53 protein-coding genes and 4 pseudogenes (1 of these 57 running past the window's edge) are annotated in these 57,671 nt (G+C 43.8%); 29 read left to right on the top strand and 28 right to left on the bottom strand.

Going from position 1 to position 57,671, the window contains the following annotated elements; all coding sequences use genetic code 11:
• The first annotated feature begins 120 nt into the window (after positions 1 to 120).
• From pgcA to yhdA, 4 genes are all read left to right on the top strand, one after another.
• Complete coding sequence (gene pgcA / locus NSQ09_RS10900) at positions 121 to 1,866, top strand: phosphoglucomutase (RefSeq protein WP_017695406.1); 1,746 nt, start codon at positions 121 to 123, stop codon at positions 1,864 to 1,866.
• A 147-nt stretch (positions 1,867 to 2,013) separates the two neighbouring features.
• A complete protein-coding gene (gene yhcY, locus NSQ09_RS10905; RefSeq protein WP_021479676.1) occupies positions 2,014 to 3,153 on the top strand; it encodes a two-component system sensor histidine kinase YhcY in 1,140 nt (379 codons plus the stop codon).
• Positions 3,150 to 3,797 (top strand): two-component system response regulator YhcZ, encoded by a 648-nt coding sequence (yhcZ, locus tag NSQ09_RS10910; protein WP_046160374.1) that lies wholly within the window; start codon positions 3,150 to 3,152, stop codon positions 3,795 to 3,797. The genes yhcY and yhcZ overlap by 4 nt, the downstream gene beginning before the upstream one ends.
• Positions 3,794 to 4,318 (top strand): FMN-dependent NADPH-azoreductase, encoded by a 525-nt coding sequence (yhdA, locus tag NSQ09_RS10915; RefSeq protein WP_032677419.1) that lies wholly within the window; start codon positions 3,794 to 3,796, stop codon positions 4,316 to 4,318. Before yhcZ ends, yhdA begins: the two co-directional genes overlap by 4 nt.
• Positions 4,319 to 4,332: 14 nt before the next feature.
• Here the strand turns inward: yhdA and NSQ09_RS10920 are convergent, their stop codons facing one another.
• Positions 4,333 to 4,575 (bottom strand): YhdB family protein, encoded by a 243-nt coding sequence (locus NSQ09_RS10920; RefSeq protein ID WP_003233373.1) that lies wholly within the window; start codon positions 4,573 to 4,575, stop codon positions 4,333 to 4,335.
• Positions 4,576 to 4,775: 200 nt separating this feature from the next.
• Between NSQ09_RS10920 and NSQ09_RS10925 the strand changes: the two genes are divergently transcribed.
• The gene (locus NSQ09_RS10925; protein ID WP_003233371.1) at positions 4,776 to 5,099 is read left to right on the top strand and encodes a YqzG/YhdC family protein; all 324 of its coding nucleotides are present in this window, start codon (positions 4,776 to 4,778) and stop codon (positions 5,097 to 5,099) included.
• A 41-nt stretch (positions 5,100 to 5,140) separates the two neighbouring features.
• Here NSQ09_RS10925 and lytF read toward each other — a convergent pair whose 3' ends face one another.
• The 3 genes from lytF to NSQ09_RS10940 all read right to left on the bottom strand — a co-directional run bounded on the left by lytF (position 5,141) and on the right by NSQ09_RS10940 (position 8,827).
• Positions 5,141 to 6,601: a peptidoglycan endopeptidase LytF gene (lytF, locus tag NSQ09_RS10930; protein ID WP_014479292.1), complete on the bottom strand. Its 1,461-nt coding sequence runs from the start codon at positions 6,599 to 6,601 to the stop codon at positions 5,141 to 5,143.
• Positions 6,602 to 6,752: 151 nt separating this feature from the next.
• On the bottom strand, positions 6,753 to 7,193 hold the full coding sequence (nsrR, locus tag NSQ09_RS10935) for a nitric oxide-sensing transcriptional repressor NsrR (RefSeq protein WP_014479293.1): 441 nt from the start codon (positions 7,191 to 7,193) through the stop codon (positions 6,753 to 6,755).
• A gap of 107 nt (positions 7,194 to 7,300) precedes the next feature.
• Positions 7,301 to 8,827 (bottom strand): mechanosensitive ion channel, encoded by a 1,527-nt coding sequence (locus NSQ09_RS10940; protein ID WP_017695403.1) that lies wholly within the window; start codon positions 8,825 to 8,827, stop codon positions 7,301 to 7,303.
• 163 nt (positions 8,828 to 8,990) lie between these two features.
• Between NSQ09_RS10940 and spoVR the strand changes: the two genes are divergently transcribed.
• Entirely contained in the window at positions 8,991 to 10,406 is a 1,416-nt protein-coding gene (gene spoVR, locus NSQ09_RS10945; RefSeq protein WP_017695402.1) for a stage V sporulation protein SpoVR, read from the top strand.
• 29 nt (positions 10,407 to 10,435) lie between these two features.
• On the opposite strand, the gene phoA is transcribed toward spoVR, so the two are convergent.
• Positions 10,436 to 11,821: an alkaline phosphatase PhoA gene (phoA, locus tag NSQ09_RS10950; protein WP_080031053.1), complete on the bottom strand. Its 1,386-nt coding sequence runs from the start codon at positions 11,819 to 11,821 to the stop codon at positions 10,436 to 10,438.
• 528 nt (positions 11,822 to 12,349) lie between these two features.
• Here phoA and lytE point away from each other — a divergent pair.
• Complete coding sequence (gene lytE / locus NSQ09_RS10955) at positions 12,350 to 13,354, top strand: peptidoglycan endopeptidase LytE (RefSeq protein ID WP_003244816.1); 1,005 nt, start codon at positions 12,350 to 12,352, stop codon at positions 13,352 to 13,354.
• 70 nt (positions 13,355 to 13,424) lie between these two features.
• Here lytE and citR read toward each other — a convergent pair whose 3' ends face one another.
• Positions 13,425 to 14,300, bottom strand: coding sequence for a transcriptional regulator CitR (gene citR / locus NSQ09_RS10960; protein ID WP_341031356.1), 876 nt, complete (start codon positions 14,298 to 14,300; stop codon positions 13,425 to 13,427).
• 108 nt (positions 14,301 to 14,408) lie between these two features.
• Here citR and citA point away from each other — a divergent pair, with 108 nt between their 5' ends.
• The 4 genes from citA (at position 14,409) to NSQ09_RS10980 (ending at position 19,572) form a co-directional block, all read left to right on the top strand.
• Positions 14,409 to 15,509, top strand: a complete 1,101-nt coding sequence (citA, locus tag NSQ09_RS10965; RefSeq protein WP_024573277.1) for a citrate synthase CitA — start codon at positions 14,409 to 14,411, stop codon at positions 15,507 to 15,509.
• A gap of 73 nt (positions 15,510 to 15,582) precedes the next feature.
• The gene (locus tag NSQ09_RS10970) at positions 15,583 to 16,452 is read left to right on the top strand and encodes an SDR family oxidoreductase (protein WP_095843604.1); all 870 of its coding nucleotides are present in this window, start codon (positions 15,583 to 15,585) and stop codon (positions 16,450 to 16,452) included.
• 248 nt (positions 16,453 to 16,700) lie between these two features.
• Positions 16,701 to 18,098, top strand: coding sequence for a branched-chain amino acid transporter BcaP (gene bcaP / locus NSQ09_RS10975; RefSeq protein ID WP_341031359.1), 1,398 nt, complete (start codon positions 16,701 to 16,703; stop codon positions 18,096 to 18,098).
• A 118-nt stretch (positions 18,099 to 18,216) separates the two neighbouring features.
• Positions 18,217 to 19,572, top strand: a complete 1,356-nt coding sequence (locus NSQ09_RS10980; RefSeq protein WP_095843605.1) for a sodium-dependent transporter — start codon at positions 18,217 to 18,219, stop codon at positions 19,570 to 19,572.
• Positions 19,573 to 19,606: 34 nt separating this feature from the next.
• On the opposite strand, the gene pdxR is transcribed toward NSQ09_RS10980, so the two are convergent.
• A complete protein-coding gene (pdxR, locus tag NSQ09_RS10985) occupies positions 19,607 to 21,016 on the bottom strand; it encodes a MocR-like pyridoxine biosynthesis transcription factor PdxR (RefSeq protein ID WP_041338115.1) in 1,410 nt (469 codons plus the stop codon).
• Between the two features lie 109 nt (positions 21,017 to 21,125).
• On the opposite strand from pdxR, the gene NSQ09_RS10990 reads away from it, so the two are divergent.
• The gene (locus NSQ09_RS10990) at positions 21,126 to 21,554 is read left to right on the top strand and encodes a GNAT family N-acetyltransferase (protein ID WP_015252470.1); all 429 of its coding nucleotides are present in this window, start codon (positions 21,126 to 21,128) and stop codon (positions 21,552 to 21,554) included.
• Positions 21,555 to 21,585: 31 nt separating this feature from the next.
• Here the strand turns inward: NSQ09_RS10990 and NSQ09_RS10995 are convergent, their stop codons facing one another.
• From NSQ09_RS10995 to sigM, 3 genes are read right to left on the bottom strand one after another with little or no spacing between them, the layout of a single operon-like run.
• A complete protein-coding gene (locus NSQ09_RS10995; RefSeq protein WP_003233341.1) occupies positions 21,586 to 21,876 on the bottom strand; it encodes an anti-sigma-M factor in 291 nt (96 codons plus the stop codon).
• Positions 21,864 to 22,940, bottom strand: coding sequence for an anti-sigma factor (locus tag NSQ09_RS11000; protein WP_010886459.1), 1,077 nt, complete (start codon positions 22,938 to 22,940; stop codon positions 21,864 to 21,866). The genes NSQ09_RS10995 and NSQ09_RS11000 overlap by 13 nt, the downstream gene beginning before the upstream one ends.
• The gene (gene sigM, locus NSQ09_RS11005; protein ID WP_003224177.1) at positions 22,930 to 23,421 is read right to left on the bottom strand and encodes an RNA polymerase sigma factor SigM; all 492 of its coding nucleotides are present in this window, start codon (positions 23,419 to 23,421) and stop codon (positions 22,930 to 22,932) included. Before sigM ends, NSQ09_RS11000 begins: the two co-directional genes overlap by 11 nt.
• 196 nt (positions 23,422 to 23,617) lie before the next feature.
• Between sigM and akrN the strand changes: the two genes are divergently transcribed.
• Together akrN and NSQ09_RS11015 are read left to right on the top strand one after the other, a co-directional pair.
• The gene (gene akrN, locus NSQ09_RS11010) at positions 23,618 to 24,613 is read left to right on the top strand and encodes an aldo/keto reductase AkrN (RefSeq protein ID WP_003233337.1); all 996 of its coding nucleotides are present in this window, start codon (positions 23,618 to 23,620) and stop codon (positions 24,611 to 24,613) included.
• A gap of 134 nt (positions 24,614 to 24,747) precedes the next feature.
• A complete protein-coding gene (locus NSQ09_RS11015; protein WP_003233335.1) occupies positions 24,748 to 25,347 on the top strand; it encodes a 1-acylglycerol-3-phosphate O-acyltransferase in 600 nt (199 codons plus the stop codon).
• Between the two features lie 165 nt (positions 25,348 to 25,512).
• Here NSQ09_RS11015 and NSQ09_RS11020 read toward each other — a convergent pair whose 3' ends face one another.
• From NSQ09_RS11020 to cueR, 3 genes are all read right to left on the bottom strand, one after another.
• Positions 25,513 to 26,865: an IS1182 family transposase gene (locus tag NSQ09_RS11020; RefSeq protein ID WP_014478984.1), complete on the bottom strand. Its 1,353-nt coding sequence runs from the start codon at positions 26,863 to 26,865 to the stop codon at positions 25,513 to 25,515.
• Between the two features lie 127 nt (positions 26,866 to 26,992).
• Positions 26,993 to 28,327, bottom strand: coding sequence for a hemolysin family protein (locus NSQ09_RS11025; RefSeq protein WP_009966903.1), 1,335 nt, complete (start codon positions 28,325 to 28,327; stop codon positions 26,993 to 26,995).
• Between the two features lie 60 nt (positions 28,328 to 28,387).
• Positions 28,388 to 28,819 (bottom strand): Cu(I)-responsive transcriptional regulator, encoded by a 432-nt coding sequence (gene cueR, locus NSQ09_RS11030; RefSeq protein ID WP_026113637.1) that lies wholly within the window; start codon positions 28,817 to 28,819, stop codon positions 28,388 to 28,390.
• 156 nt (positions 28,820 to 28,975) lie between these two features.
• Here cueR and NSQ09_RS11035 point away from each other — a divergent pair.
• The 4 genes and pseudogenes from NSQ09_RS11035 to NSQ09_RS11050 form a co-directional block, all read left to right on the top strand.
• Positions 28,976 to 29,989: pseudogene (locus NSQ09_RS11035) on the top strand (pyridoxal phosphate-dependent aminotransferase); the annotation flags it as partial.
• 547 nt (positions 29,990 to 30,536) lie between these two features.
• Positions 30,537 to 32,240, top strand: a complete 1,704-nt coding sequence (gene ltrA / locus NSQ09_RS11040; protein ID WP_065118570.1) for a group II intron reverse transcriptase/maturase — start codon at positions 30,537 to 30,539, stop codon at positions 32,238 to 32,240.
• An 85-nt stretch (positions 32,241 to 32,325) separates the two neighbouring features.
• Positions 32,326 to 32,514, top strand: a pseudogene (locus tag NSQ09_RS11045) (pyridoxal phosphate-dependent aminotransferase); the annotation flags it as partial.
• A 326-nt stretch (positions 32,515 to 32,840) separates the two neighbouring features.
• Positions 32,841 to 34,226, top strand: coding sequence for a hemolysin family protein (locus NSQ09_RS11050; RefSeq protein ID WP_144452928.1), 1,386 nt, complete (start codon positions 32,841 to 32,843; stop codon positions 34,224 to 34,226).
• A gap of 13 nt (positions 34,227 to 34,239) precedes the next feature.
• Here the strand turns inward: NSQ09_RS11050 and crcB are convergent, their stop codons facing one another.
• From crcB to NSQ09_RS11065, 3 genes are read right to left on the bottom strand one after another with little or no spacing between them, the layout of a single operon-like run.
• Complete coding sequence (crcB, locus tag NSQ09_RS11055; RefSeq protein ID WP_017695391.1) at positions 34,240 to 34,596, bottom strand: fluoride efflux transporter CrcB; 357 nt, start codon at positions 34,594 to 34,596, stop codon at positions 34,240 to 34,242.
• The gene (locus NSQ09_RS11060; protein ID WP_181216928.1) at positions 34,593 to 34,988 is read right to left on the bottom strand and encodes a fluoride efflux transporter FluC; all 396 of its coding nucleotides are present in this window, start codon (positions 34,986 to 34,988) and stop codon (positions 34,593 to 34,595) included. The genes crcB and NSQ09_RS11060 overlap by 4 nt, the downstream gene beginning before the upstream one ends.
• The gene (locus NSQ09_RS11065; RefSeq protein WP_003233314.1) at positions 34,975 to 35,706 is read right to left on the bottom strand and encodes a glycerophosphodiester phosphodiesterase; all 732 of its coding nucleotides are present in this window, start codon (positions 35,704 to 35,706) and stop codon (positions 34,975 to 34,977) included. Before NSQ09_RS11065 ends, NSQ09_RS11060 begins: the two co-directional genes overlap by 14 nt.
• Before the next feature lie 232 nt (positions 35,707 to 35,938).
• On the opposite strand from NSQ09_RS11065, the gene NSQ09_RS11070 reads away from it, so the two are divergent.
• The 3 genes and pseudogenes from NSQ09_RS11070 (at position 35,939) to NSQ09_RS11080 (ending at position 38,070) form a co-directional block, all read left to right on the top strand.
• Positions 35,939 to 36,046, top strand: coding sequence for a YhdX family protein (locus tag NSQ09_RS11070; RefSeq protein ID WP_009966908.1), 108 nt, complete (start codon positions 35,939 to 35,941; stop codon positions 36,044 to 36,046).
• 148 nt (positions 36,047 to 36,194) lie between these two features.
• Complete coding sequence (gene mscY / locus NSQ09_RS11075) at positions 36,195 to 37,310, top strand: small-conductance mechanosensitive channel protein MscY (RefSeq protein ID WP_341031368.1); 1,116 nt, start codon at positions 36,195 to 36,197, stop codon at positions 37,308 to 37,310.
• A 69-nt stretch (positions 37,311 to 37,379) separates the two neighbouring features.
• Positions 37,380 to 38,070, top strand: a pseudogene (locus NSQ09_RS11080) (NAD-dependent protein deacylase).
• 23 nt (positions 38,071 to 38,093) lie between these two features.
• On the opposite strand, the gene NSQ09_RS11085 reads toward NSQ09_RS11080, so the two are convergent.
• A complete protein-coding gene (locus NSQ09_RS11085) occupies positions 38,094 to 38,942 on the bottom strand; it encodes a polysaccharide deacetylase family protein (RefSeq protein ID WP_032725295.1) in 849 nt (282 codons plus the stop codon).
• Between the two features lie 284 nt (positions 38,943 to 39,226).
• Between NSQ09_RS11085 and dat the strand changes: the two genes are divergently transcribed.
• A complete protein-coding gene (gene dat, locus NSQ09_RS11090) occupies positions 39,227 to 40,075 on the top strand; it encodes a D-amino-acid transaminase (RefSeq protein ID WP_017695386.1) in 849 nt (282 codons plus the stop codon).
• 42 nt (positions 40,076 to 40,117) lie between these two features.
• Here the strand turns inward: dat and nhaC are convergent, their stop codons facing one another.
• Together nhaC and NSQ09_RS11100 are read right to left on the bottom strand one after the other, a co-directional pair.
• Positions 40,118 to 41,479, bottom strand: coding sequence for a Na+/H+ antiporter NhaC (gene nhaC, locus NSQ09_RS11095; protein ID WP_144452930.1), 1,362 nt, complete (start codon positions 41,477 to 41,479; stop codon positions 40,118 to 40,120).
• Between the two features lie 126 nt (positions 41,480 to 41,605).
• Positions 41,606 to 42,106, bottom strand: a complete 501-nt coding sequence (locus NSQ09_RS11100; RefSeq protein WP_015252456.1) for a universal stress protein — start codon at positions 42,104 to 42,106, stop codon at positions 41,606 to 41,608.
• A 163-nt stretch (positions 42,107 to 42,269) separates the two neighbouring features.
• On the opposite strand from NSQ09_RS11100, the gene NSQ09_RS11105 reads away from it, so the two are divergent.
• From NSQ09_RS11105 to bmrD, 3 genes are all read left to right on the top strand, one after another.
• The gene (locus NSQ09_RS11105) at positions 42,270 to 42,431 is read left to right on the top strand and encodes a hypothetical protein (RefSeq protein ID WP_128474256.1); all 162 of its coding nucleotides are present in this window, start codon (positions 42,270 to 42,272) and stop codon (positions 42,429 to 42,431) included.
• 119 nt (positions 42,432 to 42,550) lie between these two features.
• Positions 42,551 to 44,308, top strand: coding sequence for a multidrug ABC transporter ATP-binding protein BmrC (gene bmrC, locus NSQ09_RS11110; RefSeq protein WP_129137550.1), 1,758 nt, complete (start codon positions 42,551 to 42,553; stop codon positions 44,306 to 44,308).
• Positions 44,305 to 46,326: a multidrug resistance ABC transporter ATP-binding protein/permease BmrD gene (gene bmrD / locus NSQ09_RS11115; protein WP_272515635.1), complete on the top strand. Its 2,022-nt coding sequence runs from the start codon at positions 44,305 to 44,307 to the stop codon at positions 46,324 to 46,326. The genes bmrC and bmrD overlap by 4 nt, the downstream gene beginning before the upstream one ends.
• A gap of 49 nt (positions 46,327 to 46,375) precedes the next feature.
• On the opposite strand, the gene NSQ09_RS11120 is transcribed toward bmrD, so the two are convergent.
• The 6 genes from NSQ09_RS11120 to spaC form a co-directional block, all read right to left on the bottom strand.
• A complete protein-coding gene (locus NSQ09_RS11120; protein ID WP_341031375.1) occupies positions 46,376 to 46,996 on the bottom strand; it encodes an SDR family oxidoreductase in 621 nt (206 codons plus the stop codon).
• On the bottom strand, positions 46,996 to 47,160 hold the full coding sequence (locus NSQ09_RS11125; RefSeq protein WP_445291715.1) for a hypothetical protein: 165 nt from the start codon (positions 47,158 to 47,160) through the stop codon (positions 46,996 to 46,998). Before NSQ09_RS11125 ends, NSQ09_RS11120 begins: the two co-directional genes overlap by 1 nt.
• 104 nt (positions 47,161 to 47,264) lie before the next feature.
• A complete protein-coding gene (gene sspB / locus NSQ09_RS11130) occupies positions 47,265 to 47,468 on the bottom strand; it encodes a beta type acid-soluble spore protein SspB (RefSeq protein WP_003233287.1) in 204 nt (67 codons plus the stop codon).
• A 208-nt stretch (positions 47,469 to 47,676) separates the two neighbouring features.
• Positions 47,677 to 47,895 (bottom strand): YheE family protein, encoded by a 219-nt coding sequence (locus NSQ09_RS11135; protein ID WP_010886462.1) that lies wholly within the window; start codon positions 47,893 to 47,895, stop codon positions 47,677 to 47,679.
• A gap of 149 nt (positions 47,896 to 48,044) precedes the next feature.
• Positions 48,045 to 49,406, bottom strand: coding sequence for a spore coat associated protein YheD (gene yheD / locus NSQ09_RS11140; protein ID WP_003245015.1), 1,362 nt, complete (start codon positions 49,404 to 49,406; stop codon positions 48,045 to 48,047).
• On the bottom strand, positions 49,396 to 50,487 hold the full coding sequence (gene spaC / locus NSQ09_RS11145) for a spore coat associated protein SpaC (RefSeq protein WP_003245845.1): 1,092 nt from the start codon (positions 50,485 to 50,487) through the stop codon (positions 49,396 to 49,398). The genes yheD and spaC overlap by 11 nt, the downstream gene beginning before the upstream one ends.
• A gap of 266 nt (positions 50,488 to 50,753) precedes the next feature.
• On the opposite strand from spaC, the gene NSQ09_RS11150 reads away from it, so the two are divergent.
• Positions 50,754 to 51,887 carry a DUF445 domain-containing protein gene (locus NSQ09_RS11150; protein WP_024571677.1) on the top strand — a complete coding sequence of 378 codons (1,134 nt, stop codon included), beginning with the start codon at positions 50,754 to 50,756 and terminating at the stop codon, positions 51,885 to 51,887.
• 92 nt (positions 51,888 to 51,979) lie between these two features.
• Positions 51,980 to 52,333, top strand: coding sequence for a YlbF family regulator (locus NSQ09_RS11155; protein ID WP_003224239.1), 354 nt, complete (start codon positions 51,980 to 51,982; stop codon positions 52,331 to 52,333).
• A gap of 43 nt (positions 52,334 to 52,376) precedes the next feature.
• On the opposite strand, the pseudogene NSQ09_RS11160 reads toward NSQ09_RS11155, so the two are convergent.
• A pseudogene (locus tag NSQ09_RS11160) lies at positions 52,377 to 53,431 on the bottom strand (DNA alkylation repair protein).
• Between the two features lie 502 nt (positions 53,432 to 53,933).
• Between NSQ09_RS11160 and NSQ09_RS11165 the strand changes: the two are divergent.
• Positions 53,934 to 54,800, top strand: coding sequence for a Cof-type HAD-IIB family hydrolase (locus NSQ09_RS11165; RefSeq protein WP_003233277.1), 867 nt, complete (start codon positions 53,934 to 53,936; stop codon positions 54,798 to 54,800).
• Positions 54,801 to 54,911: 111 nt separating this feature from the next.
• Positions 54,912 to 56,417, top strand: coding sequence for a coproporphyrinogen III oxidase (locus NSQ09_RS11170; RefSeq protein ID WP_014479327.1), 1,506 nt, complete (start codon positions 54,912 to 54,914; stop codon positions 56,415 to 56,417).
• A gap of 17 nt (positions 56,418 to 56,434) precedes the next feature.
• Here the strand turns inward: NSQ09_RS11170 and khtU are convergent, their stop codons facing one another.
• Complete coding sequence (gene khtU, locus NSQ09_RS11175; protein WP_014479328.1) at positions 56,435 to 57,652, bottom strand: K(+)/H(+) antiporter subunit KhtU; 1,218 nt, start codon at positions 57,650 to 57,652, stop codon at positions 56,435 to 56,437.
• A gap of 6 nt (positions 57,653 to 57,658) precedes the next feature.
• On the bottom strand, positions 57,659 to 57,671 hold the end of the coding sequence (gene khtT / locus NSQ09_RS11180; RefSeq protein WP_003233269.1) for a K(+)/H(+) antiporter subunit KhtT. 485 nt of this gene lie beyond the right edge of the window; the window shows 13 of its 498 coding nt (coding positions 486-498); the start codon falls outside the window, past its right edge — the gene reads right to left on this strand; it ends in the stop codon at positions 57,659 to 57,661.

The raw sequence follows: 57,671 nt of genomic DNA on the forward strand, positions 1-57,671 counted from the left end.
GGCTGTCTGCAGCCCGTTATTTCTTTTTACGTGGAAAGGGCCAGATCTCAGGTTATCAAGTGACAGAGGCACCCGCTTCATATAAAATAATGGCATAAGCTGATACATAGGAGGACGAATATGACTTGGAGAAAGAGCTATGAACGCTGGAAACAGACAGAACATTTAGATCCGGAATTAAAAGAGCGCCTTATTGAATTAGAGGGAGATGAACAGGCCCTTGAGGACTGTTTCTATAAAGACCTTGAATTCGGTACCGGCGGAATGCGCGGAGAAATCGGCGCCGGGACAAATCGGATGAATATTTACACTGTGCGCAAAGCATCGGCCGGGTTTGCGGCATACATCTCGAAGCAAGGTGAGGAAGCGAAAAAACGGGGCGTTGTCATTGCTTATGATTCCCGCCATAAATCTCCGGAGTTCGCGATGGAAGCGGCAAAAACACTTGCGACACAAGGCATCCAAACATACGTGTTTGATGAGCTTCGCCCGACGCCAGAGCTGTCATTCGCTGTCAGACAGCTGAACGCTTATGGTGGAATTGTGGTAACGGCAAGCCATAACCCGCCTGAATATAACGGCTACAAAGTATACGGGGATGATGGCGGCCAGCTGCCTCCAAAGGAAGCGGACATCGTCATTGAGCAGGTAAACGCGATTGAAAATGAGCTGACGATCACAGTGGACGAAGAAAATAAGTTAAAAGAAAAAGGCTTAATCAAAATCATCGGTGAAGATATTGATAAAGTTTATACAGAAAAACTGACGTCCATTTCTGTACATCCTGAATTATCGGAAGAAGTAGATGTAAAGGTTGTTTTCACACCGCTGCATGGAACTGCAAATAAACCGGTCAGACGCGGTCTTGAAGCACTCGGCTACAAAAATGTAACGGTTGTCAAAGAACAGGAACTGCCGGATTCAAACTTCTCCACTGTTATATCGCCGAACCCGGAAGAGCATGCGGCATTCGAATATGCCATTAAGCTTGGGGAGGAGCAGAATGCAGATATTCTCATCGCGACAGATCCTGATGCTGACCGCCTCGGCATCGCGGTGAAAAACGATCAAGGCAAATATACAGTGCTGACAGGAAACCAAACCGGAGCGCTGCTGCTTCATTACCTGCTTTCTGAAAAGAAAAAACAAGGCATCCTGCCTGATAACGGTGTTGTTCTCAAAACGATCGTCACAAGCGAAATCGGCCGTGCTGTAGCTTCTTCATTCGGCCTTGATACGATTGATACGCTGACAGGCTTTAAGTTTATCGGTGAAAAGATTAAGGAATACGAAGCATCAGGCCAGTATACCTTCCAATTTGGTTATGAAGAGAGCTACGGTTATTTAATCGGGGATTTTGCCCGCGATAAGGACGCCATTCAGGCTGCGCTTTTGGCAGTTGAAGTTTGCGCGTTCTATAAAAAACAGGGAATGTCATTGTATGAGGCGCTCATCAATCTCTTTAACGAGTATGGTTTTTATCGTGAAGGGCTGAAATCCCTGACGCTGAAAGGCAAACAAGGAGCAGAGCAAATTGAAGCGATTCTTGCTTCCTTCAGACAAAATCCGCCGCAGAAAATGGCGGGCAAACAGGTTGTCACAGCAGAAGATTACGCTGTAAGCAAACGGACGCTTCTGACTGAAAATAAAGAAGAAGCCATCGACTTGCCAAAATCAAATGTATTGAAATACTTCCTGGAAGACGGGTCTTGGTTCTGTCTTCGTCCTTCAGGAACTGAGCCGAAGGTGAAATTTTATTTCGCCGTAAAAGGGTCATCTTTGGAAGACAGTGAACAGCGTCTTGCCGCCCTTTCTGAAGATGTAATGAAGACGGTGGATGAAATTGTTGAGTCGACAGCAAAATAATTCAAGTATGAGCTGGGTCATTGTAAATGATCCGGCTTTTTCTTTTCTCATCCAAAAGTCTGAAAGAAAATCATCCTACAAGTGAAGTAATGAAATACAAAAAACTGGTATAATCTTAAATACAAGATCAATGCCGGAGTGAGAAACGTGAGCAAAACGAGGATGGAAAAATTAAAAACGCTGAAAACGATTGCGGAAACCTTAAATCAAGGGCACGATATCAAAGCAACACTGGATGAGGTTTTAAAAGAGTTGCTGAGTCTGACAAACCTTCAATCCGGATGGATTTTTCTGATCGAAGAAGATGGGTCTTATACGTTAGCGGCCGACGCTTATCTGCCCCCGGCTTTAAGCCGCAAGGAAAAAGTGCTGATGTGCGAAGGGGAGTGTTACTGCCTGACGAAATTCAATAACGGAGGGCTTAGAAAGGCTGCAAATATCATGAACTGCAAACGCATCGAATCAGCAGAAAACCTGCATTGTTTTGACACAGAAGGGATTACGCATCATGCAACTGTGCCTTTAGAAGACGGGGACAGAAGATTCGGATTGTTAAATGTAGCGGCGGCCGGAAAAACCATGTTTGATGAGGAAGAGCTGCATTTACTCGAATCTGTCGCCTTTCAGATCGGAACGGCAATCCAGCGTATGAGGCTTTCTGAATATCAACAAAAAAATGCTCTTTTAATGGAGCGTAACCGCCTCGCTCAGGAGCTTCACGATTCAGTCAATCAAATGCTGTTTTCCGTCAGTTTAACTGCCAAAGCTGCGAAGACACTAACAAAAGATGAGAATTTACAGCAGATGATTGATTTCATCCAAAACCTATCACAGGACGCGCTCGCAGAAATGAAAGCGTTAATTTGGCAGCTTCGCCCCGGAGGATTGGAAAAAGGGCTGGCTGAAGCCATTAAAAGCTATGGTGCGCTCATTGGATTGAAGATCATTTTTACACAAAAAGGCTGTCCTGTTCTGACTGATGAGCAGGAGCATATGCTATGGCGTGTCGTCCAGGAAGCTTTAAATAACTGCAAAAAGCATGCCGGAACGGATACGGCGTATGTTAGTCTGACTGCTTCTTTGTGCCATGCGGAGCTGGATATCATCGATCATGGGGCAGGATTTCGCTATGAAGCGCATGCCGGTCTGCCTTCACTTGGCATCAAGGGTATGAAAGAACGAGCGGAAAAAGCCGGAGCTAAGTTTTGGATTGAGTCAGCGCTTGGAACTGGAACAAAGCTGTCCATCAGGCTTCCGCTAACAAGCCGAAAAGGAGGGGCGGTATGAAAATTGTCATTGCTGATGATCATCATGTTGTCAGAAAGGGTCTGCGTTTTTTCTTTGCCACCCAGGATGATATTGAAGTTGTCGGAGAAGCTGCAACGGGAATAGAAGCTCTCCGTGTCATCGAAGAGACAAAGCCGGATCTTGTGCTAATGGATCTGTCTATGCCCGAGATGGACGGCATTCAAGCCATTAAAAAAGCAATACAGCAATTTCCGGAGACGAATATCATTGTGCTGACGAGCTACTCTGACCAGGAGTACGTCATCCCCGCGCTTCAGGCAGGCGCGAAGGCGTATCAATTAAAGGATACGGAGCCCGAGGAATTGGTGAAAACACTAAGACAAGTGCATGGTGGCGAATACAAGCTTTCTACAGCTATTATGCCCCATGTGCTGACACATATGAAAAATCAGCACGACCCGGAAAAAGAAAAATACTATCAATTAACTAGAAGGGAAAAAGACGTTCTGACTGAAATAGCGAACGGGAAAAGCAATAAAGAAATCGCAGCAGCCTTGTTTATTTCAGAAAAAACAGTAAAAACCCATGTATCGAATCTTTTAGCAAAACTTGAAGTGGCCGACCGCACGCAAGCAGCGCTTTTCGCAGTGAAATATAACCTGAATGGAGAGATCTCAAAATGAACATGTTAGTCATAAATGGCACGCCAAGAAAACATGGCAGAACAAGAATTGCAGCATCCTATATTGCAGCTCTGTATCACACGGATTTGATTGATCTAAGCGAGTTTGTATTGCCGGTTTTTAACGGTGAAGCGGATCAATCTGAACTGTTGAAGGTACAGGAGCTTAAGCAACGCGTTACGAAAGCGGATGCGATTGTATTATTATCGCCTGAATATCACAGCGGCATGAGCGGCGCTTTAAAAAATGCCTTGGATTTTCTAAGCAGCGAACAATTCAAATATAAGCCCGTTGCATTATTGGCAGTAGCGGGAGGCGGAAAAGGCGGCATCAATGCGCTGAACAATATGAGAACTGTGATGCGGGGTGTCTACGCCAATGTCATCCCAAAGCAGCTGGTGCTTGATCCGGTGCATATTGATGTTGAAAATGCTACAGTGGCTGAAAACATTAAGGAAAGCATAAAAGAGCTTGTCGAAGAACTCAGCATGTTCGCAAAAGCAGGAAATCCCGGCGTTTAAACGCCGGGATTTGTTTATGTGAGAAGGGCTATTTGATCTTCATAAGTCAGCTCTGTGGCATGATCAATATATCGGAGAAGGGAATACAGCATCTTTTCTAAAACGGCGTAATCCTGTTCAAAATGATACGCATGCAGAAAATGCTCAATTCGTTTTGATAACAAATCGTCCTCTGTACGCACCATTAAAATTAATAAATTATCCCATTGAGAACGATGGGTGTAATAAAGCGCTTTATCGTAATCGGCATAATCCATGAATCGCTTCTCCTTTCTTGGGTGAGAAGTTCATGTTTAGTTTATGCCGCATCCTCTGTTATTGACGGGGCAAAACTTGCCGTCTGCGTCAGTAAAGGGGTAGCAATATGAGGGAGACATAAAATCAAAATGCCTGAATGAAGATATCGCTTTTGGTAAACCTATGAGGGAATATATTCTGGGTACAGGAGACTGAAAAAATGAAATCCCTGCCGTATACCATCGCGCTTCTTTTTTGCGGATTGATTATCGTGTCAATGGCTGCAAAAGGTCATTCAACGGACACAGACGAGTCCGTTCAAAAGTGGGAACAGCTTGCCTGGAGCAAAATTCAGGATGAATATAAGGGCGCTTCATTTTCTGATTATGCTTATATGGGGCGTACAGAGGTGAATGATCAGCAGACGAAAGATGTCTTTCGGGTGACAGTCAGACAGAAAGATGACACTTTTTCTGTTCGGGCCGAAGTCTATTTTCATCCGGTGACAAATCATATGATCAGCATCAACGTCTTTAGGCTCTAATAAAAAACTGTACAGCCGTTAAGGCCGCACAGTTTCTGTTTTTAGAAATATCGTTTTGCACCGAGATAGCGCTGTTTCCAGTAAGAGTTGTTCATATTGGAAATGACAACTCCGGAATCGTTGGCATTTATGAATTCCCCGTTGCCTAGGTAAATTCCGACGTGGGAAGGGCCGGCTTTATATGTTGTAAAGAAAACGAAATCTCCGACAGCAGGCTGGCTAACTGATTTCATTGTGTTCCAATATCCCGCTGCCGTTAATCTAGATACGGATGTGACTTTGTTCAGTACATAGTAAATGAATCCGCTGCAGTCAAACCCGGACGGTGTCGTGCCTCCCCAGCGATACGGAACCCCAAGCTGCGCTTTAGCGGCCGAAATCATTGTGTTAATCTTCGCACTCGTTGAGCTGGTGGTGTTTGAAGAACCGGATGAAGACGATGATGAAGCTTTTCCGGAAATGACCAGCTTTTGGCCAACCTGCAAGACATCCGTTTTTAAATTGTTTTTCTCACGAATCTGCTGAGCTGTTACATTAAATTTTTGAGCAATCACCCATAAGGAATCACCGCTTTTCACTGTGTATGTAGTCGTCGTGCCTGAGCTTGCATTTGACGAAGAAGACGACGATGATGAAGAGCCTGAAGATGCTTTACCTGTCAGCTTCAATACTTGTCCAACGTACAGCACATCTGATTTCAGATTGTTGATATTTCGGATTTGCTGTACAGACAGGTTATAGTTGTTTGCGATTTTCCAAAGTGAATCACCGCTTTTAACGGTATATTTAGTTGTTGCTGAAGTTTGGTTCGATTTGGATGAAGTGTCTTTAGAAGACGTATCAGAGCCGCTTGATTTTGTTTTCAACACCTGATTCACGTAAATGGTGTCTGATTTTAAGTTGTTCAAGACCTTCAATTCAGCGATGGACATATTGACTTTGTTTGCAATTTTCCAGAGTGAATCTCCAAGCTGCACCTTATATGTTCCCGTAGAAGATGAGGAACTTGAACTCTTATTAGAACTGCTTTTTGAACTGGAGCTTGAACTCTTATTGGAACTGCTTTTTGTACTGGAACTTGAAGAAACAGTACCGGACACCTTTAATTTCTGCCCAGCACGAATTAAATCGCTGCTTAGTCCGTTTAATTTTTTCAGTTCCTGCACCGTCATTTTAAACTCATTTGCGATCAGCCAAAGTGAATCTCCGCTTTTCACTGTGTAAACAGAACTTCCGCTCTTCTTGGTTGTTGAGCTTGAAGTAGATGAAGAAGTGCTGGATTTGCTGCCTGGAATAGTAAGCGTCTGGCCGATCGACAGAACAGTAGTCGAAAGATGATTGGCGGATGTGAGGGCCGCCACACTTGTGTTATAGGTTTGGGCCAGTTTCCATAAAGAATCTCCGCTTTTGACCTTAATCGTTGCTGCTTCAGCTGGTGTCACTGCTAAAGTTGTGCCGACAATCGCAGATGCTGTCAGCCCTGCTGCTAATTTCTTTTTCATCTTAGCTCTCCTTTTTCCCCCAATGATTTTGCATTTGCTGTTTCTTTTTTATATCGGCACATTTGTCTCATCGTTTTGCCTTTTTATAAAAATAGCCAAATTATCTTAACAATAAGGGGGAAAAAGGGCATAAAAAAGAAGGAATCTTGATCTATTCCTTCATTTTTAAAAGCTTCATGATATCTTCTTTGTTTTTGACGAGGTCGCGCAGTGTGTATTTGTCTAAAACTGCGAGGTAGGCCAAAAGCGCTTCATTCAGCACATGTTTTAAGCCGCAAACCGGGGAAATAACACAGAGATTCTTATTCGCATCAAAACATTCAACAATATTAAAATCGTCCTCCGTTTTTCTGACAACCTCACCGATGTTGATGTCTTCAGGTTCCATGCCTAATCGTATGCCGCCGCCCCGTCCGCGTATCGTTTCTACGTAGCCGAGCTGGCCGAGCCTGTATATGACTTTCATGAGATGATTTTTTGAAATAGAATACGTTTCGGCAATCTGTTTTATATTTGAAAGTTCTCCGGGACGCTCTGCAGCCAGAAAAATCAACACTCTTAATGAATAATCTGTATAATTGGTTAACTTCATAATAAGACCTCAGAATAAGACATTTTCTATATCTTATCATAATCGATTGAAAAATGAAAAAAAAGGAATTAAAAAAACATGCACCCAGCTGGGTGCATGTTTTTTGCTTACATGTCATTCGGCGGATTTTGGTTTTTTCGGTTTTTTTCGATTTCTGTGTTTTGCATTTTGCGTTCAAATGTAGACAGATAACGTGATGCAAAATCCTTACCGCCAAGGCCGAAGGATAAACCGAAAGCGAGTGCGAAGCCGCTAAGAACGATGATGAACGCGGAATTGACGATTGTCGCAGCGACACCAAGCTGATCCAGGGCCATAAAGAAAGCAAGTGCGATAATCGTATATTTAGCAATAGGCGCTAAAGACTTGAATTCCTGGCCTTTTATCATGCTTGCGAGCACTTTTCTCACCAATTCTCCTGCGTAAAGGCCGAGTCCGAGAATGAATACTGCGACAAGGACATTCGGCAGATACGCGATGATGCCAGTGGCAATTTCTACGAGGAAGTGCAGCCGAACAATTTGAAGAGCCTCAGCTGTAAAGAGCAGAATGACAATGATTTGCGCAATCATACCGACAACTTGAGACAAGGACAGCTTTGCAGGCGTTCCGGCTTCCATGCCCATTTTCCCTAAGACAGAATCAAAGCCTGCGCGATGGAGCAGTCCGGACACCATGGATTTCACCCATTTTCCTGCCCAGATACCTGCTAAAACAAGCACGATGGCAATCATGATGTTCGGAAGTATGTTTAAAATCGTATTCAGCATAGAGACAGCCGGTTTTGAAATGCCGGAGACATCCAGCTGATCAAGCGCTGAAATGACCACCGGAATCATAATCAGCACATAAGCGATTGTTCCGATGACTGCTGAAAGGCTTGTATCTTTTAAGTAAATTGATAAACCCATACGTGCCGCGAATCTTTCCGTGCCGATGCTTGCAAGGAAATTCGTAATGATATCACGAACAAGGCGGGCAACAAGCCAGCCGATTAATACGATAAGCGCCGCTGCAAATAATTTCGGCAGAAAAGCGAGCACGCTTTCCATCATATTTGTAAAAGGACCTGAAATGCCGCTGATTTTCAAAGAAGATAAGATCCCTGGCAGAAAAACAAGCAGCACGAGATAAAAGACAATTTGTGAAGCGGTATTGACAGCCTGGTGAATATCTTTTCCTTCAGACACCAAATTCCACTTGCGCAGTTTGTCACTCGTGTTCAGCTTCATCCCGATTTTTTTGACAAGGAAGCTCAAAACAGAGGCTGCAGCCCATCCTAACAGCAGAATGAGTCCGGCTTTCAGCACGCTTGGGATCGCGGCTGCAATCGCCGAAAGCATACTGACAAACGGCGATGCCACTGTTGTCAGGTGCAAAATGTTAAAGAATAAAATAAAGACGATGATCAGTGCGATAAAATAAACGACCTTGCTTATGACTTTTTCCGAGGAATAGCGTGAAGGCTTTTTCCCAGCAAAGAGCTTGTCGTCGATTTTTGTTTTGCTGAGTCCTTTGTATACCGCTTTTTCAATGATTTTAGCAATAGCCCAGCCGATTAATAAGACGAGTAAAGCAATGATTACGTTTGGCAGCTTACTGAGATAAGAAGAAAACACGTCTGCTACATTCAATTGGTATCGCTCCTTTTTCGTAGTATGGTGTGTGTTTACCCACTTATCCAATAAGCAAACAGATGAATGTGCCGGGGGGAATTTTTTCTTGCCCGAGTGAGACTATCATCTTTTGTCTGGCGGGCTCATACATTATAGATAAGTCCAAGTAGGGGGGATTCGGTTGAACGCGGAGGAGAAGAAGGGATTACAGCGGGCAATTGAGGAAATTACCGAAATTGCAAAAGGATTCGGCCTTGATTTCTACCCGATGAGATATGAAATCTGCCCGGCTGAAATTATTTATACATTTGGCGCGTACGGGATGCCGACAAGATTCAGCCACTGGAGCTTCGGCAAGCAGTTTCACAAGATGAAGCTGCACTATGATCTAGGGTTAAGTAAGATCTATGAGCTGGTCATTAACTCAGATCCATGCTACGCTTTTTTGCTGGACAGCAACTCACTGATCCAAAATAAATTGATTGTCGCACACGTTCTTGCTCATTGCGATTTCTTCAAAAACAACTGCCGTTTCCAAAACACGAAGCGCGATATGGTGGAAAGCATGGCGGCAACAGCTGAACGGATAAAACACTATGAACAGGTTCACGGGATAAAAGAAGTCGAATCTTTTTTAGATGCAATCCTTTCGATTCAGGAGCATATCGATCCGTCGTTGGTCCGACCAAAGCTCCAATGGAGTGTGGATGATGAGGAAGAGGAGATTGAAGAGGCAGCCACGCCTTACGATGATCTATGGTCATTGGATGAAAAGAAACCGAAAAAACAAGTGAAAAAATCGAAAAAACCGAAAAAACCGTTCCCGCCGCGGCCTGAAAAAGATATCCTGCTTTTTATCGAGGAGCATTCCCGGGAGCTGGAGCCATGGCAGCGTGATATATTAACGATGATGAGAGAGGAAATGCTTTATTTCTGGCCTCAGCTGGAAACCAAGATTATGAATGAGGGCTGGGCTTCCTATTGGCACCAGCGAATTATACGTGAGCTTGATTTAACCTCTGATGAAGCGATCGAGTTCGCCAAGCTGAATGCAGGTGTCGTTCAGCCGTCCAAAACAGGCATTAATCCTTATTATTTAGGGCTAAAAATATTTGAAGACATTGAAAAGAGGTACAACAACCCGACGGAGGAAATGAAGAAAATGGGCGTGCAGCCTGACTCCGGCCGGGAGAAAATGTTTGAGGTCAGGGAGATTGAATCCGATATCTCTTTCATCCGCAATTATTTAACCAAAGAATTAGTCATGCGCGAGGATCTTTATTTGTTTCAAAAACAGGGCCGAGATTATAAAATCATCGATAAACAGTGGAAGTCGGTGCGCGACCAGCTCGTAAGCATGCGGGTAAATGGCGGTTTTCCATATTTGACAGTAAACGACGGCGATTATATGAAAAATAACGAGCTCTATATTAAGCATTGGTATGAAGGAATAGAGTTAGATTTGAAATATTTGGAGAAGGTGCTTCCTTATTTATTCCAGCTTTGGGGAAGAAGCGTGCACATTGAGTCTGTGCTTGAGGATAAGGAAGTCATGTTTTCCTACGACGGAAAAGGTGTTCACCGCAGATATTTATAAAAAAGAGGATGCAGCGTTCTGCATCCTTTTTATTTTCCAGTTTTTAAAATCTTAAATATGATGTTTGCCTGGTCCGTATTGTTAATCAATCCGCGGAATTTTTCTTTTCCGGGGCCGTACGCGTATACCGGTACTTCTTCGCCGGTATGATCGGTACTCGTCCATCCGCTGTTGGAGCGGGTATTAAAAATCTTGATGATGGCTTTGTAGGCCCCTTTGCTTTTGTCAGCCTGTGCAGCTGCTTCAACGCTTTTGATTTCTTCAGATGTGACTTTCAGATTGCCATAGCGGGCGAGCACATCTTTTGCCGGTTTGCCCTCATTGATTTTCTTTGCCATAAATTCAGGGGTTTTTTTGGCGGCGAGAATCGGTTCTGCGTGCCAATTCTTTTCCCCGTTTGCGCCAATGGTAAAGCCGCCGGTTGTATGGTCAGCAGTTGCAATCACAAGTGTATGTTTGTCTTTTTTCGCAAATTCAATCGCGGCTTTATAGGCCTGTTCAAAATCTTTAACCTCGCTCATGGCTCCTACTGTATCATTGTCATGGGCCGCCCAGTCAATCTGGCTCCCTTCGACCATCAAGAAAAATCCTTTTTTATTTTGGTTCAGGCGATCAATTGCTGAAACCGTCATGTCTTTGAGAGACGGTGTTTTGCTGTCACGGTCGAGCGCCTTAGCAAGCCCTCCCTCTGCGAAAAGCCCGAGCACCTGCTGATCTTTATTTTTCTTCAATGCTTGTTTCGTTGTCACATAGCTGTAGCCGGCTTGTTTGAATTCCTTTGTCAAGTTTCTGTCCTTGCGGTTAAAATACGATTTTCCGCCGCCGAGCAGCACGTCTATTTTATGTTTGCCTTTTATTTTGTCATCCATATAGCTGTTGGCGATTTGGTCCATGTTTTTCCGTGATTCATTGTGGGCGCCATATGCGGCTGGAGTGGCGTGGTTAATTTCAGACGTGGCGACAAGCCCTGTTGACTTGCCTTGCTGTTTGGCCTCTTCAAGTACAGATTTCACTTTTTTTCCGTTTTTATCGACGCCAATTGCATTGTTATATGTCTTAACGCCTGTCGCTAATGCTGTTCCGGCTGCTGCTGAATCTGTAATATTATAGTCAGGGTCATCCGGATGCGTCATCATCATGCCTGTCAGGTTCCGGTCAAATTCTGTTAACTTCGGGTTATTCGGTGTGTCACCGTTATTTTTCATGGAACGGTAGGCTCTTATGTAAGGCGTCCCCATGCCGTCGCCTATCATCACAATGACATTTCTGATCTCAGCTTTGTCTTGTTTTTTGGCGCTGGCCTTTTCTGATTGCTGCAGCTCAGCTCCGGCAAAGACTCCAGCTGTAAGGACAGAAACAGCGGCGATTGGCAGAAGTTTTGATTTCATATTTTGAAACAAACTCATTTTTTTCATGCCTCCTTTAATGTATTCCGTTTATTATGTTAGGGAAATTTTGTTAAATGCGGCTGCTGATCATGTAAACAATAAGTAAAGCCTTGTAAGGAAATAAAAAAACGCTTTTCGTTATCTTGCCTTATTTGATGTAAAGCATTCATTTTTCAGAAAAATCTTTACCTCTCTGTCTTTGCATGATATGTTTGTTTAAATAAAAAAACTGCGGATAACCGCAGCTCTCCTCGAATATTCTTTATCACTCATTTTTCCGATATGTGAGCCGACCCCGAAAGTTTTCCATTTATTTCCTTTAGGTTGAAAAACATCCCATAAAACATGACAAAAGCACTCGTTTTTTGTCACCTTTGCAACGAAAATGAAATATTTAATACCCTTAAAAACTTTTTTTTAGAACGAATAATTAAGAAATTTGTCACATGAAGTCAAGACTATTTCTGATGGGAATCTATCCTTATAATAGAAATCAATAAGATTAATTAAAAAAAGAGATACATATATATAGAGTTAACATTTGGGGAGGAAAATATGAAAAAGCAAATCATTACAGCTACGACAGCAGTTGTTTTAGGATCGACGTTATTTGCAGGAGCGGCATCTGCACAAAGCATTAAGGTGAAAAAAGGCGACACGTTATGGGATCTTTCAAGAAAATACGACACAACGATCAGTAAAATTAAATCAGAGAACCACCTTCGTTCAGACATTATTTATGTGGGACAAACTTTATCGATTAACGGCAAATCTACAAGTTCAAAAAGCAGCAGTTCTTCTTCCTCTTCTTCTACATACAAAGTAAAGAGCGGGGACAGCCTTTGGAAAATTTCAAAAAAATACGGCATGACAATCAATGAACTGAAGAAGCTGAATGGCTTAAAATCAGATTTGCTTCGTGTTGGACAAGTCCTGAAACTGAAAGGTTCAACTAGTTCAAGCAGCTCCAGCTCATCAAAAGTGTCATCGTCTTCAACTTCTACTTATAAAGTAAAGAGCGGAGACAGCCTTTCTAAAATTGCGAGCAAATACGGCACTACGGTTAGCAAATTAAAAAGCTTAAACGGCTTAAAATCAGATGTAATCTATGTCAACCAAGTATTGAAGGTGAAAGGAACAAGCACAAGCAGCTCAAAACCTGCTTCATCTTCATCGTCTTCAAGCAGCAAAACGTCATCTACATCACTTAATGTGAGCAAGCTGGTTTCTGATGCAAAAGCGTTAGTCGGAACGCCATATAAATGGGGCGGAACGACAACTTCAGGCTTTGACTGCAGCGGATTCATTTGGTACGTACTGAATAAACAAACAAGTGTGGGCAGAACAAGCACTGCAGGATACTGGAGTTCTATGAAGAGCATTGCCAGCCCGTCTGTTGGTGATTTCGTCTTCTTCACAACATATAAATCCGGCCCTTCTCACATGGGGATTTACATTGGAAACAACAGTTTCATTCATGCAGGATCTGACGGCGTACAAATCAGCAGCCTGAACAACAGCTACTGGAAGCCTCGTTACCTCGGTGCGAAAAGATTCTAATTTTTAGAGAAAACCCGTTCATTGGAACGGGTTTTTTTCATTAGACGGAGCACAGGCGTTTTGGTTGCTCCTAAAAATGAAAATGTGATAAAAAATCCAAGAATTTTTTTTCTTTCTTATTTTCATAAAGGGCAATCGCGTAAGCGCCGGCATAAGGCAGCTGTACAGACTGATAAGGAATTCTGATCATCTGTTTCTCTGCTAACTCACGCTTTACTGTAGATAAAGGCAGAAATGAAACTCCGAGTCCTTCCTTGATAAACCGTTTCGTTATATGTGTTTGAGTGACCTTCATTGTTCTCACAAATGGAAATGTCATTCTGACTTGACGGAGCAAGTCGTCCCAGTAATCAGGATGATTGTGGGTCAAAAGCAGGTATTGTTCGAGCACCCCTTTGGCATCAATTTCGTTGTCTTCTATGAAACGCTTATCGGGCGGGGCAACAAGGACGACAGGGTCTTTGTATAAGCAGTGGCAGCTTAAAGAAGAAGACTGTACCTTTAAACAGCTTAGTCCGATATCTGCTTCCCCGGCTTTAATCAGTGACGCGATTTCCGCTGATTCGAAAATCGTAACCGCCATTTCTGTTTCCGTATTCATTGCTGTGTACCGTTTCATGACAGAAGGAAGCACAGTATCTGCAATAAGCGGAGAAACCGCGAGCTGTAAGGTTTGAGAGTAGCCTTGTCTCACTCTGTGAAGCTCTGCCATGCTGTTTTCATAATCATCAAGAAGCCTGAGCGCATACGGCAAATACGCCCTGCCTTCATCAGTCAGCTGGATTTGCCTGCCTTTACGCTCGAACAGCTTGCAGCTGATTTCTTTTTCTAATTGCTTGATATGTACGGTCACAGTGGGCTGAGATAAGAAAAGCGTTTCCGCCGTTTTTCGGAAGTTCTCATATTTTGCAGCGGTCACAAAGGTGTGAAGCCATTTGAAATCCATTTCTATTCTCCCTCTGATTAATATTTTTAATTAATTCCCTTTAAAATATTCATTATTTTTTAAATATTATATTTACTATAATAACAGAAAAGGATAGGGGGAATACAAATGGTACATTACGGATTAAAGGGAATTACATGTGTGGAAACATCAATCAGCCATATTGATGGTGAAAAAGGGCGTCTGATTTACAGAGGACATCATGCAAAAGACATCGCACTGAATCACAGCTTTGAAGAAGCGGCTTATTTGATTTTATTTGGGAAACTGCCTTCAACTGAAGAATTGCAGGTATTTAAAGATAAGCTGGCTGCGGAACGGAATCTTCCGGAACATATTGAGCGCTTGATTCAATCACTGCCAAACAACATGGACGATATGTCGGTGCTGAGAACGGTTGTTTCAGCATTGGGGGAAAATACGTACACATTCCATCCGAAAACAGAAGAAGCAATCCGGCTGATTGCAATCACGCCTTCCATCATTGCATACAGAAAAAGATGGACGCGCGGTGAACAAGCAATTGCACCTTCTTCCCAGTACGGACATGTCGAAAACTACTATTATATGCTCACAGGTGAACAGCCTTCAGAGGCAAAAAAGAAAGCGCTTGAAACCTATATGATTCTGGCCATGGAGCACGGCATGAACGCATCCACTTTTTCGGCACGGGTCACGTTATCTACAGAGAGTGATTTAGTGTCAGCCGTCACGGCTGCTCTCGGTACGATGAAAGGTCCGCTGCACGGAGGCGCTCCTTCTGCGGTGACAAAAATGCTTGAAGACATTGGAGAAAAGGAACATGCTGAAGCATATCTGAAAGAAAAACTCGAAAAAGGAGAGCGCTTGATGGGATTCGGCCACAGGGTGTACAAAACAAAAGACCCGCGGGCAGAAGCTTTGAGACAGAAAGCAGAAGAGGTGGCCGGCAATGACCGTGATCTTGATCTTGCGCTGCATGTAGAAGCAGAAGCGATTCGTTTGCTAGAAATCTACAAACCGGGACGAAAGCTGTACACAAATGTTGAATTTTACGCAGCTGCAGTGATGAAGGCCATCGATTTTGACGATGAATTGTTTACTCCGACCTTTTCAGCAAGCCGAATGGTAGGGTGGTGCGCCCATGTACTGGAACAGGCAGAAAACAACATGATTTTCCGCCCGTCAGCGCAATATACCGGTGCCATTCCCGAGGAAGTTCTTTCATAACATATTTTGGCGTTTATTCATTTCTGTCGTGTGGTAACGTTCAGTATCAACCACATGTCTAGGAGTGATGAATGTGAACTCAATGGACAGACAAACAGAAGGACAAGAACCGCAGCATCAGGACAGACAGCCGGGCATTGAGTCAAAAATGAATCCGCTGCCGCTGTCAGAGGACGAGGATTATCGAGGAAGCGGAAAACTGAAAGGAAAAGTCGCGATCATTACTGGAGGCGACAGCGGAATAGGGAGAGCAGCAGCTATTGCCTTTGCTAAAGAGGGGGCTGATATCTCCATTCTATACTTAGACGAGCATTCGGACGCAGAGGAAACACGTAAACGGATCGAAAAGGAGAATGTCCGCTGCCTGCTTATCCCGGGAGATGTCGGGGACGAAAACCATTGTGAACAAGCTGTGCAGCAAACAGTCGACCATTTTGGTAAACTCGATATCTTAGTGAACAACGCCGCTGAACAGCATCCCCAGGACAGCATTCTCAATATTTCAACAGAACAGCTGGAAAAAACCTTTCGCACAAATATTTTTTCCATGTTTCATATGACGAAGAAAGCTTTGCCTCACCTGCAAGAGGGGAGTGCCATTATTAATACGACATCGATTACCGCTTATGAAGGGGATACGGCGTTAATTGATTATTCCAGCACAAAGGGTGCGATTGTTTCCTTTACGCGTTCCATGGCGAAGTCGCTTGCAGATAAAGGCATCAGAGTGAATGCGGTGGCGCCCGGTCCGATTTGGACACCGCTTATTCCGGCGACATTCCCTGAGGAAAAAGTGAAACAGCACGGCTTGGATACCCCAATGGGAAGACCGGGACAGCCGGTTGAGCATGCAAGCGCCTATGTTCTGCTGGCGTCTGACGAATCTTCCTATATGACAGGGCAGACCATTCATGTGAATGGCGGCCGTTTTATTTCAACGTAATCAACGAAAAACCAGCTCAAGAGCTGGTTTTTTGTGTGGTGAAAAATTTCAAAATAAAAAATTTGTCGATTTTTCTAACAATTTTGTTTTCATTTTTGCAATTTTATATATAATATTGAGTAGGAGAAAGGAATGATTCGCGACCAGTACAAATATAGTAGAAAAAAAGAAAAATGACCATTGTTGCTCATGAATTCAGAAAATTCAAATAAAATATATAAAAATAGATGATCGGGAGTTGAAGGGGAATGAAAGGGAGCGTTTTTAGGAAGAAAAGCATTCAGGATTTAATCGCTGCGACGAGCGGTGAAAAGTCTTTAAAAAGAGAATTAGGGGCATTTGATTTAACGTTGCTTGGAATCGGCGCCATTATTGGCACAGGGATTTTTGTTCTGACGGGAACAGGTGCAGTCACGGCCGGTCCCGGGCTGACGATTTCATTTGTTGTGGCGGCGCTGGCTTGTTTATTCGCCGCCCTGTCTTACGCGGAATTTGCGTCAAGTGTGCCTGTTTCAGGTTCGGTGTATACATTCACTTATGCGACATTGGGAGAGCTTATGGCCTTTATTATCGGGTGGGATTTAATTTTAGAATACATGCTGGCGGTAAGTGCAGTGTCGGTCGGCTGGTCTGGTTATTTCCAATCGTTTTTATCAGGGCTCGGCATTCATCTTCCGGTTGCTTTAACAGCGGCACCGGGCGCAGTGAAAGGCACCTTTACCCTGTTTAATCTTCCTGCATTCGTCATTGTAATGGCGATCACATATTTGCTTTATTTAGGCATCAAAGAATCAAAAAGAGTCAACAATATCATGGTTATCTTGAAGATACTGGTTGTTCTGCTGTTTATCGCGGTGGCAGCCGTTTACGTGAAGCCGCACAACTGGCAGCCGTTTATGCCGATGGGCTTTGGCGGCGTGTTCAGTGCAGCGGCGCTCGTATTCTTTGCTTTTATCGGATTTGACGCTGTATCCTCTGCTGCGGAAGAGACGAAAAATCCCGCGAAGGATCTGCCTAAAGGCATTATTTTCTCTTTACTGATCTGCACGATTTTATATGTCACCGTATCAGCGATCATGACTGGGGTTATCCCGTTTGCTCAATTTGCGGGTGTGGATCATCCGGTTTCTCTAGTTCTTCAAAGCGCAGGGCAAAATTGGGTGGCAGGCATCATTGATATTGGCGCCGTGTTGGGAATGACAACAGTTATGCTCGTGATGCTTTACGGGCAGACCCGCGTCATGTTTGCCATGTCGCGTGACGGACTTTTGCCGGGTTCACTTTCTAAAGTGCATCCAAAGCACAAAACACCTTATGTAGCCACTTGGTTTTTCGGAACGATGTCGGCGCTTCTCGGCTCACTTGTTCCACTGGATGAACTTGCAAAGCTGGTAAACATCGGGACGCTGTCGGCATTTGTACTGATTTCTGTGGCAGTTATCGTTTTGAGAAAGAAACAGCCTGATCTTCCGAGAGCCTTTAAATGCCCGGGAGTTCCCGTGATCCCAGGCCTGGCGATTCTGTTCTGCCTGTTCTTGATTTTAAATCTGGGATGGGTGACGATTGTCCGCTTCCTAGTGTGGCTGTTAATCGGCTTGGTAATCTATTTTCTGTATTCAAGAAAGCATTCAAAATTAAATCAATAACCTTTTGATAAAGAGAGCGTCCATACAGGCCGCTCTCTTTTCTGTTCTTGGCAAATGAATCTATAGAAATGAAGACAAAAATAAGAGATAATATAGGCTGGAAAGGAAGTGACGTTTATTGTCTGAGCAAAAACCAGTCCAATGGGCTTCGAAAATTGGTTTCGTCATGGCAGCGGCCGGCTCGGCTATCGGCTTGGGCGCGATTTGGAAATTCCCTTACGTAGCGGGGACCAATGGGGGAGGAGCCTTTTTTCTTATCTTCGTGTTATTTACCATCCTCTTAGGCTATCCGCTTTTGGTGGGGGAATTTATTTTTGGAAGACGGAACCAGACGAATGCCATTGATGCATATAAAAAAGAAGCGCCGCGATCAGCTTGGTTTCTTACGGGGTGGATCGGCGTAGCCGCGTGTTTCTTAGTGCTGTCGTTTTACAGTGTAATTGGGGGATGGATTTTGCTGTATATAGTAAAAACGGCGTCAGGCTCACTGTCCGGGCTTTCTCAAGCACAGTATGGCGCTCTTTTTGCTTCTATTATCCAAAATCCGGTGCAGACGCTCGCGGCTCAGCTTGTCTTTATGGCACTGACTGTACTCGTTGTCGCAAGAGGGGTTCAAAAAGGGATTGAACGGGTAAGCGCGGTGATGATGCCGATTTTGTTTTTATTGTTTATTCTGCTCGTTCTTCGGTCTCTTACGCTTAATGGTGCAATGGAAGGCGTAAAGTTTCTGCTTGTGCCTCATTTCGGCGATCTGACTCCGGAATCCATATTATTCGCGCTGGGACAGGCCTTCTTTACGTTAACACTGGGGGTTTCGGTGATGGTGACCTACAGCTCCTATTTGCCGAAAACACAAAATATCCCTCGTTCGGCAGCCTCCATTGTCTTGATGAATATCATTGTGACACTCTTGGCAGGTTTGGCTATTTTTCCGGCGGTTTTCTCATTCGGTTTTCAGCCAAATGAAGGACCGACACTGCTGTTTACAGTGCTTCCGGCCGTTTTTGTACAGCTTCCGTTCGGCACGTTGTTTTTTATCGGCTTTCTCGTTGCATTTTTATTTGCAGCCTTAACCTCAGCATTTTCGATGGTTGAAATTATCGTTGCCACAATCGGAAAAGGGGACGAAAAGAAGAGAAAAAAACTGTCATGGACGAGCGGGCTTTTGATCTTTTTGGTCGGAATCCCATGCTGCTTGTCTTATGGCGTTTTGAGTGATGTGCACCTATTTGGCAAAACGTTTTTTGATATTGCCGACTTTACCGTCAGCAATGTTTTGATGCCTTCAGGCGCTCTGTTAATTTCTCTATTTATCCCGCTGAAAATTTCGAAAAGCGAACTCTTGGCTGAAATGCGAAATGGATCAAATGCAGGTAAAGCATTCTTTTACACATGGTTTTATTTGCTTCGTTTTATCGTGCCGCTTGCCATTATTATCGTGTTCTTAAATTTAATCGGAATTTTATCATTTTAAAAAACAGGCTCCGTTTCAGGGGCCTGTTTTTTATTTAATAAGATGATATCAACGGTGCCCATGCCGTTTTCAGATTTTGGATGCCGAGCCTGATATCCTCTTCTGACAAACCGCCATAACCGATTAAGACAGAAGTAAAAGGCGTCTGTTCTATATATGAGGGAGACACGGGATAGATGGTTACACCGTGGTCTGCGGCTGCTTGTATTGCTTCTTCCTCACTTGCTGGAAACAAAAGGCGCAGCAGGATGTGAAGCCCCGAGTTCTTACCGAGAATCTCAACGGTGTTTCCCAGTTCAGAGCGGATGGCTTCTAACAGGACAGCGTGTTTTTTTCGGTATAAGCTTCTCATTCTATTTATGTGTTTTTGCCACTCTCCGGTTTCGATGAAGTCTGCCAGTGCCAATTGCGAGTGAACAGAGACGGTCTGCTTCATTAACTGAGCGTTGTTTTTGATCGGTTCCATGAGTTCAGAGGGCACAATCATGAAGCTGAGCCGCAAGGAAGGCAGAAGTGACTTTGAAAAAGTGCCCAGATATATGACTCTGCCATTCGGATCAAGGCCCTGTAAAGACGGAATGGGATGGCCGCTGTAGCGAAATTCTCCATCGTAATCATCTTCTATAATGAATGAATTTGTTTCTGCCGCCCATGCCAGCAGCTCCTGTCTGCGGGTAATCGTCATAATGGTCCCAATCGGAAACTGATGCGAAGGAGTCGTATACATGAGATAAGGATTCTGACGGTAGAGCTCATCCGGCAGGACGCCTTCTGCATCAGAACAAATCGGAGTGACATCCATGTGATTTGCTTCAAACATCCTTCTTGAACGGTGAAAGCCCGGTTCTTCAAAGCCGATTTTTGTACCTGGCTTTAGCGAAAGGCAAAGAATTTGCAGAAGCACGGTGGTTCCTGCGCCGATGATAATCTGGCCGGGTTCGCAATTTACTCCCCGAGACAGCCTGACGAATCGGGCAATCATGTGCCTGAGTTCGTATTCTCCTTGAGGGTCGCCAGAGGTGTGAAACGATCCGGAATAGCGATCAAGACTTTTTACTATGCTTTTTCTCCATGCGTTAAAGGGAAAGAGGGTCGGATCAACGTTGCCCTGATGGAAGTCAATAGCAGGTGCGTTTTTTTCATGTAATCCCGGCTGTACAGACTGCTGAAAATGGTCAGGAGCTGTCGGGAATCCTGGTTCTACTTCCGCCGCGAACCAGCCGATTTTCGGCTTGCTTTTGACATAGCCCTCAGCAGTTAATTGCTCATAAGCCCGTTCTATAGTTGCCGTGCTGACATCGAGCAAGCTGGAGAGCCTGCGTTTTGACGGAAGTCTTGTTCCCTTTGTGATTCGCGCATGTGAAATTTCTTGTTTAAAAAAGGTATAAAGCTGCTCATACAGCGGTGTTTTGCTCTTTTTATCAAGAAACGGCGTAATATCCATCTCATGTCTCCTTTGTAGCTGGCATGGTCATTTTTTCTGATATTGGCTATTTGGCAAATGCCATTTATTAGCTATGATCATTGTAACGAAAGGAAAGGGGATTGAGAAGATGATCCATATGAAACAATTAACCTCGAAAGAAGAATGGGCTGAGTCGTATCCGATTATGAGTGAATTGAGAACAGAACTGGATATAGAGACGTATTTACAAAGGCTTGAAGCCTGTGTGCAGAAAGAATCGTATATGCTGTTTGCCTTATATGAAGATACAGCAATCAGAGCGCTGTGCGGGGCTCTGCCGAGAGTTTCCATTCATAAAGGAGAGCACTTGTGGATTGCGGATCTTGTTACAACGGCACCTTGCCGATCAAAGGGATACGGCAAAATGCTTTTGGATTATGCCTCAGACTGGGCGAGAAAAGCCGGACTTGGTTTTGTCAGTCTTTCATCTGGCCTTCAGCGTAAAGACGCACATCGATTTTATACAGATAAAATGGGTTTTACTATAGAAAGTTATTTGTTCCAAAAACCGGTGTAATGAAAAAAAGACGCCTGAAAAGGCGTCTTTTTTAAAAGCCAAACTGTAAATTCGTATCTACAGATACAATGGTATACACACAAATAATTACAAAGAGATTAAGGATGACGCCGAGCAGGCCTGGACCTGTGCGCCCTCTCTTGATGAAGAGTTCAACAACGCCGAACGGAACGGCAGCCATGGCGAACGGAAGCATTTGATAGGAATAAAACGTGACGTTGCTGATAATGGCCAAATTCAGCAACAGCAGGGACAAAACCGCTGTCCCGACAGAGATCCAGCCGAATACATTGTGTTCTTTAAAAATTCTTACCAGTTCCATAATTCCACCTCGCCGACATTCGCTGATTTTACAGATTTATTTTTCAGCATGCGCTGGATTTCCTTGGTTGGCCCTGTAACGACCGAACCGTATACATTGACACCGTTTTTCTCTACATAATCTAATCGGTTATCTACATTCAGGTCTTTCCGTTTTGAAATGACCTGAGCCCATTTTTCGTGTTTGGACATGAATTTCAGGGCGTTGATAAACTGATCGCCATTCGACTTGCCTTTTGTATTAAGGGCGGCCAGGAACTTTGAATCCTTTCCAGGATAGCCAAGAGGTTCTGTGGAAGCTGTCTTATTTGTGTTTTTCTCTGTTTCGATTGCGTTCCACAAAAAGCTCACATCATAGCCTTTGAATTTGTTATACACGTCTTTTGTCGGATATGCACGGTCATATGAAAGGTAGACCTCTGATACCGTTCCTTCAGGCAATGTGCTTAACGTTTTTTCTGCTTTTGCGGTCGTTTGTTCAGACTTGTTTGAAGGATGTGTAAAGTAATGGCCGGTTTTATTCACTTCTAAGTCATAGTAGTTTACTGCCGGCGCTTTTACTTTGTTATAAAACATTTCAACCCGTTCATTCCCTACGGCAGCCGTCTTCGTGCCAATCTGCTTTTGCAGCGGGAATTCCGTATTCATTCCAAATAGCTTCACTTGGCTTTTCAGTCCGGAAGTATCAACAAGAACATTCGGCATGGTCAGGGCTACAGTGACTGCGGCAGTTTCCATAAACTCATTGCCGGTGCTGTGTTTTCCACCCATTCCGTAATAGAGGTAGCTTCCCAGCGTACAAAGCGGCAAAATCATCAATGTCGAAATGACGGCAAGCACAGAAATTCGCAAATAAGACTTGCGTTTGCCGTAGGCTAAAATCGCTTTTTGTTTTTCAGGACTGATGCTGAGATCCCAATCGTTATCGTCCTCTAGTTCGCTGTCAATCAGTTCCTGATATACTTCAAGCTTCTCAAGTTCTTCCTCAAATGCAGTCATTTCCTGGTCGCTCATTTCCCCATTTTTATATTGATCAAAACGCTTTTTAAATTCTTCATTCATCATTAACACCTCTATTATAAAGTGCTTTCAGCCGCTGTCTGGCACGAAATAAAACACTTTTAAAATTCGCCTCTGAAATATTCATAATATGGGATGCTTCTTTGTAGTTTAACTCTTTTAAATAATATAGCGTTAAGGCCTCCCGATAATTATCGGGGAGCTCGGACATATAACCAGTCAGCACTTCCTTTATCTCTACCTGATGGGCAGGACTTTGAACAGCATTTTGAAAGAGGCTTCCGATTAAGTCATCAGAAATGGTTACTTCTTTCTTATGCTTTCTGACGTAATCAATGAAGGCGTTTCGCGCCACTTGAAAAAGCCAGGGCTTTACTTTGCTGTGATCATAGGAGTGAATGTGTATGTATGCCCGCATAAAGGTTTCCTGCAGCAAGTCTTCAGCAAGATGCTTGTCTTTTGTCATGGAGAGCAGGAACCTGTAAACATCATTCATGTACATTTGGTAAATTTCATCGATCGTCACTGCCTTTTCTCCCCTCTATGTTATACACGCATAAGAAAGGTTTAAAGTTGCACATTACATGCAAACGGCTTTTTTATACCTAATCAAACACCATTACTATATAGTACCCAAAAATGCCCGCAAAAGATAGTGCGGAGAAATGTTTAACATTTTTTCCAGAGGGGAAAAGATAGTGAAAAAGTGAAGGAGTGGCACAATGGAATATACCAGTATAGCAGATACAGGAATAGAAGCCTCCAGAATCGGCCTCGGCACATGGGCCATTGGCGGAACGATGTGGGGAGGCACTGATGAAAAAACATCGATTGAAACAATCCGAGCCGCTCTTGATCAGGGGATTACAATGATTGACACCGCGCCGGCTTACGGCTTCGGGCAGTCCGAGGAAATCGTCGGAAAGGCAATCAAAGAGTACGGCAAAAGAGACCAGGTGATTCTCGCAACGAAAACGGCTCTGGACTGGAAGAACAACCAGCTGTTCCGCCATGCGAACAGAGCGAGAATTGTAGAGGAAGTTGAGAATTCTTTGAAGCGGCTTCAAACAGACTATATTGATCTTTATCAGGTGCATTGGCCCGATCCGCTTGTGCCAATAGAAGAAACGGCTGAAGTCATGAAGGAATTATATGATGCGGGAAAAATCAGGGCGATTGGCGTCAGCAATTTTTCAATTGAGCAAATGGATACATTTCGCGCCGTCGCACCTCTCCATACGATTCAGCCTCCATATAATCTGTTTGAAAGAGAGATGGAAGAGAGTGTCCTTCCTTATGCGAAAGATAACAAGATAACAACATTATTATACGGCAGTTTATGCAGAGGGCTGTTAACAGGCAAAATGACCGAAGAGTATACATTTGAGGGCGATGATCTGCGTAATCACGATCCAAAATTCCAGAAGCCCCGCTTTAAAGAGTATCTTTCTGCTGTCAATCAATTGGATAAGCTGGCGAAGACACGTTATGGAAAATCAGTGATTCACTTGGCTGTCAGATGGATCTTAGATCAGCCGGGAGCGGATATCGCTCTTTGGGGGGCAAGAAAGCCTGGGCAGCTTGAGGCCCTATCTGAGATTACAGGCTGGACGCTGAACAGTGAAGATCAGAAAGATATCAATACTATATTGGAAAATACGATATCAGACCCTGTCGGACCGGAGTTTATGGCCCCGCCGACCAGAGAGGAAATATAACAAAAGCTGAGGGCGAATCCTCAGCTTTTTGGCGTTTTAACGGGAGAAATCTTAAAAATTAGTACCAGGTAATAAAAAATGTTGTTATAATAGATGACAGAAAGAATCATTGATTACGACAAAGGAAGTGCGATATGTATAAGTTTTGTGCAAATGCTTTAAAAGTTATTCTTTCTCTTCGCGGAGGAGTGAAGGTGTATAACAAAGAAAACCTTCCGGCCGATTCAGGTTTTGTCATCGCGTGTACACATTCCGGCTGGGTTGATGTGATTACACTCGGAGTCGGGATTCTTCCTTATCAAATACACTACATGGCGAAAAAAGAGCTTTTTCAAAATAAATGGATCGGTTCGTTTCTGAAGAAAATTCATGCCTTTCCGGTAGATCGGGAAAATCCCGGGCCAAGCAGTATTAAAACGCCGATTAAGCTGCTGAAAGAAGGAGAGATCGTCGGTATCTTCCCAAGCGGAACAAGAACCTCTGAGGATGTGCCTTTGAAAAGAGGTGCGGTGACGATTGCGCAAATGGGGAAAGCGCCGCTTGTCCCCGCTGCATATCAGGGCCCTTCAAGCGGAAAAGAATTATTCAAAAAAGGAAAAATGAAGCTGATTATCGGTGAGCCTCTTCACCAGGCTGATTTTGCCCACCTGCCTTCAAAGGAAAGACTTGCAGCAATGACAGAGGCTTTGAATCAGCGGATTAAAGAACTAGAGAATAAACTTGATCAGCTATAAGGCGTTCTGAGAGATTGCCCTGAAACTGTGAAAATAAGAAAAGCACCTTATACAAGGTGCTCAGCTTGTAGAGAAAACGACGTTTTTTCTACAAGCTTTTTTGTTTTATACAGTTTCTTTAGATATTCATCAGGTTTCAGATGCAGAAAAAGCGCTCCCACATGCCTAGCCCTGCTTGGCTAGGTATGTGGCAATTTTCTTCATGTTCTGGCATGCGGCTGTGAGGAGAACTTGTTCACTCACATTTCGTTTTCCCCTCAACCTGCAATAGCGAAGCCCATGCAGCTGTTTTGAATCTGCAAAGCTTCGCTCTATTTTTTCTTTTCTTTTTTTGTAGAGGTTTTTTCCTGAAACAGACAAGCGATTTTGTCTGACCTTTTCTTTATGATCTTCCCATACATGTCGAGTAATCACTTTCTGCCGATTCTTTGATTTTGTACAGTTTTCAAGCAGTGGGCATGAGGAACATATTTCAGGATTTGATTTATATGACCGGTAGCCTTTTCGGTCAGTTGTTGAGTATGTAAGTGTTTGGTGATTTGGACAAATGTATCTGTCTTGTTCACTGTCATAATGAAATTTCCATTTTGGAAACAAGCCTCGGATAGGGTGATAACGTCTATGTGCGATGACACCAAAGATTTGGCGGTCAGATAATCCTTTACAGATCGGAGTCGTTAAATATCCGGAATCAAGGGCGACGGCTTCTACTTGAAAACCAAATCGTGCGATTTGGTGGTCTAATCGGTCAAGATAAGGCACAGAATCATGGACATTTCCAGGTGTGACGTAGGCATCGGTGATAATGTTGTATTTCATATCTGTTGTGCGGTGATCTAAATAGAAAAAACCTTCTGGTTTGTTTTCACGATACAGATAGCCACTTTCCGGATCGGTTGTACTGTGGCGGATCTCTTTTTCAGCTTTCACCTCCTCTTTGGCTGTTAATGGCTTTTTTCCGTGTTCCTCCCGATCCTCTTGAATGGCTTCATTTAAATCCTTGATATAGTTTTGGGTATCCTGCGCAATTGTTTTTCTTGTGTATTTATGCTTGTTGGCATTGGCTTTAAGGTGTGTGGAGTCGGTGAATAGGACTCGTCCGCCCACCATGTCATGATTGATGGCCTGAAGAACGATCTCATCAAAAATGTCTTGGAAGATGGTTGTATCTTTAAAGCGTGTGCGTCTGTTCCAGCTGATGGTGGAGTGGTGTGGAACCGGGTCGTTTATGTTCAATCCGAGAAACCATCTGTACGCCATATTGTAGTAAATTTCTTTTTCAAGCTGTCTTTCTGAACGGATACCATAGAGGTATCCGATAAACATCATTTTAAATAAAATAAGCGGATCAAGTGAGGGGCGGCCTTTGTTTTCACTGTAGTAAGGTTTCACCTTTTCAATGATGAAAGAGAAGTCTATGTGTTTATCAATTTTCCGAAGCAGGTGATCCTCTTCAACGAGTTGGTCAAGCAGAACAAATTCGGCTGTGTTTTGAGAAGAGTTTCTTGTGTGGAACATGAGAAAGACACCGTCCTTTTAAGTCTTTCTTTTATTTTATTACAGAAGAATGGATATTTTAAGGAAAAATAAAGGCTGTCGAGATTTTCTCGACAGCCTGAGCACCTTATACAAGGTGCTTTTCTTATTAAGCTTCCTGCTGGTTAGCTGTCTCCAGAAGTTCTTCTTCTTGAAGCTTTTTCACTTCAATATATGCGACGTGGTGGCCGTCAATTTCATTAATGATGAATTCGCAGCCCTCTTCGATGATGGAATCATCTTTTTCAACATCGTATTTTTGAGTAAGGAACCAGCCGCCGATTGTATCGACTTCTTCGTTCTCTAAATGGATGCCCAGCAGGTCGTTTACTTGGTCAATTAACACTTTTCCGTCAAGAATATAATGGCCTTCGCCGATTTTGCGGATTTCGCTAATTTCATCAATATCAAATTCGTCGCGGATTTCACCGACAATTTCCTCAATGATGTCCTCAACCGTCACAAGCCCGGCAGTACCGCCGTATTCATCAGACAATATGGCCATGTGGACCCTCTCTTTTTGCATTTTGACAAGCAGGTCTTGGATTGGCGCAGATTCAATGACATGAATGATCGGGTTGACGAATTGAGAAATGGTGGAATCAACAGATACCTCACCGCTGATGCAGGCGGTCAGCACTTCTTTAATGTTAATAACCCCGATAATGTTATCTTTATCGCCCTCTTCCACAGGGTAGCGGGTATATTTTTCAATCTGAATGATGTCCATCATTTCAGAAATCTTGATATCATGCGGAAGGCTGACAATTTCGGTCCGCGGAATCATAATTTCTTTCGCGAGCCTGTCGTCAAATTCAAAGATTTTATTTACATATTTAAACTCTGATTGGTTGATTTCACCGCTTTTATAGCTTTCAGACAAAATGATTCGCAGCTCTTCTTCTGAGTGAGCCAGTTCGTTTTCTGAAACGGTCTCCAGGCCAAATGCTTTGGTCAATAACCGTGCAGAATTGTTCAAAAGCCAAATGAATGGGAACGCGATGCGGTAAAACCAAATCAGCGGTTTCGCAAACAGCATAGACACTGCTTCCGCCTTTTGGATAGCGACTGTCTTAGGTGCAAGTTCTCCGACAACAACGTGTAAGAACGTGATAATGGCATACGCAAAAATAAACGATATGACATGTGAAAGGGAACCTGGAACGTTCATTTGTACGAAAAGCGGGTGAAGCAGCCTTTCAATCGTTGATTCACCTAAAACCCCTAATCCGATGGAAGTCAATGTAATTCCGAGCTGACACGCAGATAAATATTCATCAAGGTGCGTGGTCACTTTTTTTACGGCTATTGCTGCTTTATTTCCTTCCGCGATCAGCTGATCGATCCGTGAGCCTCTGATTCTGATAATGGCAAACTCAGATGCCACGAAAAATGCCGTCAGGGCGATTAAAACAGCAACTAAAATCAAATTCACTATGTCCAATTAGAACCTTCACTCTAGCAATGAGAATGAAGGTAACACCTCCTGTTAGATAAAATGGTTTTAACTTAACAGCAGCATAAATGATTGGTACACGGCGAGCTTTTCAGGCGGGAGTTTGCTTTTCAGCTTGTCACGATCCTCGGGCTTCAGCCGTTCAAACCGATGCAAGATTCCGGAGATGTTTTGATTCATATGATCAATTTCTAATGCCAGATTTCCAATTTCATCATCAAGTTTAGCTGAAGAGGGAAACTGGTTCTCCAGTCGATCTTTAATATCGGACAGGGCCAATCGCTGCTTCTTGCAATCTACAATAAATATAAGTCGTTTGAGTGCATTTTCGTCGTAGTAACGGTAATTTGAACAGGATCTGGCCGGCGTAAGCAGACCGAGATTCGTATAATAATCAACTGTCCGTTTCGTTACTCCGGCGAGTGCCGCTAGTTCACTGATGCGATAAGTCTCAGCCCCATCTATATCCCTCCCAACCATCACGTTATAGTTATGAGAATAGTTTAATATATGAACGGTGTCTTGCACAAGTTTATTGTTTTTTTTAGACCGGAATTGGAAGTTGTGGAATTCATCATCTGATTGAAGTAACATAGGAAGATAGAATTTTCAAATTTTTATATGCGGAAGGGACAGATGAAATTGGCTGGGTTATCCCGGGAAGTTGAAGAAAATTTAAATAAAGGATCATGGATTCGCAAGCTGTTTGATGAAGGTGCAAGGCTGAAGAAGGAGTTCGGGGAAGACCAGGTATTTGATTTTTCACTCGGCAACCCGATTGTTGAACCGCCTGAAGCTTTTAAGAGAGCGTTAATAGAGGAAGCTGAAAAAGGCAGCCACGGATACATACAAAACCAAGGGCTTCCTGCAGCGAGAGAAAAAGTCGCGCAATTTCTGGGGTCGCGTTTTGAAGCTGATTTCTCAGCGGAGCGTATCGTCATGACGGTGGGCGCGGGGGGCGCTTTGAATGTTGCGTTAAAAAGCATCGTAAACCCTGGGGAAGAAGTCATTATTCTTGCACCTTATTTTGCCGAATATAAGTTGTATATTGAGAACTACGGGGGAAAGGCCGTCAGCTGCCCGTTGACAGGCCGGTTTGAGATCGACATTGAAGCGGTAAGGCAATCGATCACTCCACAGACGAAAGGGCTGATCCTCAATACACCGCATAACCCCACAGGCACGGTTCTCAGCCAGAAAAATATAGACGATTTAGGCGCTTTATTAAAAGAAATAGAAGAGAAGAGCGGCCAGACGATTTATGTGCTGTTTGATGAACCGTACAGTCAATTAATCTATGATGAAGAGCTGGCAAATCCGTTTCAATCGTACCATCGTGTGATATTGGCCAGCTCATTCAGTAAAGATCTCGGCATAGCCGGGGAGCGGCTCGGGTATATCGGATTGGACAGCCGAATGCCGGATGCGGACCTTTTGATCAACGCTTTTGTGTATTGTAATCGAACGCTTGGGTTTGTGAATGCCCCTGTCATGATGCAGCGGGCTGTGGCACGAATGGATGATTTAAGAGTAGACGCGAGCGCTTATAAAGAGCGCCGGGATTTAATGGTAGACATTTTAAAAGAAGCCGGATTTGAATTTGAAATGCCAAAGGGAGGTTTCTTTGTTGTGCGACAAGAAGTCGCTTGGTAATAGTGCAAACGCTATCCCAGTCGTAAGGGATATTCCCACTCGAAACAGCCTTTTGAGTAATCGAAAGGTTGGTTGCATGAGAGAAAGCCTAAGACGTAGGTGAACGCACACTGAAGTCGGGCGAGGGAAAGATAGGCATGGTAAACGAAAGTGAATTTCTATAATCTTCGTCAGACCTAGCAAATGAAATGCGTTGATACATTTGTCGAATAGTCAGGAAATGTGTATTAAAAAAGACACAGTGATACGACCCACAGAACTATCGGAGTAAAGGAAATACCTAACCTTATCGTATCTATTACAAGTGGAACTTGGTAAGCCCCACTCGCTCTCCAATACAGGAGTAGGACAACTGCAAAGAAGTCACAATGCGGAGGGGGTAAAGGATTGCGGAGTAAGCAAAAGCCATCAGGGCGAAAGCCTAGGGGAAAACATAACTCGATGGATAGTACCTATGGTATGACGTGAAAGCGTGCAGAATTCCGCATGGTCTTCAACACGAGAAAAAACGGAAAGTAGAACTCTAAAAAAGAGAGGTTAAGATATGAACACTTATCAAAAACATAAGTCAGCGTCTTCCTCTCTACATATTACCAATTGGGAATCAATCAATTGGAAAAACATCAATAAATATGTCAAGAGACTACGCCAACGGATTTTTCGTGCCGAACAGTTAGGTCAAAAACGGAAAGTTAAACGACTTCAACGACTAATGATAAGAAGTAAAGCCAATTTGCTACTATCAATTAAAAGAATCACACAAATAAACAAAGGGAAACGCACCGCAGGTGTAGATGGATACAAAGTTCTGTCACCTAAAGAAAGAATAAAGCTATACAATACAATGTGTAGACAGACAATACGACATCACAAAGTCAAACCTGCTAGACGTACGTATATTCCAAAAAAGAATGGCAAGTTAAGACCTCTTGGAATACCGACGATAAAAGATCGAATCTACCAAAATATCATTAAAAATGCCTTGGAGCCTCAATGGGAATCGCGATTCGAAGCCACTTCTTACGGGTTTAGGCCTAAAAGAAGCACCATAGACGCAATCGAGAATCTGTTTACCAAATTGAATTCGAGGAGCAACAAAACTTGGATTTTTGAAGGAGACTTCAAAGGTTGTTTCGATAATTTAAATCACCAGTATATCTTAGAGTGCATTCAAGACTTCCCAAACAAAAATGTGATTTATAAATGGCTTAAAGCTGGGTATGTCAATAATGACACATTCCACGAAACTGAGACAGGTACACCACAAGGTGGAATCGTCTCACCTCTCCTAGCTAATATAGCCTTACATGGGATGGAAAAGGAGATCGGGATAGAATACAAAGGTATTCATATTAAACGAGGATCTAATGCGCTAGTTAGGTATGCCGATGACTTCGTCATCCTTTGCAAAACAAGAGATGAAGCTGAAAACATGTATACATTACTAGCCCCTTATCTCAAGAAAAGAGGGCTTGAATTAGCCGAGGATAAAACGAAAGTCACCCACATAACTGAAGGGTTCGACTTTCTGGGCTTCAATCTCAGACAATATAAAGTAAGGAATAGAGGCAGGGACGAAAAAAGACTTCTAATCAAACCGTCCAATGCCAGTATTAAAAAGACCAAGCAGACTATAAATGACATTTTTAAAACTTACTTAGGTAGACCTGTAAGAGAGCTTATTTATAAACTTAATCCCGTCATTAGAGGAGCTGCAAATTACTGGTCAAGCCAAGTCGCTAGTCAAACCTTTAGCATAATGGATCATCATGTATTCAATAAGACGGTTAAATTCCTTAAACGAATGCACAGTGGAAAGTCGTGGGGATGGATTAGGAAGCAATATTTCAGACCTGATCACACTGGCGTAAGTAAAGATAAATGGATATTAACCGACCCAAATGATACTACGAAACAAGTTAAGAAATTCAGATGGGTACCAATCAAACGACACCTGATGGTGAAATTCAAAAACAGTCCAGATGATCCTACGCTAAAAGAATACTGGAAAAAACGGGATGAGAAAGAGTTCTTGCGATTCAACACTTTAAGTAAGCAAAAGTTGGCAAAAAAGACAAAATTCAAATGTGAACTATGTAAACAATCATTAGTTGGCGAAGAATCACTTGAGGTAGACCACATCATACCTAAGTATCTTGGTGGAAAGGATGAGTACAAGAATCTAAGGCTTATACATACATCCTGCCACATACAAAGACATCAAAAGGAAATGAACTGTCTTGGATAATGGAAGGCTTGAGCCGTATGTCTTGAAAGAGACAAGTACGGTTCTTAGGGGAGAAGGGGCTTGTGAAAGCCCTGACTTACCCGACTTTCCAAAATCGCCGATTGAAGATGAAGTTGCATTTTGCGTGCATGCCGCCCAAAAATACAAATTATTAATTGTGCCGAGCAGCGGTTTTGGAATGAGCGGGCATTTCCGATTATCCTTCAGTGTGCCGATCGAGCAGATTAAAAACTCACGGGACATTTTCATTTCTTTATATAAAGATTTTGCTTAAGAAGGCAAAGAAAAGAAAACAGTTTTCAAGGCTGTTTTCTTTTTATATCCGCAAAATCCTTCCTCTTCCAATCCAGACAGGCGCAGAATTGACAGGCAGGCATGCAGTTAAGGCTTTCTTCATGATAAAAGTCTAAAAATTAAAAATCATTTTTGGAATGAGTTGTGTTACAATAAAATATACAATTTATAATCAAACTTTGACTTTTGGAGGTGGTATGATGGGGCCCTCTGCTTAGGCAACAATACACCGCGTACCTCAATGTTAAGGAAAAATGATTATATCAGGAGGTGACTCCTTATCCTTTGTTGAGAGGATAGGGTTAAATGGACGATATTGACAGTCTGATTTTAATTGGCGTGCTCATTGCTTTAACCGCGTTTTTCGTTGCAAGCGAGTTTGCGATTGTTAGAGTAAGGAGATCCAGAATAGATCAGCTTATCACAGAAGGAAACAAACGGGCGATACTCGCAAGGCGTGTCATTACAGATTTGGATGAATATTTATCCGCATCCCAGCTGGGCATTACATTGACATCAATCGGGCTTGGCGTACTGGGTGAGCCTGCCTTTGAACGGCTGCTGCATCCACTGTTTGAACCGCTCGGCTTGCCGGACTCGGTTTCACATGCAGTCTCTTTTGCAGTCGCGTACGGCTTGATCACGTTCCTGCACGTTGTTGTAGGTGAACTGGCCCCGAAAACGGTCGCGATTCAAAAGGCAGAACAGCTGACTTTACTGATAGCGGGCCCTTTGCGTTTATTCTATTTGCTCCTGTTTCCGTTTATTTGGATCCTTAATGGATCGGCGCGGCTTTTATGCGGGATGTTCGGTTTGAAGCCTGCGTCAGAACATGATGGTTCCCATTCTGAGGAAGAACTCAGGATGCTGTTATCTGAGAGTTTAAAAAACGGAGAGATTAATCCGTCTGAATATAAATATGTGAATAAGATTTTTGAATTTGATAATCGGATCGCCAAAGAAATTATGATACCGCGGAAGGAAATGGCTGCTGTGTCAACTGAGATGACGATGGCCGAGATGCTTGAAGTCATGCTGAAGGAAAAATACACGCGCTGGCCAGTCACAGATGGAGACAAAGACAGTGTGATCGGTTTGGTCAATACGAAGCATTTGTTTTCTGATTTGCTGTTTATGACAGAAGAAGAACGAATGAAGATGACGATCCATCCGTATGTGAGGCCGGTCATCGAAGTGATTGAAACGATCCCGGTTCATGACTTGCTGATTAAAATGCAGCGCAAGCGCATTCATATGGCTATATTGTCGGATGAATACGGAGGAACCTCGGGACTTGTGACGACAGAGGATATTCTTGAGGAAATTGTCGGAGAGATCAGAGATGAATTTGATGAAGATGAACAGCCGCTGATCCAAAAGCTTGGCGACGGCCATTATGTGATGGATGGAAAGGTTCGGATCGATCAGGTGAACAGCCTTCTTGGCGCATCGATTCAAGAAGACGTCGATACGATCGGCGGGCTGATATTAAAAGAAAACATCGATATTGAGGCTGGTGAATCCATTCGCATCGGTTCATATACGATAAAGGTGCTGAAGATGGACGGCCGATTAATCAAGCAAATCGATATAAAAGAAGAAGCCGGCAACACAACCGGGATTACGGCGCACCACAAGCTGCCGCTGCCTGAGACTGTGATGCTGAACAGTGCAACCTTGAGCGAGAAATAAGCTCAAGGTTTTTTTACATTGTGATTGTCCAGCCGCACCAAAATGCCAAAAGCGATCCGCAAAGTGTCAAGGCGATGTACAAGATGCTTTCTATTACACGTTTGGCCATAAGGAGTTGAATGCTTTCAACGCTGAAAGTGGAAAAGGTCGTAAAGGCGCCAAAAAACCCTGTGCCGATGATAAGCGAGACCGAAGCATTTGCAACGTGAAGTCCTGTAAATATTCCGAGCCCGAGAGCTCCGAGAATATTGACTGTCAGTATGCCAATGGGCAGGCTGAGACCTTTGGTTTTGACGGTTATGACATTGCCAAGCCAGAAGCGAAACATTGCGCCAAGACCGCCCCCTATGAAAATACCCGCTAGTGTCATCTTTCCTGCAGCCCCTTTCTTTGCTGAATGCCTGCTATGCGCCGTCCCGCAAAAACACCAATCAGTGCAAATATGATCCCTGATATCAATGAGGCTGCCACATATAAAACAGCCAGTGAAGGTTGTCCTTGCAAAAGCATCACTGTTTCCTTAGAAAACGTGGACATTGTTGTGAAGCCTCCGCAAAAGCCAGTGCCTAAAAAAGCCGACAGCAGAGGCCGTTTTGCCCCGATCAGAAAAAATCCGGTCAAAATGCCTAATAGAAGGCTGCCTGCCGCATTTTCCAGCCAGGTTGCCGCCGGGAACTGACCGGTGTGTATCCATAAGTTTAATCCGTATCGGAGGCAGGCGCCAAGCGCGCCTCCGATAAAAACAGCGCTATATATTTTCATGTTTGCCATCCTTTATGATGAAATCCGGGTAATCTGTAACGATGCCGTCCACGCCCATGGCTTGTAATTTTGCCGCTGTCTTTTGATTGTTGACAGTCCATGCAAATATGTTTAAGCCATTTTTATGGACGGAGCCGATCATCAGACGGTTAAGCCGTGTGTGTTTTATATTGACATAGTTTGCAAAAGAGCGGAAGGCCTTCATCTGATTTCTGGACAGCATGCCAAAGTTGGGCCTTGTAATGACCGCTGTCGGAATCGAAGGATAAAGCTCGCGGAACCTTTGGACGGAGCGGAACTGAAAGGATTGAACAATATTATTGATAGAAAAAGAAAATTGCCCTAATAGCTGTCCCACCTCTTCTTCAATTCCGACTTGAGACGGATGGCCTTTTAGTTCAATTAAAAGGCCGATTTTTTTGTGGTAGCGCTTGAGCACCGCTTCCAGGGTTGGAATACGCTCTCCTTGAAAAGCGGGACCGTACCAGCTTCCTGCATCGAGTTTTTGCAATTCCTCCAAGGTAAAATCCTTAACAAAGCCCGATCCGTTTGTTGTTCGGTCAACCCTGTCATCGTGTATCACAACAATCTGCCTGTCTTTTGTAAGCTGGACATCCAGTTCGATCATATCTGCATTCATTTTCACCGCAAGGTCAAATGCGGCAATCGTATTTTCCGGAGCGTAGCCGGATGCTCCGCGATGGGCAATGATGTACAAGCTAAGTCAGCTCCTCGTATGGGCATTTCTGTTATTGTATCAAAACATATATGCACCGCGATACAAACTGGTGAATTTTTTCTGCCATATCGGAATGGTCCGGGCTGAGGAATGCGTATAACTAAAAAAAGACACTCAGCGTATCAGAACACATTTCGTCAGAAAATTAGGTCTTTCGACATGTTCACAACAAAATATGATCCTTTATAATAGCAAAAAAGGAGGCGAGATCATGGGAAAAGGGAGAATCAGAGTGGAGGAAAGAATTAAAGCCGAAACGGATGCTGAAATGCAAAAAGCAACTCTCCTTGATCAGACACAAACGAAAAAAGGTAAGTGACTGTCCCTATTGAATCTGGCTGATAGATGAATTGAGAAATGACCCCGGCGTTTCGCCGGGGTTTTGTGCTGCAAAAGACATTTAAATGAACATCTTTACGAATATTTTAGTATAATAAACAATTGATTGGGATAGAGGGGAGACAGTCATGCCGGATTATCTGCAGCAGTATTTTACGCTTGATATCATCATTCAAATCGGCATCAGCTTGGCGATTTTGCTGGTGTTTCTTATACTTAGAAAATTATTCACAAGATATTTCTTTAACCTGCTTTTTAATTTGACAAACCGGCCGAAAACAGAAATTTTTAAACAGGTGGTTCTGGCGTTTGATAAGCCGGCCAGATGGTTTTTTGTTGCCCTTGGGCTGTTTTTAGCGATCCGGTATTCACCGTTTTTAGATGAGCAAATGCCGGTCATCAGCAAAATATACCGCTCACTGATTGTGGCGCTCTTGTGCTGGGGTCTTTGTAATTTGACCGCAACATCGTCGTTTATCTTCCATAAGGTGAATCAGCGCTTTGAGCTTGACATGGATGACATTCTGGCCCCGTTTTTATCCAAATTGCTCCGTTTTGTGATCATTGCGCTCAGTGTCAGTGTGATCGCTCAGGAATTCAATTATGATGTCAGCGGATTTGTAGCGGGCCTTGGTCTTGGCGGACTGGCTTTTGCGCTTGCCGCGAAGGATACCATCAGCAACTTCTTCGGCGGTATTATTATTATTACTGAAAAGCCGTTTACAATTGGTGACTGGGTGGAGACGTCGACAGTAACAGGATCAGTCGAGGATATTACCTTTAGGAGCACGAGATTCAGAACAGCACAGGGGGCGCTTGTAACGGTGCCGAACTCTACGCTGTCGATGGAAGCGATCACGAACTGGACAAGAATGACCAAACGCCAGATTACGTTTTCCATCCATGTGTCCTACGCTACGCCGATTGAGAACCTTGAACGCTCCATTCATTCTCTCAGAACAATGCTCTTAGAGCATGAGGGCGTTGATAATGAAACAATCATGGTCAACTTCGATACGTTTGCCGACAGCTACTACAATTTATTTTTTAACTTCTATACAAAAACGACAGTTTGGGCTGAAAACCTTAATATTAGAGAGGATATCAACTATAAAATTATTGAGATTTTAGGTGCAGAAGGTGTCCAGTTTGCATATCCCGGCCAAATGGTTGTTGTCAAGCAAAAGCACGAAAGCGACCCATTCCAGGTGAATCTAAATAAAGAGGAAAAGGAACGGGCTTAAAAGAGAGACTTCGTCTGACAGAGGCGGAGTCTTTTTCATGGTAAAATAAGAGAAAAAGGCGGTGTTGAGTTGGAAGCATTCAAAAGTATTCTACATGAAGCACAGCGAATTGTTGTGCTGACCGGAGCGGGAATGAGCACAGAATCAGGGATTCCCGACTTTCGTTCAGCAGGGGGCATTTGGACGGAAGATGCCTCAAGAATGGAAGCGATGAGCCTTGATTATTTTTTAAGTCATCCGCGTCTGTTTTGGCCCAAATTCAAAGAATTGTTCCAGATGAAAATGAGCGGCAGCTTTGAACCGAATGAAGGACACTTGCTTTTAGCTGAGCTGGAGAAGCAAGGGAAGCACGTCGATATTTTCACGCAAAACATTGACGGTCTTCATAAAAAAGCGGGGAGCAGGCATGTATACGAACTGCATGGTTCTATCCAGACAGCAGCTTGTCCGGCATGCGGCGCCCGATATGATCTTCCCCATTTGCGGAACGGTATTAAAAACCGATGTTGTTCTCTTTGGCGACGCCGTCATGCACTTTGACACCCTTTATGAAAAGCTGGATCAAGCAGATCTTTTATTGGTTATCGGCACGTCTCTCGAAGTGGCTCCGGCTAGATTTGTGCCTGAGGATGCAAGTCTGATTCCCGGCATGAAGAAAGTCATCATAAACCTTGAACCAACGTATTGTGACAGCTTGTTTGACATGGTCATCCATCAAAAAATCGGCGAGTTTGCCCGAAGTTTGGGCATAAAAAAGTGAGCCGCCTTATGCGCCTCACTTTTTTATTCATGAACAGGAACCATTGTGTCCTCTAACACTCCGAAGGAATAGCCTTTTTCTTTTAATTTATTGATTAGTACCGGCAGCGCGTTTACGGTAGCGGGAAGATCATGCATGAGAATCACATTCGGGCGGCCTGAAGAGCTGTGTTCCATATTTTCAAGCTGCTCTAACACGGCCGTCACATACTTTGAATTTCGGTATTTCCAGTCCATGCTGTCAATCGTCCAATCCCAGTATACAAAACCGTCTTTCTCAAGATTGCGGATTTGTGAGGGGGTTAGTGACGGTTTGCTTCCATATGGCGTTCTGACAAGAGCGGTTTTATATCCTGTAATGTCCTGCAGCGTGTCACGCGCCTCCTGCATTTCTTTTAGCGGAGATGTCGGTGTTTGATAGAACAATCTGTTATTGTGGGTAACGCCATGTAAACCGAGTGCGTGGCCTTCCTTTTCTGCTCTTTTCACAGCTTGTTTGAATTCGTTCATCCGCGGTGACAGCATAAAAAACGTCGCTTTTACATCAGCGCTTTTCAGCACATCGAGCAAGCGGTTTGTAAAGGCTGACGGGCCGTCATCGAAGGTTAAGTAAACCGTTTTATCTCCCATGTCCTGCTTTGTCTGCAGATGTTTTATCAGCAGATCGGGGGAGTCGTTTTTCAGCTTAAGGCTTTCCTTCTCATCTCGAAGCTGTCCGTTAGTTGTGACAGTGACTTCCTTTGCTTTCGTTGAACTGTTAGAATAACCCAAAATCACCATAAGCAAAAGCAGCACACATAAAACTGCTAAACTTGCAAATTTAAAAGCAAGCGAAACTGCAGAAGGAGAAGCCTCTCCTCTCGTTTGTCGCATAACAATCTCTCCATTGGCATAAAATCTCTACATAATGCTGTACAGCAGGCAGCTTATGAAGATGCCTTATGTTTACAACCTATGTATTACCAGTCAAGTATACAGGAATAAAACTGGAAAGCACATAGAAAATTTGTCGAAATGTCAGATTTTAAGGAAAAAATAAACTCCTTTCCGCTATAGATCTCTTGATCTTTCTGTTTTTCAGCTTGTCCAATATGGTAGAATTAGTGACAATGACAGCTTGAATGACATCAGGGACATCTCGAAAAGGGAGGGCTTTTATGAAGGTTTTAGTCAATGGCCGGCTGATTGGGCGCAGTGAAGCATCAATCGATTTGGAAGATCGCGGTTATCAGTTTGGTGACGGCATCTATGAAGTGATCAGGGTGTACAAAGGAGTATTGTTCGGCTTACGTGAGCATGCAGAGCGTTTTTTCAGAAGTGCTGCTGAAATCGGAATTTCACTGCCATTCAGTATAGAAGATCTCGAGTGGGACCTGCAAAAGCTTGTACAGGAAAATGCGGTCAGTGAGGGAGCGGTATACATTCAGACAACAAGAGGTGTGGCCCCGCGAAAACACCAGTATGAAGCCGGCCTCGAGCCGCAGACTACTGCTTATACGTTTACGGTGAAAAAACCGGAGCAAGAGCAGGCATACGGAGTGGCGGCCATTACAGATGAGGATCTTCGCTGGTTAAGATGTGATATCAAAAGTCTGAATTTACTGTATAATGTCATGACGAAGCAAAGGGCCTATGAAGCCGGAGCATTTGAAGCCATTTTACTTAGGGACGGCGTTGTTACGGAGGGTACATCCTCTAACGTTTATGCCGTTATCAACGGCACAGTGCGAACACATCCGGCTAATCGGCTCATTCTCAATGGAATTACACGGATGAATATTTTAGGACTGATTGAGAAGAATGGGATCAAACTGGATGAGACTCCTGTCAGTGAAGAAGAGTTGAAACAGGCGGAAGAGATCTTTATTTCGTCAACGACGGCAGAAATTATTCCGGTCGTGACGCTCGATGGACAATCGGTCGGAAGCGGGAAACCCGGACCGGTGACCAAACAGCTTCAGGCTGCTTTTCAAGAAAGCATTCAACAGGCTGCTAGCATTTCATAAATGAACGAAGAAAAGAGCCCGCTTTTTACAGCGGGGCTCTTTTTATTTTTTAACAAATCCAATCAAAATGGAGATCATTGGCGATATATAGAGGAAGAACGTAAACGGGATGTAGTCTATGACTGGAACACCAAGTGCGCTCGCCATAAATGCGCCGCTGACGCCCCAAGGAATCAATGGGTTAATTAATGTTCCGCCGTCCTCTAATGATCTTGTCAGAAATTTTCGCTGGATGTTTCGTTTGTCATATAAAGATTTAAATGATTGTCCCGGTATTAATATCGATAAATACTGTTCGCCCGTTGCCAAGTTGACGCCGATGCTTGAGCAGACAGTTGCTGCAACAAGACGGCCTTTTGAGCGGATGCCTTTCATGACGCCTTCCAATAGTGCAGAAATCAATCCGATTTTCTCCATCAATCCGCCGAGTGCAAAAGCAATCATAATGAGAGAGACAGAGCCCATCATGGATTGCAGTCCGCCTCTGTTAATAATTTTAGCGGCTGCCTCATTGTCAGTTTCGAAAGTTGTGCCATTTTGTAAAGCTGTCATAAACGCCTGCAGGCTGCTGTCGGGTACAAAAATAGCAGTCAAAATTCCCGAGGAAATAATTCCGGCAGTCAGAACGGGGATTACTGATACCCGTTTCATTGCCAGCAAAACGACTAAGAGCGGAGAAAGAAGGGCCCACGGTGTCACGTTTGCGGCATCTTTTATTCCGGTTATGACCTGCTGAATATTATCGGTTGAAGCAGCGTCCGCTGACACTGATGAACCGAGAAAGTAAAACAGAACGACAGTGATGAGCAAAGCTGGAATGGTTGTGCCCATCATATGGCGAATGTGTTCAAAGATCGGTATTTCGCCTATTCCGGCTGCAAAGTTGGTTGTGTCCGACATCGGCGACATTTTATCCCCAAAACAAGCGCCGCATATGACTGCGCCTGCTGTCCATTCAAGCGGAACGCCAGCCGCGCTCGCTACGCCAATCAGCGCTACCCCGATTGTGCTAACAGTTGTCAGGCTTGAGCCAACAAGTGTGCTGATGATCATACATGAAAACAAAGCAGTCAACAGAAGATGGCTTGGTTCAATAAAGGATAGGGCATAAACTGTCAAAGTCGGTATTGCGCCGCTGTACATCCAGGCGCCGATTAAGATGCCGATCAGCGCTAGAACAATAATCGGCTGTACGCCGTTTTTGATCCCGTCTACAATCCCTTTTTCAATACTCTTCCAGGAAAATCCAAACCATAAAGCTGCAGCTGAAAGCATGACAACACTTAAAAACAGCGGGATATGAGGTTCTACATGAAGCAAGAATAAGCAAGAAATAATAATGCATAACATCAATATAAATAAACCGACGGCTAACGGAAACGTCAGCTTTTTTTGAGAATCCAAAATAACACCCCATATTTATCTTTAATGCTTTTGTGCTTTTGGGCACGAAAGCATTATAACAGAAAAAAACGAAAATCTATGTTTTTTCACAATTATGAATATAAAAGAAGTGAGCACAGGGCGTGCTCACTTTACAATCAGGACGGGTATATCCGATTTCGCTGAAAGCTTTTCACTTACACTTCCGAATATTAGCTTTTTCAGCCTGTTTTGGTCTCTGCTTCCGGTTACGATCATATCGGCAGAAATGCGGTTTGCATGCTCGATAATTGATTCAGCCGGATCGCCTTCTAATATATCGATATCTCCATCTGCCTGCTGTTCATTCAGCATCATTCTGGCTTCGGCGATGACTTCTTCCGTACGGTCTTCATAGATCATTGGCTCAGGTGATGTTACATCCGATATCAGCGGATCAGGAACACTTGTCATGCCTCCGCTGATATAGCTTGCCTCAGCTGCGGGTCTGGGCGGGTCGATGACGGTCTGATTGTCTTTCATATCATGTGAATGGGCGACGGTAATAGCGGCATTTACGGTTTTAGCAAGATCAATGGCTGTCTGAAGCGCTTTCTTACTATTTTCACTTCCGTCAAACGCAACAATGATACGGTCAGCATGGAACATCCTTCTCACCCTTTCAAAGCGTCTTACAACACTACTACCCGAATTTGAGCACAATTAACCTTTTCCTATTCAAGTAATGATTGACAATAAAAGGTTTTGTTTATATGATGATAAAAAGATGAAATCAGAATGGAAGGAGGGTTTGCTATGCCAAGGAATTTGCGTGTTTATCAAACAGTTTCATATTGGCGCGGCAAACCTTTTGTTCTGTTTTCGTGAACGGTTTTTTAGGTGGGACCGCGGGCTGAAAAGCGCTGTGCGTAACATATCGGTTAAAAAAGGCATGGAGCTGACGCTTCATGCCTTTTTTATATACAAAATCTAAGGAAAGACAGGTGTATGGGATGTGAAGGTAAATACAGAGGCGAGGGCTGTTCGTGCCAAATTGGATGAAAAAAGCTGCAAGGAAAAAATAGAAGGCGGCTGATGAGGAGATGGGGATAGATGTTTTCAGTTTTGAAAAAGCTTGGCTGGTTTTTTAAGGCGTACTGGCTGCGCTATACGATTGCGATTGTCCTTTTATTAGCAGTCAATGTCATTGAAATGTTTCCGCCTAAGCTCTTGGGGAACGCCATAGATGATATGAAAACAGGGGCATTTACTGCGGAAGGGCTGCTGTTTTATATCGGTATCTTTTTTGTGCTGACGGCGGCCGTGTATATCATGTCTTATTTTTGGATGCATCAGCTGTTTGGCGGAGCGAATCTGATGGAGAAAATTCTTCGTACGAAGCTGATGGGGCATTTGCTGACTATGTCGCCGCCGTTTTATGAAAAAAACCGAACAGGCGATTTAATGGCACGAGGGACAAATGATCTTCAGGCCGTCAGTTTAACGACAGGATTTGGCATCTTGACGTTAGTCGATTCTACGATGTTTATGATGACGATCTTTTTGACAATGGGGTTTTTGATCAGCTGGAAGCTGACCTTTGCCGCCATTATCCCGCTTCCAGTCATGGCGATTGCAATCAGTCTATATGGAAGTAAAATTCATGAGCGGTTTACTGAGGCCCAAAACGCGTTCGGGGCGCTGAATGACAGAGTGCTGGAATCTGTTTCAGGCGTGCGGGTGATTCGCGCGTATGTTCAGGAAATAAACGATGTTCGCCGGTTTAATGAAATGACCGCTGATGTTTATCAGAAAAATATGAAAGTGGCTTTTATTGATTCACTGTTTGAGCCGACGGTGAAACTGCTTGTCGGCGCAAGCTATCTGATTGGGCTCGGCTACGGAGCGTTTCTTGTATTCCGGAACGAGCTGACGCTTGGAGAGTTAGTGTCCTTTAACGTTTATCTCGGCATGATGATTTGGCCGATGTTTGCAATCGGTGAACTCATTAACGTGATGCAGCGCGGCAATGCGTCATTAGACCGGGTAAATGAAACTCTTTCTTATGAAACGGATGTGACAGATCCAAAACAGCCCGCTGATCTTAAAGAGCCTGGAGATATCGTTTTCAGTCATGTCAGCTTTACATATCCAAGCTCAACAAGTGACAATCTTCAGGATATTTCATTTACGGTGCGAAAAGGGCAGACTGTCGGGATTGCAGGTAAAACCGGGAGCGGAAAAACGACAATTATTAAGCAGCTTTTGCGCCAGTATCCTCCAGGTGAAGGGAGCATTACATTTTCAGGTGTACCGATTCAGCAAATCCCTCTTGACCGTCTCCGCGGATGGATCGGATATGTGCCTCAGGATCATTTACTGTTTTCACGGACTGTAAAAGAAAATATTTTATACGGAAAACAGGATGCAACTGATAAAGAGGTTCAGCAAGCCATTGCCGAAGCACATTTTGAAAAAGATTTGCACATGCTTCCGTCCGGTCTGGAGACAATGGTCGGTGAAAAAGGCGTGGCACTGTCAGGCGGGCAGAAACAAAGAATTTCGATTGCGAGAGCACTCATGGCGAATCCGGAAATCTTGATTCTGGATGATTCACTTTCCGCTGTAGATGCCAAAACAGAGGCTGCAATTATCAAGAACATCAGAGAAAACCGCAAAGGAAAAACGACATTTATTTTGACGCACCGATTATCCGCGGTAGAGCACGCTGACCTGATCCTTGTGATGGACGGCGGCGTCATTGCTGAGAGAGGCACGCATCAAGAACTGCTGGCCAATAATGGGTGGTACCGGGAACAATATGAAAGACAGCAGCTGTTCACTGCGGAAGAAGGGGGAGCAGGGGCATGAAAATAGGAAAAACGTTATGGAGATATGCACTTCTTTATCGAAAATTGCTGATCACAGCCGTCCTTTTGCTAGCTGTTGCCGTTGGTGCAGAACTGACTGGGCCCTTTATTGGCAAAAAAATGATAGACGACCATATCCTCGGCATTGAGAAAACATGGTATGAAGCTGTGGAAAAAGATAAAAATGCCGTTCAGTTTCACGGCGTCTCATATGTCAGAGAGGACCGATTGCAGGAGCCTGTTTCAAAAGCAAAAGAAGCGCATATTTATCAAGTGGGAATGGCGTTCTATTTTGTTGATCAGGCTGTCAGCTTCGACGGGAATAGAACGGTTTCTGACGGGAAGCTGACGATCACAAACGGAGACAAGAGCCGGGCATATGCTGCCGAAAAGCTGACTAAGCAGGAACTTTTCCAGTTCTATCAGCCGGAAATAAAGGGAATGGTGTTTCTGATCTGCCTGTATGGGGGCTTGCTTGTGTTTTCGGTATTCTTTCAATACGGACAGCATTATCTGCTGCAGATGAGCGCCAATCGGATTATTCAAAAGATGAGGCAGGACGTGTTTTCGCACATACAGAAAATGCCGATTCGCTATTTTGACAACCTTCCGGCCGGAAAAGTCGTTGCGCGGATTACCAATGATACGGAGGCTATCAGGGATTTATATGTCACAGTGCTTTCAACATTTGTGACAAGCGGAATCTATATGTTCGGGATATTCACGGCTTTGTTTCTGCTTGATGTGAAGCTTGCGTTTGTATGTCTGGCAATTGTGCCGATTATCTGGCTGTGGTCGGTCATATACCGGAGATATGCGTCATATTACAACCAAAAAATCCGCTCGATCAACAGTGACATTAACGCAAAAATGAATGAGTCAATTCAAGGCATGACCATTATTCAGGCTTTCCGCCATCAAAAGGAAACAATGAGAGAATTTGAGGAATTAAATGAATCACATTTTTATTTCCAAAACAGGATGCTGAATTTAAACTCCTTAATGTCCCATAATCTGGTCAATGTCATCCGCAATCTTGCATTCGTCTGTTTGATCTGGCATTTTGGCGGTGCGAGCCTGAATGCGGCCGGGATTGTTTCTATCGGTGTGCTGTACGCGTTTGTCGATTATTTGAACCGGTTATTTCAGCCGATCACAGGCATCGTCAATCAGTTTTCAAAGCTGGAGCTTGCAAGGGTCTCCGCCGGGCGTGTTTTTGAACTGCTTGAAGAAAAGAATACGGAAGAAGCGGGTGAACCGGCGAAGGAGCGCGCGCTGGGGCGGGTTGAATTTCGTGATGTGTCATTTGCGTATCAAGAAGGTGAAGAGGTATTAAAGCATATTTCCTTTACTGCGCAAAAAGGCGAAACCGTGGCTCTCGTCGGCCATACGGGATCAGGAAAAAGCTCGATTTTGAATCTTCTGTTTCGTTTTTATGATGCGCAAAAAGGGGATATTCTGATTGATGGGAGAAGCATTTACAACATGTCAAGACAGGAACTCAGATCCCATATGGGCATTGTGCTTCAGGACCCGTACTTATTCTCGGGTACAATCGGATCTAATGTAAGTCTGGATGACGAAAGAATGACTGAAGAAGAAATAAAAAATGCACTGCGGCAAGTCGGTGCTGAGCCGCTTCTTAAGAAGCTTCCGAAGGGCATTAATGAGCCCGTGATTGAAAAAGGCAGCACGCTATCCTCTGGAGAGCGGCAGTTAATTTCTTTTGCTAGAGCTTTGGCGTTTGATCCCGCGATCTTGATTTTAGATGAGGCAACGGCGCATATTGATACAGAGACAGAGGCCGTGATCCAGAAGGCGCTTGATGTCGTCAAACAAGGACGCACCACCTTCGTCATCGCTCACCGGCTTTCAACAATCAGAAATGCTGATCAGATTTTGGTTCTTGATAAAGGAGAAATTGTTGAGAGAGGGAACCACGAGGAATTGATGGCATTAGAAGGCCAATATTATCAAATGTATGAATTGCAAAAGGGACAGAAACATTCCATTGCATAACGTTTAAAAAACCCAAAACAATCGTGTTTTGGGTTTTTGGTTTATGTAGTCAATAAGCCAGTCCGACACGGTATCCGACATACTCACCTGTAACGAGCTCACGATATAAAAAGTCCGCAGTATCGCCGACCGAAATGCTTGTGCCGCCCTCAGGCAAAACGTTACGCTCCGTACGATAAACGCCGGTTGCTGTTCCGTCCGGGAGGTAAGTGGGGCAGATGATTGTCCAGTCTAATGATGATTCTTTAAGCATTTCGTATACTTTTGCATGCTCCTTGGCTGCGCGGGTCTGCTTTCGTTTCGATTCATTTGTTTCAAACCGGTATTTTCCCGGTTCATATCGGGAATCTAGGATCCCTGCGGTGCCGATCGTAATAAGCCGTTTGATATGCTGTTCCTCCATAGCGGAGAGAATGTGTGCCATAGCAGTTGGCAAGGTATCATCACCATCTGTGCCTAGACAGCTGATCAAGATTTCAGCATTCTCCATTATTTTTTTCACATCTTCTAAGCGGCGGGCGTTCCCCATGACGGTTCTGTCTTTTGAAAGGGGAAGATCAGCATGTTGAGATCTGATCAGAGCGAAAATATCAAATCTTTCATCTGCTGCAGCTTGTGTTAAAAAGGCTTGTCCGACGCGGCCGCTGGCTCCTAATAAAGCGATTTTCATTAAAAAACCTCCTCGCCTTTTATTATAAAAGGATGTTCTAAGTTTGAACAGCGCGGGAAAGAATACCTGTACAAATAAACAGAACGATGGGAAACATATTCATGAATCATGGATACACTTACGAATTGAACCAGCTCCCAATTCACAATGGTGATGAATGACACCCCGATTCCCTCCCTTTTTTTCTAGGATATGTGGAGCAGGAAAAAAGGGTGACAAAATAAAGAGAGCGCGGAAACCGCGCCCTCTATAGCCATATATTGAATTGTTATTGAACTCTGCCGCCCATTTGCTGCTGAGCGAAAGATACTAAACGTTTTGTGATTTCTCCTCCGACAGAACCGTTAGCGCGAGAAGTTGTGTCCGCTCCAAGGTTAACGCCGAATTCAGAAGCGATTTCAAGTTTCATTTGATCGATAGCCTGAGCTGCGCCAGGAACTAGTAAGTCATTTGAAGAGTTTTGGTTAGCCATGTGTAAAATCTCCTTTTTATTTAGTATGGTTGGGTTAACTGGAGTTGCACCAATCTGTGAACCCTTCTCGGGTGTCACTGCCGCCTCGGCGTAACCCAATGCTTTGCCGGCTTGTTACTACGTATTATGTTAAAATGGCCGGAAAATCATGCGGAGAATTGTGTGGTAAATCTTGAGAAATAAAAAAAGCTTAGCCGTTTAGGCTAAGCTAGTCATAAATATGAAAAAGCATCAGTTCATGTATCTCGTTTGTAAGAGCAGGCTCGTCAGCGCGGGCGGGAAACAAGTCTCCCCATTCAATCTCACCGCTCTTATGATAGATGCCTTCATAATGGGTCCCTTTATAATAAAATGAAATTTTCCATCCGGGCAGCTTTTCTTTTGGGAACAAAGGTTTCCAGCTGAAATGAGAAATCATTACGGCCACGCTCCTTACATTTGGTATCAATTGACCTAAATAAAAACGGCTTATGTTCATTGTATCATTGTTTCAGAACATCATTGAAGAGGCCTAAATATGCAGTTTGTCCCAGCTTTGGATAAAGATAAGCCCGCTTTATTAAAAAAGCGGACAGGTTACGAAGGCCACAATGCTTCCGGAGATGTGATTGCCTTCTCAGATAAATATGACGCGTATTCAAAACTTCTTCGTTTTGTAAGAGAATCAACATGATGCAAATTTGGATGAGAAAAAATGCTTCGGCCCGGGCGCGAATTCGCTTCAAACATCCATACTTTACCGTTCTGATCAATGCCAAAATCGAAACCAATCTCCCCGATAAATCCCTCGATATGATCATGAAGGACATGGCTTGCAGTCAGTGCCGCTGCAGAAAGCTTTTTAATGACCTCAACTCTTTCAGCGGGATCATCGTATACTTCCGCAAGTGTCTTTACAGTGCCGCCGTTAGAAAGATGTGTTGTAATGCTGTTCTTTCCGGAAATTTTTACGGCGATTGCTGTCACTGTCCATTTTCCTTTTCTGTTTTTATTGGTATGGACACGGAAATCCGCTGGTTTGCCTTGAAATTCGATGAGATCAACACCTTGCTGAATGAGAAAGTCGGACGGGTTGTGATGTTTTTGAAATTCTGCAAGGAATGAGGCGGCATCGGAATAATCAATTGATGTAAAAGTTTTGGCGTCATTCGTATGCTTTACCGTCAGGCCGCCATCTGTTCTTGTCAGCTGATAAATGCCGGTGCCGAGTGCTCCATTTGCCGGTTTGATATAGACTTTTTTGTATGCGCCACAGAGCTCATCAATCAGCTCCACAGACGGTGTCAGCTCGGATCTAGGCAAAAAGGGTGCCGTTCTCGGATCTTTTTCGAGCAATTGATGAACGTTCCATTTATTGAAAAACGTTTTATTAAACCATGGGATCTGATATTCATCGATCAGCCTCTTTTTTGTATGTTGCAAGAGAAGTGAATCTTCAATTTTTCGGTTCGGCAAACGGTCATAAACGACGTTCGGCAATGGAACGATTTTTTTCTCCCAGCCGTTTTCCCTGTAAAGGAGGCCTTCAATCGTGCCTTCCTCCCAATTGATTTGGTGCGCGCCAAAAACGAAGCAGTAGCCCCCGGCTTGCTCGTGTAACGTGACAAGCTTAGAAAAAAAGAGGGAACGATCCTTAAATGGACGTTCAAGAGATACAGTAAACCCTGCCGTAAAGATGCCGACTAACGGCCCGATATGCACTGTATGATCATGAATCAGTATATCAGCCCTGCTTCGGTGGGGAAGCAAAAGCTCATGAAACAGATTTTCAGAGAGAAGCACGGTTTGTTCCAGATGCCGTCTGTAAGCAACGTGGCATCTGACAACCTTCGTTCCGAATGCGGCATGCAAAAGTCCGTCTTGCTTCAGCGAAGAGGGCAGAAACAGGGTGTTTTCACTGGTTTTGTCTATGCCGATCAAAAACCGTTTAGGATTCACGCGGAAGAACTCCTTTCTGGCTTTGCTCAGAAAACAGATATTGGCAGCGCTTTAGGGGACAAGTGTACAGCTGTTCTTTTTGCTCGGGAGAGACACGCAGGATTGACTTCCTGCCTGGTTTGGAATTGATATCTAAAATCCAAATTCTCCCGTCCTTTGCAAGACATATATCAAGACCGAGTTCAAACAACGGCCCATAGCGCTCGTCAAGATAATACGGAACCGATTGGGTAATTGAAAACACATCATCTAGTAAAACCACTTGCTGTTTTTTCGGTATATCTTCAAACCAGGAGTCAAATGTCAGCGCATCAGATCCGCCTGACAAATTGGCCAGCAACCCGTGTTTGTATCCGCGTCTTACTGCCTTTCCGACTGTATTCCATTCACCTGCTTCGTTTTTTTCCATAAACAGACGAATATCACAAGGGTATTGTTCCTTATCTTGAATGTTTAAGTAAGGCTGAAGCAAATATTGATGCTGAAGCACTTTTTTGCACCATGTCTTAAAAGAAGTTTGGTTGGAAAACGTTTTTGTCTGCTTATCCTTTCCGATGTGATAAGTAGCTGTGATGTTTTTTTTGCCCAGCTTCAAAAGAATCACGCCTCTGCCTCCCGCGCCGAATGCCGGTTTAAGGATGCAGGCTTTTTCTTTGGATAAAAAGGAGTGAATTTGTTCGTAGCGGCTCACCTTTATCGTTTCGGGAATATAGGGATTGATTACAGAGTGCTGCTGCAAATCGTGAAGGACGGTCCATTTATCGGGAAGACCCCGCCCGATAAATTCCGTTTTCGGATATTTTTTGAGCCACTCAACGATTGGTTTTGCTTTTTGGGAATGTGAATCCTTGCCGTAAAAACAGCGATCATAAATATAATCTGGAATCGCCATTTCAGTTTCGTTCCATGTGCTGCTGGCCGAATGATAGACCGATGCTTTGACACGCAAAGTGTCAGGTGAAATATCAAATGGTGTAAACCGGATGAAACGTATGCCGAATTCGGGTGCTCTTTTGGCCAGTTCTGCGGAATAATCCGCTTCATGCTGGCGGGATAAGGACATAAAACCGAGTGTTATCATGGTGAGACTCCCCCTTTTATTCAAAAGCTGCCGGCGAGTGTCCGCAGCTTTACGCTAAATACATGTAAGACGAACGCAGCTGACGGTATTCTACTTTACAGAATACGATTCTCCACCTTGCCCTATTCCAAAAGAACAAGCTGATTTTCTAAGAACAGGAATTTGTCTCCTCGTTTGCTAAGGGATTGCATGAGCCTCTATAATACGTATAGGTACATAATCTATATGAAAAAAGCTGAAGCACAGATGGAGGAAGATGAATAGGAATGGGTATTGCAGGAACCTTTATTTTTATGATCGTGATCGGCGCTGCTATTGGAGCGGTGACCAATCATTTAGCAATTCAAATGCTGTTTAGGCCGTATAAAGCGTACTATTTGTTTGGGAAGCGAGTTCCTTTTACGCCCGGGCTGATTCCAAGACGGCGAGATGAACTTGCAAAACAAATGGGACTGATGGTAGTCAATCATCTCTTAACCCCTGAAGGCATTAAAAAGCGGCTCGTCTCTGATGCAGCCAAAACGCAGGCTCTTCGAGCGGGGGAACAGCTGATTCAAAAGCTGTCACTTTCTGAAGTGACAGTAAAAGAAGCGCTTGAAAAAGCCGGGATGAAGCGCCCCGAAAAAGCTGCTGATGCATGGATCAGCAGCTGGACCGATGATAAGCTGAATGAGCTTTTCCGCCAATACGGGGACCAATCGTTAAAAGAGCTGGTGCCTATAGAGGTGCAGGAAAAGCTTGAGGAAAAAATTCCGATGATTTCAGGATATATATTGTCACGGAGTGTCCGTTATTTTGAAAGTGATGAAGGAAAAATCCGTCTTGGCAATATGATTGATGACTTTTTAAAAGAGCGCGGTATGCTTGGAAGCATGGTGCAAATGTTTCTTGGCAATTCAAGCCTTGCGGATCGCGTACTGCCGGAGCTGCTGAAATTCTTGCGGAATGAGGAAACAAATAAATTGCTTTCTGATCTCTTAAAAAACGAATGGGGCAAGCTGAGGGAGTATACGTTTAATGAAGCAGACGAAAAATGGAATGCAAAGGCGCTCATTTTCAGTTTGAAACGAAGAATGCTGCAAGCATTTTCGACTGCCCCTTTCTTCAACAATACGATTGGCACGCTTACCGTCCGCTATGAATCTGAGCTGACCCAGCAAATGCTGCCGGCACTATTAGACAAATTGCTTGAAGGGATTTCGTCCAACCTTGAAAGTGTCTTAAAACGGTTGCGTCTTGAGGAAATCGTCAAGGAGCAGGTGGATCAGTTCCCGGTGGAGCGTCTTGAAGAAATGGTGCTGTCCATTTCAAAAAAAGAATTTAAAATGATTACCTATTTGGGGGGCCTTCTCGGCGGAATTATAGGCGCGATTCAAGCACTGTTTGTCATCCTTTTTTAAGAAGAAATGGTTTTTGATTAATGAAAGGAGCTCCATAGTCTGTTATAGTGGAGTGGTATGTCAAACGGCAATGATGAAAGGAGCTATTTACAATGGCTGTTAATTTTTATGATGTAGCGTATGATCTGGAAAATGCATTACGCGGGAGCGAAGAGTTCACCCGTTTAAAAAACCTTTACGACGAAGTTAACGCAGATGAATCAGCGAAGCGCATGTTCGAAAACTTCCGTGATGTACAGCTTAGACTCCAGCAAAAACAAATGGCAGGAGAAGAGATTACACAAGAAGAAGTGACGCAGGCTCAAAAAACAGTAGCGCTTGTACAGCAGCACGAAAAAATTTCTCAGCTGATGGAAGCGGAGCAGCGCATGAGCATGCTGATTGGTGAATTGAACAAAATCATTATGAAGCCTTTGGAAGAGCTTTACGGCAGTGTTGAAGGCTAATCAGCAAAATCCCTTCTTGGATAAGAAGGGATTTTTTATTCATTCAGCAAACTTGGAAATCCAATGAATCTTTTACCTCTCCATTGATGATCACTGATAATGTATGAATTCCTTTGTAATGCTTTCTGGTGGTTAAATCCTTAAAGGATTGGATTCTTGTGTGTGATTTCGTTTCGTTTTTTCGCATAGTTGTTTCTGTTATTTTAAATACTTTCTGATGACGCTGGCCTCTTGCTTTTACAAAATCAATTGCGTACTCAATTCTTACTTTTTGATCCCTATCTGAATGAATAGAGAAAGAAAATTCAAGGCTTTCGCCAATAACTATACGTTTGGGCTGGCATGTTAAATCATGTAGTTGTATCGAATCAGCATTTTCATAACCAAAAAGCGCTAAGGCCTGTTTATCCCCCTTTTTTAATAAGGTCCGATAGGCGTGTTTGATAATCCAGTCTGTATGGGGATGTGTTCCGTACCATTGATCTGCGACTTTTCTCAGTAAATGAGGATGCGTTTTTGATATATCATTAAGGTTGTTGGCCACGCTTTTTCTTACATATAAGGACTCGTCCTGCATCAGCTTCTCAAGGATCGGCAATACGGGGGAAGGGTCCGATTTCAAAGCCGGTATCGATTTTCCCCATGGCAGGCGGGCCTGCTGCCTTCGCTCGCAAGCCTTCTCACGTGTTCATTTTTATGCTCAGACCATGCAAGCAATTGTGCAATCATCTTTTCTTGATCTAACAGCAAAAAAGGCCTTACAGCAAATTCTGAGGTCGAATATTGCGTAAAGTATTCCAATGCCTTTATTGATTCTTCCCAATGCGCTAACCCGTACTGTTCCACATAATCTGGAAATAAAATTCCGCTGAGTCCTTTAAAATGAGGGGCTGTATCCCGTAAAATTGTGAGCGCTTCAACGTATTGTTTTGGCAAAGTTTCGTATAAAGAAACTGTCACGCGGCGCATCCGCTCTTTTAAAGTGAGTTCAGGCCAGTCCTCCAGCCGTAAAGTATCCAAGAATCTGTTTTTGTTAAAATCAGGATAGGATGACCTTACATGATGGATCAACTGAGATATCAGTTCTTCATTATATATTTATTTTTAATCAGCCATATAAACACCGCTTTTTCGTTTATTATTTATATTGTATGGGAATGTACGTTCTAGATCAAGTGTATAGTCCTAAAAATTAACAACTGATCCTACCACGGATATACAAAAGTTGGTTACTTTTTTTAGTTAAAAAAACCCTTGTCATCGGAAAAGAAAACTGAGATAATAACATTGAAAGCGCCTACACTTACCTATTTCAAATGGATACGGTCGCATATCATGCCGTTATATAGAGGGGATAAGCAACAGAGAGTAAGTGTTCGGAGCGCATCATTGGTCAAACAAGGGGTTCCTGATACATGATTTTTCGTAAATCGAAATAACGATATTAGGGAGAATGGCTGCTTCGATCGTATCCTATCAACAAGCCATTATAAAGTCTGCTGAGCCAGGCTTTTTTTGCTTTAAGAAAAGGTTGTTCTAAACACAGAGACAGGGTCATATCCTATACACAAGTACAGTCATCAAGGAGGGGGACATCTCTGTGTCAAAACAATTGCTTGCCTTAAATATAGATGGAGCGCTGCTTCGGTCGAACGGGAAGATTCATCAGGCAACGAAAGACGCGATTGAATATGTAAAGAAAAAAGGGATTTACGTCACACTTGTGACCAACCGTCATTTTCGCTCAGCACAGAAAATAGCGAAATCGCTAAAGCTTGATGCCAAGCTGATCACCCATAGCGGGGCATATATCGCTGAGAAAATTGACGCCCCGTTTTTTGAAAAAAGAATTTCTGATGATCATACCTTTAACATTGTTCAAGTGCTGGAGAGCTATCAATGTAATATTCGGCTTCTTCACGAAAAGTATTCCATCGGAAACAAGAAAAAGGTGAATTCGAATTTATTGGGGAAAGCACTCATTCATCCGTCTGACCCGATCTTCTATCCAGTCCAGTTCGTTGAATCATTAAGCGATCTCCTCATGGATGAGCCGGTGAGTGCACCCGTCATCGAGGTGTACACGGAGCACGACATTCAGCATGACATTACAGAAACGATTACAAAAGCCTTCCCTGCAGTGGATGTGATTCGCGTAAACGATGAGAAGCTGAATATCGTCCCGAAAGGTGTCTCGAAGGAAGCGGGTTTGGCCCTCGTCGCTTCAGAGCTGGGCCTGAGTATGGATGATGTCGTGGCCATTGGGCATCAGTATGACGATCTGCCGATGATCGAACTTGCCGGTCTTGGGGTAGCGATGGGGAATGCCGTTCCGGAAATTAAGAGAAAGGCAGATTGGGTTACAAGGTCCAATGACGAGCAAGGTGTCGCTTATATGATGAAGGAATATTTCCGAATGCAGCAGCGAAAAGGATTTCTTGATAAGTTCCACATGAAACGTGTGTAAAAAAGCCGCTCGCACCCTGACAGGTGCGGCGGCTTTTTTGCCGGATTGATTTTAGCAGTTTATTTCTGTACACTAAAGAAAGTTTTGAATCTGATAAATTAGGTGATGAAGTTGCAAATTAAAATAGAAGGCATACATGATGACCGCCTGCATCGGCCTCTGCAAAATATTGCAAATTTGTTTTATGAAGAGTGCGAGCTTGCGTATGGCGGAGAGGAGCCCGCAGATTTTGTCATTTCTTTAGCGTTGTCACAAACGGATGAGCATGTGACGGTTTCGGGAGAAGTGAAGGGAACTGGCATAAAGGAACAGCATACAAAATTCTTTTCTCCCGGCATGAATGAAAAAGAAGCTTTTAAGCAAGTGAAAAACACAATTTCTTATGTGTATCTCAATCTTCTTCAGGCGCATACGGGCATTACGCAGAAGTGGGGAATCCTCACAGGAATCCGGCCCACAAAGCTGCTTCATAAAAAACTGCAAAGCGGAATGTCCAAGGAGCAAGCGCATGCTGAGTTGAAAAAAGACTATTTAATTCATGATGAAAAAATCATGCTAATGCAGGAAATTGTTGACCGTCAGCTGGCGGCAGTTCCGGATTTGTACCGAGTAAAGGATGAAGTCAGCATTTATATCGGCATTCCGTTCTGCCCGACAAAATGCGCGTATTGCACATTCCCTGCGTACGCTATCCAAGGACAGGCGGGCAGAGTCGGCTCATTCCTATGGGGACTGCATTACGAAATGCAGAAGATTGGTGAATGGCTGAAGGAGCATGATGTTAAGGTTACAACCATTTACTTTGGCGGCGGGACGCCGACAAGCATTACAGCGGAGGAGATGGATCTGCTGTATGAAGAAATGGTCCGCTCCTTCCCGGATGTGAAAAACATTCGTGAGATTACGGTGGAGGCCGGTCGTCCTGACACGATTACAGAAGAAAAACTCGCCGTTTTAAACAAATATGACATTGATCGGATCAGCATCAATCCGCAATCCTACGAAAACGAAACGCTAAAGGCGATCGGGCGGCACCATACGGTTGAAGAGACCATTGAGAAATATCATCTGTCACGCCAGCACGGCATGAATAATATTAACATGGACTTGATTATTGGTTTGCCTGGGGAAGGCGTGAAGGAGTTTAGGCACAGTCTTTCAGAAACAGAAAAACTGATGCCGGAATCCCTTACCGTTCATACTCTTTCATTTAAACGGGCGTCAGAAATGACGAGAAACAAGCATAAGTACAAAGTTGCCGGCAGGGAAGAGGTTTCTCAAATGATGGAAGACGCGGTAGCCTGGACGAAAGAGCATGGGTACGTGCCTTATTATTTATACCGCCAGAAAAACATTCTTGGAAACCTTGAAAACGTCGGATACTCTTTGCCGGGACAAGAAAGCATCTACAACATTATGATTATGGAAGAGGTGCAGACGATTATTGGCATCGGCTGCGGCGCTGCTAGTAAATTTATTGATCGGGATACAGGGAAAATCACGCATTTTGCGAATCCGAAAGATCCGAAATCGTACAATGAGCGCTTCGAGCACTACACGGACGAAAAAATCAAATATTTAGAGCAGATTTTTGAGAAGACGACAAAGCAGCACTGATCACAGTGCTGCTTTTTTTATCCCTGTTTTTTTGCGGGCTGAACATCAGGCTTCCATTTAAATACCTTGTTCAGCAAGCGGTAAATTCGTTTTGATTCCTTTGTGACAAGCGGTCCCAAAATCGCCAGAATGAGGACATATAATGCGGCAAACGGCTTTAATGTGGCTGACAGTCCGCCGGCTATTCCGAGATTCGCAACGATAATCGAAAATTCTCCCCGCGATACGATCGTCAGCCCGATATTCGATGAAGCCTTATGAGAAAGCCCTGCGCGTCGTCCTGCCACCATTCCGGCGATAAAATTTCCCAGAATGGTCAAAATCACTGCACCCAACGCAAGCCAAACCGCTTCACCAAGCGAAAACGGATCGATACTGAGGCCGAAGCTGAAAAAGAACATCGAACCGAAGAAGTCGCGAAACGGAACAACGAGGTGTTCAATCCTATCGGAATGCTCTGTTTCTGAAAAGACCAAACCGAGCAGCAGCGCGCCGATTGCTTCTGCTACATGAATCGTCTCTGAAAACCCGGCGATAAAAAAGAGTGCTGCGAAAATGACGATAATAAACACTTCGTTTGAGCGAATGTCCAACAGTTTGTTCAACAGCGGCGGGAGTTTTCTTGCTGCGATAAAAAACAGCAGCATATAACCGAAGGCGATCAAAATGGACAAGAGTGCACTCCCTACGGATGTCGCATCACCTAGCACAAGCCCGGAAACAACGGACAGATATACGGCAAGGAAAATATCTTCAAACATGATGATGCCGAGAATCAATTCGGTTTCCGGATTGGCGGTTCTTTTTAAATCAACGAGCACTTTTGCGACAATCGCACTTGACGAGATTGTGATGACGCCTGCGAGGATGAGGACTTCCAGAAAGGAAAATCCGGTGATAAACCCGTAAAGCAGTCCGAGGCTGAAGTTAATCAAAATATAAATCGTCCCGCCGACCGCGATTGATTTTCCTGATTTGATTAACTTCCCGACAGAGAATTCGAGTCCGAGATAGAAGAGGAGGAACAGTACGCCCATTCGCCCGAAAAACTCGATGATTTCACTGCTTTGAATAAATGTTAGATCAATAATCCCCATTTTAGGCGCGTGCGGTCCAACAAGCATTCCCAGCACAATCAGAAACGGAATAATCGAAAATTTAATTTTATTGGCGATCACACTGGCGATTGCCACAAGGACAAGTGCAGTTCCGACTTCAAATACAAGATGGTCCATCGGGGCTCACACGCCCTCT

Source organism: Bacillus sp. FSL W8-1202, from assembly GCF_038006165.1.
GTDB classification, from domain to species: domain Bacteria; phylum Bacillota; class Bacilli; order Bacillales; family Bacillaceae; genus Bacillus; species Bacillus subtilis.

Excerpts from the sequence above, each read along its gene's own strand:
- pgcA (WP_017695406.1), top strand. The coding sequence starts at position 121 with ATGACTTGGAGAAAGAGCTATGAACGCTGGAAACAGACAGAACATTTA.
- yhcZ (WP_046160374.1), top strand. The coding sequence starts at position 3,150 with ATGAAAATTGTCATTGCTGATGATCATCATGTTGTCAGAAAGGGTCTG.
- yhdA (WP_032677419.1), top strand. The coding sequence starts at position 3,794 with ATGAACATGTTAGTCATAAATGGCACGCCAAGAAAACATGGCAGAACA.
- NSQ09_RS10920 (WP_003233373.1), bottom strand. The coding sequence starts at position 4,575 with ATGGATTATGCCGATTACGATAAAGCGCTTTATTACACCCATCGTTCT.
- NSQ09_RS10925 (WP_003233371.1), top strand. The coding sequence starts at position 4,776 with ATGAAATCCCTGCCGTATACCATCGCGCTTCTTTTTTGCGGATTGATT.
- lytF (WP_014479292.1), bottom strand. The coding sequence starts at position 6,601 with ATGAAAAAGAAATTAGCAGCAGGGCTGACAGCATCTGCGATTGTCGGC.
- nsrR (WP_014479293.1), bottom strand. The coding sequence starts at position 7,193 with ATGAAGTTAACCAATTATACAGATTATTCATTAAGAGTGTTGATTTTT.
- phoA (WP_080031053.1), bottom strand. The coding sequence starts at position 11,821 with ATGAAAAAAATGAGTTTGTTTCAAAATATGAAATCAAAACTTCTGCCA.
- lytE (WP_003244816.1), top strand. The coding sequence starts at position 12,350 with ATGAAAAAGCAAATCATTACAGCTACGACAGCAGTTGTTTTAGGATCG.
- citR (WP_341031356.1), bottom strand. The coding sequence starts at position 14,300 with ATGGATTTCAAATGGCTTCACACCTTTGTGACCGCTGCAAAATATGAG.
- citA (WP_024573277.1), top strand. The coding sequence starts at position 14,409 with ATGGTACATTACGGATTAAAGGGAATTACATGTGTGGAAACATCAATC.
- bcaP (WP_341031359.1), top strand. The coding sequence starts at position 16,701 with ATGAAAGGGAGCGTTTTTAGGAAGAAAAGCATTCAGGATTTAATCGCT.
- pdxR (WP_041338115.1), bottom strand. The coding sequence starts at position 21,016 with ATGGATATTACGCCGTTTCTTGATAAAAAGAGCAAAACACCGCTGTAT.
- NSQ09_RS10990 (WP_015252470.1), top strand. The coding sequence starts at position 21,126 with ATGATCCATATGAAACAATTAACCTCGAAAGAAGAATGGGCTGAGTCG.
- NSQ09_RS10995 (WP_003233341.1), bottom strand. The coding sequence starts at position 21,876 with ATGGAACTGGTAAGAATTTTTAAAGAACACAATGTATTCGGCTGGATC.
- NSQ09_RS11000 (WP_010886459.1), bottom strand. The coding sequence starts at position 22,940 with ATGATGAATGAAGAATTTAAAAAGCGTTTTGATCAATATAAAAATGGG.
- akrN (WP_003233337.1), top strand. The coding sequence starts at position 23,618 with ATGGAATATACCAGTATAGCAGATACAGGAATAGAAGCCTCCAGAATC.
- NSQ09_RS11015 (WP_003233335.1), top strand. The coding sequence starts at position 24,748 with ATGTATAAGTTTTGTGCAAATGCTTTAAAAGTTATTCTTTCTCTTCGC.
- NSQ09_RS11020 (WP_014478984.1), bottom strand. The coding sequence starts at position 26,865 with ATGTTCCACACAAGAAACTCTTCTCAAAACACAGCCGAATTTGTTCTG.
- cueR (WP_026113637.1), bottom strand. The coding sequence starts at position 28,819 with ATGGTTGGGAGGGATATAGATGGGGCTGAGACTTATCGCATCAGTGAA.
- ltrA (WP_065118570.1), top strand. The coding sequence starts at position 30,537 with ATGAACACTTATCAAAAACATAAGTCAGCGTCTTCCTCTCTACATATT.
- NSQ09_RS11050 (WP_144452928.1), top strand. The coding sequence starts at position 32,841 with ATGGACGATATTGACAGTCTGATTTTAATTGGCGTGCTCATTGCTTTA.
- crcB (WP_017695391.1), bottom strand. The coding sequence starts at position 34,596 with ATGACACTAGCGGGTATTTTCATAGGGGGCGGTCTTGGCGCAATGTTT.
- NSQ09_RS11060 (WP_181216928.1), bottom strand. The coding sequence starts at position 34,988 with ATGAAAATATATAGCGCTGTTTTTATCGGAGGCGCGCTTGGCGCCTGC.
- NSQ09_RS11070 (WP_009966908.1), top strand. The coding sequence starts at position 35,939 with ATGGGAAAAGGGAGAATCAGAGTGGAGGAAAGAATTAAAGCCGAAACG.
- mscY (WP_341031368.1), top strand. The coding sequence starts at position 36,195 with ATGCCGGATTATCTGCAGCAGTATTTTACGCTTGATATCATCATTCAA.
- NSQ09_RS11085 (WP_032725295.1), bottom strand. The coding sequence starts at position 38,942 with ATGCGACAAACGAGAGGAGAGGCTTCTCCTTCTGCAGTTTCGCTTGCT.
- dat (WP_017695386.1), top strand. The coding sequence starts at position 39,227 with ATGAAGGTTTTAGTCAATGGCCGGCTGATTGGGCGCAGTGAAGCATCA.
- NSQ09_RS11100 (WP_015252456.1), bottom strand. The coding sequence starts at position 42,106 with ATGTTCCATGCTGACCGTATCATTGTTGCGTTTGACGGAAGTGAAAAT.
- bmrC (WP_129137550.1), top strand. The coding sequence starts at position 42,551 with ATGTTTTCAGTTTTGAAAAAGCTTGGCTGGTTTTTTAAGGCGTACTGG.
- bmrD (WP_272515635.1), top strand. The coding sequence starts at position 44,305 with ATGAAAATAGGAAAAACGTTATGGAGATATGCACTTCTTTATCGAAAA.
- NSQ09_RS11120 (WP_341031375.1), bottom strand. The coding sequence starts at position 46,996 with ATGAAAATCGCTTTATTAGGAGCCAGCGGCCGCGTCGGACAAGCCTTT.
- sspB (WP_003233287.1), bottom strand. The coding sequence starts at position 47,468 with ATGGCTAACCAAAACTCTTCAAATGACTTACTAGTTCCTGGCGCAGCT.
- spaC (WP_003245845.1), bottom strand. The coding sequence starts at position 50,487 with ATGATAACACTCGGTTTTATGTCCTTATCCCGCCAGCATGAAGCGGAT.
- NSQ09_RS11150 (WP_024571677.1), top strand. The coding sequence starts at position 50,754 with ATGGGTATTGCAGGAACCTTTATTTTTATGATCGTGATCGGCGCTGCT.
- NSQ09_RS11155 (WP_003224239.1), top strand. The coding sequence starts at position 51,980 with ATGGCTGTTAATTTTTATGATGTAGCGTATGATCTGGAAAATGCATTA.
- khtU (WP_014479328.1), bottom strand. The coding sequence starts at position 57,652 with ATGGACCATCTTGTATTTGAAGTCGGAACTGCACTTGTCCTTGTGGCA.